Annotated in this window: 51 protein-coding genes, 1 tRNA gene and 1 other RNA gene (1 of these 53 running past the window's edge); 20 read left to right on the forward strand and 33 right to left on the reverse strand. The window is 53.9% G+C overall.

Annotated elements, in window-relative coordinates:
- Positions 1 to 142 precede the first annotated feature (142 nt).
- From KIH86_RS11285 to KIH86_RS11295, 3 genes are all read right to left on the reverse strand, one after another.
- Complete coding sequence (locus KIH86_RS11285; protein ID WP_235775379.1) at positions 143 to 4,681, reverse strand: GH32 C-terminal domain-containing protein; 4,539 nt, start codon at positions 4,679 to 4,681, stop codon at positions 143 to 145.
- Between the two features lie 326 nt (positions 4,682 to 5,007).
- On the reverse strand, positions 5,008 to 6,012 hold the full coding sequence (locus KIH86_RS11290; RefSeq protein WP_223088509.1) for a LacI family DNA-binding transcriptional regulator: 1,005 nt from the start codon (positions 6,010 to 6,012) through the stop codon (positions 5,008 to 5,010).
- Between the two features lie 436 nt (positions 6,013 to 6,448).
- Positions 6,449 to 9,127 carry an adenosylcobalamin-dependent ribonucleoside-diphosphate reductase gene (locus KIH86_RS11295; protein WP_235775369.1) on the reverse strand — a complete coding sequence of 893 codons (2,679 nt, stop codon included), beginning with the start codon at positions 9,125 to 9,127 and terminating at the stop codon, positions 6,449 to 6,451.
- A 331-nt stretch (positions 9,128 to 9,458) separates the two neighbouring features.
- On the opposite strand from KIH86_RS11295, the gene KIH86_RS11300 reads away from it, so the two are divergent.
- The 3 genes from KIH86_RS11300 (at position 9,459) to KIH86_RS11315 (ending at position 13,892) form a co-directional block, all read left to right on the forward strand.
- Entirely contained in the window at positions 9,459 to 11,207 is a 1,749-nt protein-coding gene (locus KIH86_RS11300; protein ID WP_223088510.1) for a DEAD/DEAH box helicase, read from the forward strand.
- Positions 11,204 to 12,607 (forward strand): YqhG family protein, encoded by a 1,404-nt coding sequence (locus KIH86_RS30110; protein WP_407672267.1) that lies wholly within the window; start codon positions 11,204 to 11,206, stop codon positions 12,605 to 12,607. The genes KIH86_RS11300 and KIH86_RS30110 overlap by 4 nt, the downstream gene beginning before the upstream one ends.
- A 142-nt stretch (positions 12,608 to 12,749) precedes the next feature.
- Positions 12,750 to 13,892, forward strand: a complete 1,143-nt coding sequence (locus KIH86_RS11315; protein ID WP_223088511.1) for a hypothetical protein — start codon at positions 12,750 to 12,752, stop codon at positions 13,890 to 13,892.
- Positions 13,893 to 13,988: 96 nt separating this feature from the next.
- Here the strand turns inward: KIH86_RS11315 and KIH86_RS11320 are convergent, their stop codons facing one another.
- Entirely contained in the window at positions 13,989 to 14,189 is a 201-nt protein-coding gene (locus KIH86_RS11320) for a YqzE family protein (protein ID WP_223088512.1), read from the reverse strand.
- A 174-nt stretch (positions 14,190 to 14,363) separates the two neighbouring features.
- Between KIH86_RS11320 and KIH86_RS11325 the strand changes: the two genes are divergently transcribed.
- Positions 14,364 to 15,089: an N-acetylmuramoyl-L-alanine amidase gene (locus KIH86_RS11325; protein ID WP_223088513.1), complete on the forward strand. Its 726-nt coding sequence runs from the start codon at positions 14,364 to 14,366 to the stop codon at positions 15,087 to 15,089.
- Here the strand turns inward: KIH86_RS11325 and KIH86_RS11330 are convergent.
- Positions 15,076 to 15,954, reverse strand: a complete 879-nt coding sequence (locus tag KIH86_RS11330) for a divergent polysaccharide deacetylase family protein (RefSeq protein ID WP_223088514.1) — start codon at positions 15,952 to 15,954, stop codon at positions 15,076 to 15,078. The two genes, KIH86_RS11325 and KIH86_RS11330, sit on opposite strands and share 14 nt — an antisense overlap.
- 100 nt (positions 15,955 to 16,054) lie before the next feature.
- Positions 16,055 to 17,560 carry a glucose-6-phosphate dehydrogenase gene (gene zwf, locus KIH86_RS11335; protein ID WP_223088515.1) on the reverse strand — a complete coding sequence of 502 codons (1,506 nt, stop codon included), beginning with the start codon at positions 17,558 to 17,560 and terminating at the stop codon, positions 16,055 to 16,057.
- Between the two features lie 141 nt (positions 17,561 to 17,701).
- On the opposite strand from zwf, the gene KIH86_RS11340 reads away from it, so the two are divergent.
- From KIH86_RS11340 to KIH86_RS11355, 4 genes are all read left to right on the forward strand, one after another.
- Positions 17,702 to 18,583, forward strand: a complete 882-nt coding sequence (locus KIH86_RS11340) for a LysR family transcriptional regulator (protein WP_223088590.1) — start codon at positions 17,702 to 17,704, stop codon at positions 18,581 to 18,583.
- A 155-nt stretch (positions 18,584 to 18,738) separates the two neighbouring features.
- Positions 18,739 to 19,134 carry a BlaI/MecI/CopY family transcriptional regulator gene (locus KIH86_RS11345; RefSeq protein WP_223088516.1) on the forward strand — a complete coding sequence of 132 codons (396 nt, stop codon included), beginning with the start codon at positions 18,739 to 18,741 and terminating at the stop codon, positions 19,132 to 19,134.
- A 30-nt stretch (positions 19,135 to 19,164) separates the two neighbouring features.
- Positions 19,165 to 20,688 carry a M56 family metallopeptidase gene (locus KIH86_RS11350; RefSeq protein WP_223110481.1) on the forward strand — a complete coding sequence of 508 codons (1,524 nt, stop codon included), beginning with the start codon at positions 19,165 to 19,167 and terminating at the stop codon, positions 20,686 to 20,688.
- Positions 20,689 to 20,800: 112 nt separating this feature from the next.
- Positions 20,801 to 21,190, forward strand: coding sequence for a hypothetical protein (locus KIH86_RS11355; RefSeq protein ID WP_223088518.1), 390 nt, complete (start codon positions 20,801 to 20,803; stop codon positions 21,188 to 21,190).
- 269 nt (positions 21,191 to 21,459) lie between these two features.
- Here KIH86_RS11355 and KIH86_RS11360 read toward each other — a convergent pair.
- From KIH86_RS11360 to KIH86_RS11370, 3 genes are all read right to left on the reverse strand, one after another.
- Positions 21,460 to 21,544, reverse strand: a tRNA-Leu gene (locus tag KIH86_RS11360).
- 195 nt (positions 21,545 to 21,739) lie between these two features.
- Positions 21,740 to 24,919 carry an S-layer homology domain-containing protein gene (locus KIH86_RS11365; RefSeq protein ID WP_223088519.1) on the reverse strand — a complete coding sequence of 1,060 codons (3,180 nt, stop codon included), beginning with the start codon at positions 24,917 to 24,919 and terminating at the stop codon, positions 21,740 to 21,742.
- A 304-nt stretch (positions 24,920 to 25,223) separates the two neighbouring features.
- Positions 25,224 to 25,682 (reverse strand): GNAT family N-acetyltransferase, encoded by a 459-nt coding sequence (locus KIH86_RS11370; RefSeq protein WP_223110482.1) that lies wholly within the window; start codon positions 25,680 to 25,682, stop codon positions 25,224 to 25,226.
- A 165-nt stretch (positions 25,683 to 25,847) separates the two neighbouring features.
- Here KIH86_RS11370 and KIH86_RS11375 point away from each other — a divergent pair, with 165 nt between their 5' ends.
- Positions 25,848 to 26,333, forward strand: a complete 486-nt coding sequence (locus KIH86_RS11375) for a hypothetical protein (protein ID WP_235775371.1) — start codon at positions 25,848 to 25,850, stop codon at positions 26,331 to 26,333.
- Between the two features lie 199 nt (positions 26,334 to 26,532).
- Positions 26,533 to 27,606, forward strand: a complete 1,074-nt coding sequence (gene hisC, locus KIH86_RS11380; RefSeq protein WP_223088522.1) for a histidinol-phosphate transaminase — start codon at positions 26,533 to 26,535, stop codon at positions 27,604 to 27,606.
- Positions 27,607 to 27,660: 54 nt separating this feature from the next.
- Here the strand turns inward: hisC and KIH86_RS11385 are convergent, their stop codons facing one another.
- The 3 genes from KIH86_RS11385 to KIH86_RS11395 form a co-directional block, all read right to left on the reverse strand.
- The gene (locus KIH86_RS11385) at positions 27,661 to 27,876 is read right to left on the reverse strand and encodes a hypothetical protein (protein ID WP_223088523.1); all 216 of its coding nucleotides are present in this window, start codon (positions 27,874 to 27,876) and stop codon (positions 27,661 to 27,663) included.
- Between the two features lie 110 nt (positions 27,877 to 27,986).
- Positions 27,987 to 28,304 carry a hypothetical protein gene (locus tag KIH86_RS11390; RefSeq protein WP_223088524.1) on the reverse strand — a complete coding sequence of 106 codons (318 nt, stop codon included), beginning with the start codon at positions 28,302 to 28,304 and terminating at the stop codon, positions 27,987 to 27,989.
- 118 nt (positions 28,305 to 28,422) lie between these two features.
- Entirely contained in the window at positions 28,423 to 28,995 is a 573-nt protein-coding gene (locus tag KIH86_RS11395) for a xanthine phosphoribosyltransferase (protein WP_223088525.1), read from the reverse strand.
- 176 nt (positions 28,996 to 29,171) lie between these two features.
- Between KIH86_RS11395 and KIH86_RS11400 the strand changes: the two genes are divergently transcribed.
- On the forward strand, positions 29,172 to 30,296 hold the full coding sequence (locus tag KIH86_RS11400; RefSeq protein ID WP_223088526.1) for a YkvI family membrane protein: 1,125 nt from the start codon (positions 29,172 to 29,174) through the stop codon (positions 30,294 to 30,296).
- A 185-nt stretch (positions 30,297 to 30,481) separates the two neighbouring features.
- On the opposite strand, the gene KIH86_RS11405 is transcribed toward KIH86_RS11400, so the two are convergent.
- A complete protein-coding gene (locus tag KIH86_RS11405) occupies positions 30,482 to 31,618 on the reverse strand; it encodes a glycosyltransferase family 4 protein (RefSeq protein ID WP_223088527.1) in 1,137 nt (378 codons plus the stop codon).
- A 278-nt stretch (positions 31,619 to 31,896) separates the two neighbouring features.
- On the opposite strand from KIH86_RS11405, the gene KIH86_RS11410 reads away from it, so the two are divergent.
- Positions 31,897 to 33,291, forward strand: coding sequence for an RsmB/NOP family class I SAM-dependent RNA methyltransferase (locus tag KIH86_RS11410; RefSeq protein WP_223088528.1), 1,395 nt, complete (start codon positions 31,897 to 31,899; stop codon positions 33,289 to 33,291).
- Positions 33,292 to 33,448: 157 nt separating this feature from the next.
- Here KIH86_RS11410 and KIH86_RS11415 read toward each other — a convergent pair whose 3' ends face one another.
- From KIH86_RS11415 to KIH86_RS11445, 7 genes are all read right to left on the reverse strand, one after another.
- Positions 33,449 to 34,045 (reverse strand): class I SAM-dependent methyltransferase, encoded by a 597-nt coding sequence (locus KIH86_RS11415; protein WP_223088529.1) that lies wholly within the window; start codon positions 34,043 to 34,045, stop codon positions 33,449 to 33,451.
- A gap of 77 nt (positions 34,046 to 34,122) precedes the next feature.
- A complete protein-coding gene (locus tag KIH86_RS11420) occupies positions 34,123 to 34,923 on the reverse strand; it encodes a Cof-type HAD-IIB family hydrolase (RefSeq protein WP_223088530.1) in 801 nt (266 codons plus the stop codon).
- A 74-nt stretch (positions 34,924 to 34,997) separates the two neighbouring features.
- The gene (locus KIH86_RS11425; protein ID WP_223088531.1) at positions 34,998 to 35,762 is read right to left on the reverse strand and encodes a pseudouridine synthase; all 765 of its coding nucleotides are present in this window, start codon (positions 35,760 to 35,762) and stop codon (positions 34,998 to 35,000) included.
- The gene (locus KIH86_RS11430; RefSeq protein WP_223088532.1) at positions 35,763 to 37,331 is read right to left on the reverse strand and encodes an RsmB/NOP family class I SAM-dependent RNA methyltransferase; all 1,569 of its coding nucleotides are present in this window, start codon (positions 37,329 to 37,331) and stop codon (positions 35,763 to 35,765) included.
- 186 nt (positions 37,332 to 37,517) lie between these two features.
- Positions 37,518 to 37,985 carry a DUF309 domain-containing protein gene (locus tag KIH86_RS11435; RefSeq protein WP_316503387.1) on the reverse strand — a complete coding sequence of 156 codons (468 nt, stop codon included), beginning with the start codon at positions 37,983 to 37,985 and terminating at the stop codon, positions 37,518 to 37,520.
- Entirely contained in the window at positions 37,966 to 38,778 is an 813-nt protein-coding gene (locus tag KIH86_RS11440; protein WP_223088533.1) for a GTP pyrophosphokinase, read from the reverse strand. Before KIH86_RS11440 ends, KIH86_RS11435 begins: the two co-directional genes overlap by 20 nt.
- Positions 38,779 to 38,841: 63 nt before the next feature.
- A complete protein-coding gene (locus KIH86_RS11445; protein ID WP_223088534.1) occupies positions 38,842 to 39,936 on the reverse strand; it encodes a quinone-dependent dihydroorotate dehydrogenase in 1,095 nt (364 codons plus the stop codon).
- Positions 39,937 to 40,119: 183 nt separating this feature from the next.
- Here KIH86_RS11445 and KIH86_RS11450 point away from each other — a divergent pair, with 183 nt between their 5' ends.
- The gene (locus KIH86_RS11450; RefSeq protein WP_223088535.1) at positions 40,120 to 40,257 is read left to right on the forward strand and encodes a hypothetical protein; all 138 of its coding nucleotides are present in this window, start codon (positions 40,120 to 40,122) and stop codon (positions 40,255 to 40,257) included.
- 91 nt (positions 40,258 to 40,348) lie between these two features.
- Here the strand turns inward: KIH86_RS11450 and KIH86_RS11455 are convergent, their stop codons facing one another.
- From KIH86_RS11455 to KIH86_RS11465, 3 genes are all read right to left on the reverse strand, one after another.
- Positions 40,349 to 41,776 (reverse strand): L,D-transpeptidase, encoded by a 1,428-nt coding sequence (locus KIH86_RS11455; RefSeq protein WP_223088536.1) that lies wholly within the window; start codon positions 41,774 to 41,776, stop codon positions 40,349 to 40,351.
- A gap of 126 nt (positions 41,777 to 41,902) precedes the next feature.
- On the reverse strand, positions 41,903 to 42,145 hold the full coding sequence (locus KIH86_RS11460) for a ferredoxin (protein WP_038695173.1): 243 nt from the start codon (positions 42,143 to 42,145) through the stop codon (positions 41,903 to 41,905).
- Positions 42,146 to 42,294: 149 nt separating this feature from the next.
- Positions 42,295 to 43,590, reverse strand: coding sequence for a DNA polymerase IV (locus KIH86_RS11465; RefSeq protein WP_223088537.1), 1,296 nt, complete (start codon positions 43,588 to 43,590; stop codon positions 42,295 to 42,297).
- A 296-nt stretch (positions 43,591 to 43,886) separates the two neighbouring features.
- Between KIH86_RS11465 and KIH86_RS11470 the strand changes: the two genes are divergently transcribed.
- Both KIH86_RS11470 and cimA read left to right on the forward strand, forming a co-directional pair.
- Positions 43,887 to 44,303, forward strand: coding sequence for a DJ-1/PfpI family protein (locus KIH86_RS11470; protein ID WP_223088538.1), 417 nt, complete (start codon positions 43,887 to 43,889; stop codon positions 44,301 to 44,303).
- Between the two features lie 490 nt (positions 44,304 to 44,793).
- Complete coding sequence (gene cimA, locus KIH86_RS11475) at positions 44,794 to 46,413, forward strand: citramalate synthase (RefSeq protein ID WP_223088539.1); 1,620 nt, start codon at positions 44,794 to 44,796, stop codon at positions 46,411 to 46,413.
- Between the two features lie 90 nt (positions 46,414 to 46,503).
- Here cimA and KIH86_RS11480 read toward each other — a convergent pair whose 3' ends face one another.
- Positions 46,504 to 47,103 (reverse strand): TlpA family protein disulfide reductase, encoded by a 600-nt coding sequence (locus KIH86_RS11480; RefSeq protein WP_223088540.1) that lies wholly within the window; start codon positions 47,101 to 47,103, stop codon positions 46,504 to 46,506.
- Positions 47,104 to 47,299: 196 nt separating this feature from the next.
- Here KIH86_RS11480 and KIH86_RS11485 point away from each other — a divergent pair, with 196 nt between their 5' ends.
- Positions 47,300 to 47,776, forward strand: coding sequence for a Mov34/MPN/PAD-1 family protein (locus tag KIH86_RS11485; RefSeq protein WP_223088541.1), 477 nt, complete (start codon positions 47,300 to 47,302; stop codon positions 47,774 to 47,776).
- Here the strand turns inward: KIH86_RS11485 and KIH86_RS11490 are convergent.
- The 3 genes from KIH86_RS11490 to KIH86_RS11500 are packed head-to-tail and all read right to left on the reverse strand — an operon-like array spanning position 47,758 to position 51,005.
- On the reverse strand, positions 47,758 to 48,507 hold the full coding sequence (locus tag KIH86_RS11490) for an exonuclease domain-containing protein (protein ID WP_223088542.1): 750 nt from the start codon (positions 48,505 to 48,507) through the stop codon (positions 47,758 to 47,760). The genes KIH86_RS11485 and KIH86_RS11490 overlap by 19 nt on opposite strands.
- Positions 48,504 to 49,574, reverse strand: coding sequence for a DUF294 nucleotidyltransferase-like domain-containing protein (locus KIH86_RS11495; RefSeq protein ID WP_223088592.1), 1,071 nt, complete (start codon positions 49,572 to 49,574; stop codon positions 48,504 to 48,506). Before KIH86_RS11495 ends, KIH86_RS11490 begins: the two co-directional genes overlap by 4 nt.
- Positions 49,575 to 49,619: 45 nt before the next feature.
- Entirely contained in the window at positions 49,620 to 51,005 is a 1,386-nt protein-coding gene (locus KIH86_RS11500; protein ID WP_223088543.1) for an ammonium transporter, read from the reverse strand.
- Between the two features lie 315 nt (positions 51,006 to 51,320).
- On the opposite strand from KIH86_RS11500, the gene KIH86_RS11505 reads away from it, so the two are divergent.
- Positions 51,321 to 51,737: a helix-turn-helix domain-containing protein gene (locus KIH86_RS11505; RefSeq protein ID WP_223088593.1), complete on the forward strand. Its 417-nt coding sequence runs from the start codon at positions 51,321 to 51,323 to the stop codon at positions 51,735 to 51,737.
- Between the two features lie 25 nt (positions 51,738 to 51,762).
- Positions 51,763 to 52,440, forward strand: coding sequence for a zinc metallopeptidase (locus tag KIH86_RS11510; RefSeq protein WP_223088544.1), 678 nt, complete (start codon positions 51,763 to 51,765; stop codon positions 52,438 to 52,440).
- 33 nt (positions 52,441 to 52,473) lie between these two features.
- On the opposite strand, the gene KIH86_RS11515 is transcribed toward KIH86_RS11510, so the two are convergent.
- Together KIH86_RS11515 and KIH86_RS11520 are read right to left on the reverse strand one after the other, a co-directional pair.
- Positions 52,474 to 53,388: a LysR family transcriptional regulator gene (locus KIH86_RS11515; protein ID WP_223088545.1), complete on the reverse strand. Its 915-nt coding sequence runs from the start codon at positions 53,386 to 53,388 to the stop codon at positions 52,474 to 52,476.
- A 49-nt stretch (positions 53,389 to 53,437) separates the two neighbouring features.
- A complete protein-coding gene (locus KIH86_RS11520; RefSeq protein WP_223088546.1) occupies positions 53,438 to 54,064 on the reverse strand; it encodes a rhomboid family intramembrane serine protease in 627 nt (208 codons plus the stop codon).
- Between the two features lie 132 nt (positions 54,065 to 54,196).
- On the opposite strand from KIH86_RS11520, the gene tpx reads away from it, so the two are divergent.
- Positions 54,197 to 54,715 carry a thiol peroxidase gene (tpx, locus tag KIH86_RS11525; protein ID WP_223088547.1) on the forward strand — a complete coding sequence of 173 codons (519 nt, stop codon included), beginning with the start codon at positions 54,197 to 54,199 and terminating at the stop codon, positions 54,713 to 54,715.
- Between the two features lie 168 nt (positions 54,716 to 54,883).
- Here tpx and KIH86_RS11530 read toward each other — a convergent pair whose 3' ends face one another.
- From KIH86_RS11530 to KIH86_RS11540, 3 genes are all read right to left on the reverse strand, one after another.
- A complete protein-coding gene (locus tag KIH86_RS11530) occupies positions 54,884 to 55,273 on the reverse strand; it encodes a DUF1499 domain-containing protein (protein ID WP_223088548.1) in 390 nt (129 codons plus the stop codon).
- 191 nt (positions 55,274 to 55,464) lie between these two features.
- A non-coding RNA gene (ssrS, locus tag KIH86_RS11535) (6S RNA) lies at positions 55,465 to 55,656 on the reverse strand.
- 71 nt (positions 55,657 to 55,727) lie between these two features.
- The gene (locus KIH86_RS11540; protein ID WP_223088549.1) at positions 55,728 to 56,579 is read right to left on the reverse strand and encodes a YesL family protein; all 852 of its coding nucleotides are present in this window, start codon (positions 56,577 to 56,579) and stop codon (positions 55,728 to 55,730) included.
- 175 nt (positions 56,580 to 56,754) lie between these two features.
- Between KIH86_RS11540 and KIH86_RS11545 the strand changes: the two genes are divergently transcribed.
- Positions 56,755 to 56,853 carry a YjcZ family sporulation protein gene (locus KIH86_RS11545; RefSeq protein WP_223088550.1) on the forward strand — a complete coding sequence of 33 codons (99 nt, stop codon included), beginning with the start codon at positions 56,755 to 56,757 and terminating at the stop codon, positions 56,851 to 56,853.
- Positions 56,854 to 56,968: 115 nt separating this feature from the next.
- Here the strand turns inward: KIH86_RS11545 and KIH86_RS11550 are convergent, their stop codons facing one another.
- Positions 56,969 to 57,671, reverse strand: partial view of a DEAD/DEAH box helicase gene (locus KIH86_RS11550; protein WP_316503389.1) — the 3' portion only. 944 nt of this gene lie beyond the right edge of the window; 703 of the gene's 1,647 nt are visible here — the last part of the coding sequence; its start codon lies beyond the right edge, outside the window; it ends in the stop codon at positions 56,969 to 56,971.

The following is a 57,671-nucleotide window of genomic DNA, read 5'->3' on the forward strand; positions in this document are numbered from 1 at the left end:
CCTTGGCTAACGGTAGGCGCTCGCCAGCCCCCGTTCGGGACTTTCACCCTAAAGATAACGCCCATGCTGGGCGTACACTGAAAAACGGGCAGGGAATAGCTCCCTGTCCGTTTTATTCATAAAGTCTCTAGTAGCTGTATAGTTACATAGGAACTAACGCCGGCACGTTTACATCGTCCACATTAATATGACCGAAACCGCCAGTAGCATTGTCGACAATCTTAATATAGCAAGCAGTTCCTACATAAGAAGCGGCATTCCAAGTAATCCGGTTATAGGCTTCATTGCTGCTGCCTGTCGCTTTCATCAACTCAGCGCCATCCGAGGCCCGAACCAATGCAACGTATAAATTATTGATATCGTTCCCCCCGCCGATCAGAAAATCAATGGATCCATCGCCACCAAGGGTAAATGCCGCAGATTTCAGTACACCTACCTGAGAATCTCCTCCGTCCTTAAATCCCCAGAGATGATACGCACCACTTTGATTAAAGGGGCCTCCCCATCCCCAGTCCGTATCCGCCACAACATCCGCATCACTGAATGCATTACCACTTACGATAGTCCATCCGCTCAGATTTCCGCTCTCGAAGTCGTGGTTTGTCAAACCGCCAGTCTCCTGTGCAGCTTGGGTAGTTGCTGTGACACTGTTGCTTGCTGCCGAGGTGTTTCCCTCATCGTCCTTTGCTTTGACAGTATAGGCATAGGATGTACTTGGTGTCAGTCCGCTGTCTGTAAAAGCCGCTGTCGTACTCGTACCTACTTGAACTCCATTCCGATAAATCGTATATCCGGTTACTCCCACATTATCTGTAGAAACCGTCCAACCTAGAGATACTGAATTCGTGGTTGTCCCGGTCGCTGCCAGATTCGTTGGAGCTGTTGGAGCTTCTGTATCATTGGGACCGGATTGAACTGTGACTGGCACGTTTACATCGTCCACATTAATATGGCCGAAACCGCCAGTAGCACTGTCGACAATCTTAATATAGCAAGCAGTTCCTACATAAGAAGCGGCATTCCAAGTAATCCGGTTATAGGCTTCATTGCTGCTGCCTGTCGCTTTCATCAACTCTGCGCCATCCGAAGCCCGAACCAAAGCAACATATAAGTTATTGATATCATTCCCTCCGCCGATCAGAAAATCAATGGATCCGTTGCCGCCAAGGGTAAATGTCTCAGATTTCAGGACACCTACCTGAGAATCTCCTCCATCCTTAAATCCCCAGAGATGATACGCACCGCTTTGATTAAAGGGCCCTCCCCATCCCCAGTCCGTATCCGCCACAACATCCGCATCACTGAACGCATTACCACTTACAATCGTCCAACCACTTAAGTTTCCGCTCTCGAAGTCGTGGTTTGTCAAACCGCCAGTCTCCTGTGCAGCTTGGGTAGTTGCTGTGACACTGTTGCTTGCTGCCGAGGTATTTCCCACATCATCCTTCGCTTTGACAGTATAGGCATAGGACGTACTTGCTGTCAGCCCGCTGTCTGTAAAGGCGACTGTCGTACTCGTACCTACTTGAACTCCATTCCGGTAAATCATATAACCGGTTACTCCCACATTATCTGTGGAAGCGGTCCAACCCAGAGATACGGAATTCGTGGTTGTCCCGGTCGCTGCCAGATTCGTTGGAGCTGTCGGAGATTCCAGATCACCATCTCCACCTTGGACTGGAACGTTAAAATCATCAACATTGATGTGGCCCCAATCATCCGTTCGCTCATCGACAATTCTGATATACATGGATGTGCCTATATATTGGGTAGCATCCCAGTATCTCCTCGTATACCCTTCAGTAACTCCTTTGGTACTCGGCCAATTCCAATAGCTTCCCGGTCCGCTTGATCGATAGAGCTCTTTGCCGTCAGAAGCACGAACAAAGGACACATACAATTTATCAATATCGGAACCGCCGCCGATCAGGAAACTAACCTGACCATTACCTCCGAGTGTAAAACTTTTCGATTTTAAAACTCCTGTTGCCGAATTCCCACCACTCAGGTTCCCCCAAAAATGGTAATCACCAGCTTGATTAAACGGTTGGTTATTCCCGAACGTCGCTGTATTTGTAACCCCCGAATTGGAAAAAGCCGTTCCGCTCTCTACAATCCAACCGTTTAAGTTACCGCTTTCAAATCCATGATTCGTAATATTCACAGATGCCGGAGGAGCAATTACAGTAACTGTACTTGAAGAAATTTTAGCGCCGTCTCTTGTTTTGGCTGTAATAGTTGCGGTTCCTTCGGATACCCCAGTAACTGCTCCATTAACCACCGACGCAACTGTCGTGTTGCTGGAACTCCATATCACATTTTTGTTCGTTGCGTTTGCCGGTGCGACTGTAGCATTCAGCGTTTTTTTGCCGCCTACCGTTACCTCTAGACTTGCAGGAGTCAGGCTGACGCCGCTGACTGGCACATCGGTATAAGCGGAATTCATTGCCCAAACTTTCAATGACTTCACAACGATCGAGCTGGTGTTTGCATCTCCCCATAATTGAAGGCCTTTTGCATCTGTTCGGGTAGAATAAGTACGTGTGGTAATGGATTTAAGTCCATTCAAGTAAGCTTCCACCATAGATTTATCCAGGTATACATGTAATTTGACATTGTCACTACCGATGTCTATAGTGCCCTTTTGAATGCCTTTGTTTTGGCCTGCAATGGTTTTCGTGCGGTCAACACCATACTCTTTATTACTGTTTTTGTAATAGATTAATGTCTCTTCTTCACTGTTAGGAGACTTTCGGACTTTGATCCCCACACTGTCAGCAGAACCACGGCTCAATTCCATTTCGATCTCAACCGTATCGCTTTGAATAGAAGAAAGCGCAGCATTAGCAGACGCAAAACTCGTATCTGTTGTAATGTTTACAAGTTGTTGGCCTCTTAAGGACTGCAACTCGGAAATTGGATTGATCCCCAGCTTACCGTCCGGGCGCAGCGAAAGTTCTACTGGAAGCCCTGCGTTATGCGCCCATCCTGCGTCGGACTCTTCCTGGGAGTTTCTTTCCCCTTGAGCAATGGTGAACATAATATTACGTCCAGTTTGCGGATCTTTAAATCCGCTTGGACCTGTAAAATGAAAGTCTCCAAAATCCATTAATTGAGGTTTGGGATCATCAGGTGTGAACTTCGCAGTAGAAGCATTCCAAGTACCAATCCAATAGTACACCTCCACATTCGCTCCACTTCCGACCGGACTGATTGCTAACAAATGCTTGCCGCTTCCCAGAGACATCATAACCGGCAATTCCCACACGCCGCCTAATTCCGGATAAGTTGACGGATTTGTCTGATAGATTGGGCCGCGGTAGGTCCAATTCATCAGATTAGGATCCGTTGTGGAGTAGACAGCTGCTGATCCACCCTGACCCTCGTAACCCGTCCCTACCAGCATAAACCAGGTTGAACCATCTTTGAACACATACGGGTCTCTGAATTCACCAAATTTCCCGTATTGCTGGGCAACTGCCAGTTTGGGCTCTTTTACCCATTTCTTCAAATCGTTATCCCCATCCGTTTGAAACGTACTGCGGGCAACCCCTACGTTTTGGTTGCTGTTAAGGTACGCTCTTGAATCATTGCCGGCAGTGAAGAAAAGGGTAGGATTCCCTGTATCGTCAATGACTGCGCTTCCAGTCCAATCACCATCGGGATCTACCTGGAACAATTCCGGCGACAAAGCAGGCTGCAAGTCTCGCCAATGCACCATGTCATCGCTGACCCAATGCCCCCACTGCATATTATGCCAGTAAGGTCCATGCTGGTTATTCTGATAGAACAAATGGTATTGTCCATTAAAATACAACGGTGCATGGGGTTCGTTCATCCAGTGACCCGGAGCAATAGCATGATAGACAGGACGATAGCGGTCACCATCGTAGACGCTCCGGTCGAAACTGAGGTTTGGTGTCGGCAGGTTTCCTCCTAGGGCTGACATATAGCTCTGATAAGAGTTTTCTGCTTCAGCATTTGTATATGCTCCGTTGTATATTTTCACTTCATCGATAAGTCCGTTGAACATGTTCAAAGGAAATACTCCAAGTTGGGTGCTCTGATTGTTTTTTCCGATCAAAAGCTGATTTCCTGAAGGTGTGATTGTGGAATTCGAAGGGATACTGCTCTTAGCCACTTGACGTCCGTTAAGGAACAGCTTCATTGTGCCAGCCGCTCCATCTACTGTAGCAATAATATGGGACCATTCATTTCTGGGAATGGGTTCATAGGACCAAACCTCATACCATTGCCCACCCGAGCCGATTTGAAATGACCAGGTTCCATGCCGGAACATTCCAAGGATAAATCCCTGTTTTCCGGATTTATCGTGCTGGTTGATAATGGCTGAGAGCGTGCCGTTATCACCCCATTCATAAGCTCGGGGAGCAACCCAGGCTTCAATCGTCATACTCTGAGAGGGAGTTGTGATCGGAGAGTGTGTCACCCAATTTGAGTATCCGTCAAACAGCAGGGCCTTGTCGGAAATCCCATCAGTACGCCATACCGGATCACTGGAAGGCTTGTAAACTGCATTATTGAAAACATAGTTGATAGAATCATTCGAATTGCTGATGTTTTCTTTTGTCGTATTTCCGCTTCCCTCATTAAAATTCCATTCTGCAATTTTAGTAGTCGCAGCTTCGACTTTAGGTGTATAGATCCCATATGGCACCATTAACAAAGCAGTAAGCATAATTATCAATGCTCGAATCAATTTTACTTTTTTTTCCACAAAATACCCTCCCACTTTTCACATAAGTCTCCTTCATACTTGACAAAGAACCTTTAATCGTCTCCCTACATCACACTCTACAGTTTAGATTCAATATTATTTGCTGTAGGAATCACCACCTTTCATACTGAATTCCAGCACACCACGCCCTTTATAATAGCGCTTACATTTCTCTCAAGAAAAATTGTGCTCATGCATTGGATGCTGATTATAAATCATCAGTATAAAAACGTTTACGCAATCGATTACTTTATTAACAAAAAAAATAGTCAGAGCGATTGTCTGACTATCAAATTGGCATCTAAGCGATATTCCTCTTTACCGAAGGTTCCGTCCTCAATTCTCTGCAAGATCACTTCAGCTGTTTTTACTCCCAACTGGAATGACGGCTGTTGAATAACGGTTAAAGGCGGATGAGTGACCCGTGTCCATCGAAAATCATCGAAACCCACAACGGCCAATTGGTCCGGTATAGGAATAGAATGGTCTTGCAGATACGCCATCGCACCCATCGCCATCACATTATCCGTAATAAAAATAGCCGTTGGCTCTCTCTTCAGCAAATCCTCCATGTTTCTGTATCCGCTCTCAAAGCTCACATCTCCAAAACAAATCACCGAGTCATCCATTTCAATGCCAGCTCTCATTAGCGTTTCAGAATACCCCTCATATCGTTCAATCGTTGTCGTAACCGAAAGGGGGCCGGATAAAAAAGCAATTCTTCGGTGGCCTTTGTCCATAATCTTCTGTATTGCTTCCTTGGTCGCCGTTTTGTTGTCTATAAGTACAGAATCACGTTCACAATGGTCAGGGACTCTATCAATATAGACCACTGGATAATCTCCGAACAGGCGCTCGTAATCACAATCCTTGCTGGCCGGAGCCACGATTAGTCCGTCAATCATTTGCGAATCAAACATCCCGATTTCTTTGTTTTCCACTTCAACTTTGTCACTGGAGTCACTCAAGATCAGATGATAGCCTCTTTGCTTCAATACGCTTTGAACTCCTGATGCTACCGACATAAAATAAAAGTTGGAAGTTTCTGAAGCAAGAATCGGTGCAAGAAACGCAATAATATAAGACTTGCGGCTGCGTAGTGAACGGGCTACCGAATTGATTCGAAAATTAAGTTCATTCATTGCAAGAAGTACTTTCTGTTTCGTCTCCTCAGATACAAACCGCGTACCGTTAATGACATGCGAAACAGTTGCTGTAGATACATTAGCTCTAAAAGCCACATCTTTAATACTAACATTCTTTTTTTCAGTCATCTTAATTACTCCTGTTTCATTTCACATTAAGCATCCGATACCTCATTGTTGTTCCCAGTGTGATCATTGAAGTAAACNGCCTAGCCTCCTATTAACGATAAGTCCGTCATATTCTGGTGAATACATTTGATTTCACTCCCAATTTCCTGTATAACCAACCAATTTTGATACAAATATCCAGATTAACTTTCTTGCTCTTGAGGCCTAGGAATGTTTAAAAACCTTTCCTTTATTTCGTCCATTCCATCACCCCCATATTAATTAACTCGAAAACCAATACCCCCTTTGTATGGGAGCAAATCAAAATTTATAGATATAAAATAAAAAAAACACAGCAGCGTAAAAAATAATACGCTTACTGTGTTCAACTTAAATTATATATTCAAACTCATGCATTAATATTAATTATCAGCCGTGGCCCTATCTCTATCCGTCCTTACCCGCAGCGGCTGTATCCGCAGTTGCTGCATGTTTTGCAGCCCTCGATGTTGATCAGCGAGGCGGAACCGCAGGACGGGCACAGGTCGCGGGACTCGCTGGAGGAATGGCCATGCGCATGGCCGCCGTGGCCATGGTCAGCCGCTGCTGTTGCTGCCGAAGCACCGCTGGCCTGAAGCTCGGCGCTTAGCGCGCTCTCGAAATCCTCGACCGCGAGCGTGGCCGCGATCGGAGCGGACACATGCTCCTCATGTGCATTGTTCTGCACATGGGTCTCAAGCGCCTTCGCCACCGCGTCGGCGATGGACTCGACGCGGTTAGCGCCGAAGCCGATGGCGCCGGAGCCGCCGATGCCCTTGAGATGCTTGATCAGCAGCTCCACCTTCTCGCCATGGTCGCCGTAGCGGAGGAACAGCGAGCAGACGCGGCCGAGCGCTTCTGCCATGGCGAACACGTCCGAGCCGGCCTTGCCAACGTTCAGGAAGATTTCGGCCGGCGTGCCGTCCAGGTCGTTGATCGTGATGTACGCCATGCCAAACGGCGTGTTGATCTTATAGGTAGCGCCGCGCAGCACCTGCGGGCGTTTCTTGTACTGCTTGTCGACAACGCTGCCGGACAGCTGTACGGCAGGCACAGCCGGTGCTGCGGCTGGAGCAGGCGTGGCCGCTTGAGGCGCAGCTGCGTCCGCAGCCTCGGCAGACGGTTCAGCCGTTTCCTTCAGCGATTCGTCCTTCTTATCTTCCTTCTTCTCGGTCTGCAGAACCTGCGTGTCACGGCTGCCGTCGCGGTAGATGGTCACGCCTTTGCAGCCGAGATCGAATGCCAGCTCATACAGCTCTTTTGTCTCTTCAATCGTGAAGTCGTTCGGGCAGTTGGCCGTCTTGGAGATCGAGCTATCTACCCAACGCTGAATCGCCGCCTGCACACGGATATGATCCTTCGCAGACAGATCCATCGAGGTTACGAAGTAATCCGGCAGCTCTTCGCCCGGATGGGCTTCCAGATATTCCTGGGCGATTGGCACGAACTGCTCGTCAAAGCCAAGGCGGCTCTGGCGGAAATATTTAAACGCAAAATACGGCTCAATACCGGTCGAAGTGCCGACCATGGTACCTGTGCTGCCTGTCGGAGCCTGGGTAATAACAGTAACGTTGCGCATGCCGTTCTTCGTGATGGCTTCGCCAACTTCCGGATATACGTCAGTGATATTTTTCATGAAGCCGCTCAGCAAATATTTCTCAGTATCGAACGCTTCGAAGGAACCCTTCTCGGCCGCAATGCCGGCGGAAGCCAAATACGCCTCACGGGCCATGAAGCCGTACAGCTTGTCCAGGAATTCCAGCGATTCCGGGCTGCCGTAGCGGATATTCAGCTTGATCATCAGTTCGGCCAGACCCATCGTTCCGAGACCGACGCGGCGTTCCTTCTTCTGGTTAGCCTCATTCTCCGGGAAATGGTACGGTGTCTTGTCGATGACATTATCCAGGAAACGCACCGAATAACGGGTTGTCGTGCCCAGATCATCCCAGGCGACATCATGGTTCTCCGCGTCATAGAACTTGGAGAGGTTGATAGCCGACAGGTTGCAGACGCCCCAGCCCGGCAGCCCCTGCTCGCCGCAAGGATTCGTGCAGATAATCGGGTTGAAGTACCAGCTGTTGGACATCTGGTTGTAGTATTCCATGAAGACGACGCCCGGCTCCGCCGATTTCCATGCGGATTCGATGATCGTATGCCAGATTTCGCGGGCCTTGACCGTGCGATAATGGTTCACCTTGCGGCCGGCCTCTTTCCACTTGTCCAGATCGCCGTCCCACACTTCATTGTAGTCGGGATAAGTCGTATCCGGGAACACAAGCTCCCAGTCGAGGTCTTCCTTGACGGCCTTCATGAAGCTGTTGCTCACGCATACCGACAGATTGGCGTTCGTCACCTGGCCCATCGTCTGCTTGACGGTGATGAAGTCCATCACGTCCGGATGCCAGTCGTTGATCATGAGCATAAGCGCGCCCCGACGGCTTCCGCCCTGCTCGATCAGACCGGTCGTATAGCTGAACAGGCCGCCCCAGGACACGGCTCCGCTGGAGGAACCATTCACGCCCTTAACAACCGCTCTGCGGGGACGGAGGGACGACAGATTGATACCGACGCCGCCGCCTCGTGCCATAATCTCGGTCATTTCGGACAGCGTCTCCATGATGCCGCCGCGGCTGTCCTTCGGCGAAGGAATGACATAGCAGTTGAACAGCGTAAGCTCGTCGCTCGCGCCGGCGCCTGCCGCAATCCGTCCGCCCGGAACCAGCTTCCAGTCATCCAGAATGCTGCGGAATTTGTCCTGCCATTGACGCTGCAGCTCCGGCGTCTTCTCAACCGAAGCCATCGCTCCGGCGAGACGATCCCACATTTCCTCAGGGGTCTTCTCGATATTGAGAGTCAGCTTCTCCACATCGGATTTCACGAGTTCGCCGCGGCGGGTCTTCACCGTCACGGTCCGTCCCTCGCGTTCGACGATCTCGCCGACTTCCTTGGTCGGGAATTTGGGGTCGTCCTTCGTCAGAACGAGAACCACATCTCCCACCTTGGCGTTATTCGTATCCGCGTCCTTCCAGGCATAGCGGTCCAAAAAGATTTTTTCGCTCAAGCCTTCCAGCCGATGACTGTGTTCCACTGTACTCAATATAAACAACCTCCTGAAATTATGATGATTAGTCCGATTTCGCATTACCAGCCAATAAACGCTTTTGCTGGTTTTCAAACGGTCTTTTTTCATTTTTTCACAATATATTGTGTGAAATAGCCTTTAAACTATACCATATCTTGTAGAATGTGTCCCAAGCCGAAATGACCGGACGAAGCCCTGAAATCTCCTTCCTAGCTCGCGAAATCTCTTGGTTTCTCCTTTTTTTAGAGACTCGCGCCAAAAAGGCAATTGTTATGAATTCCGCTGCTTTAGCGCATACTGGTGATACGTTCCGTAAGTATATTCCAAGCGGGAGGAGACAGCCTGCATGAAGCAAGATCTCCGCATCATAACCGGCCCGGCTCCCGGATCAGCCCCCGAGCCGCAGCTTCCCGTCCCTTTGAACTTCGACCGGAGCTGGCTTGACGACCTGAAGACAGGTCTGCAAAAAGGCGGACCTTGGGGTGAGCTGCGTCTCGCCCGTCTTGCCGTCGAAGGCGAAGCATCCGCTCTGATTGAGAGCTTCGAAGAGCTCCAGTGCATGAAGCACCTGCCCTCGCTGTCGCCGCTTCCCCATCAGCTGGATACCGCCCGGCGGGTGCTCTTCCAGATGTCGGGACGCGCCATTCTGGCGGATGAAGTCGGTCTTGGCAAGACCATCGAAGCAGGCCTAGTGCTGAAGGAGTACCTGGTCCGCGGGCTGGTCAGACGAGTGCTGATCCTCGTCCCGGCATCCCTGGTGCTGCAATGGGTGCGCGAGCTGAATACCAAATTCGGCATTTCGGCCGTCGCCCAGAAGAAAGCCTATTCCTGGGACAACGATATCGTAGTCGCGTCCATGGACACGGCCAAAAGGCCTCCCCACAAGGAGCGCCTGACCCTGGACGAATATGACATGCTCATCATTGACGAAGCCCATAAGCTCAAGAACAAGAAGACAACCAACTACCAGTTCGTTCAGCAGCTCCGCAAAAAATACTGCCTGCTGCTCACCGCCACACCTGTGCAGAATGATCTCGGCGAGCTGTTCAACCTCATCACACTGCTGAAGCCGGGACAGCTTGGCAACCAGGGCGATTTTTCCGCCAATTTTGTAGTGGACAAGCGAGTGGCTAAGAATGAGGAGCAGCTGCGAGGCGAGCTGTCTAAGGTCATGATCCGCAACCGCCGGGGCGAGGGGCCGGTATCTTTTACAAAGCGGAAGGTGCGGAATGTCTCGCTTACACTTTCGTCCGAAGAACAAACATTATATGACGGCGTCACGGCTTTTGTAAAAGACCAGTATGAGGAGTCGGGCGGGAACTTAAGCAGCATGCTGTCGCTCGTCACTCTGCAGCGCGAGGTGTGCAGCAGCCGGGATGCAGTCTTTGTCACCCTGGTCAATCTGATCAAAAAACTGCCGGAGGACTCCCCGCGCCGTGAGCGGATGATCGGGCTGCTTCAACAGATCCGGTCCGTGAAAGCGAATACGAAAGCGGAGAAGACGATTGAGCTGGTCAAGGATATGCAGGAGAAGGTTATCGTCTTCACCGAGTATCGGGCGACTCAGGAGTATCTGCTCGGATATTTCCGCAGCCACGGCCTTCAGGCCGTTCCCTACTCGGGCGGGATGAACAGGGGTAAAAAGGACTGGATGATGGACCTGTTCCGGGGCCGCGCCCAGGTCATGATCGCCACCGAAGCCGGAGGCGAAGGCATCAACCTGCAGTTCTGCCACCATATGGTCAATTTCGATCTTCCCTGGAACCCGATGCGGGTAGAGCAGCGGATCGGCCGGGTCCACCGGCTCGGCCAGCAGAACGACGTCCATATTCACAATCTGTCGACATCGGGAACGATTGAAGAACATATTCTGCATCTGCTGCATGAGAAAATCAATCTGTTCGAGAGCGTCATCGGCGGACTCGACACGATTCTCGAACGGTTCGAGAAGAAGGAATCGCTGGAGAAGAGCCTGTACAAAATCATGCTCGAATCCGGCAGCGACGACGAGGTGCGACGCAGGGTCGGCAGCATCGGCCAGACCTTGGCCGATCTGAAGGACGGCATTCAGGATGAAAGCGGGGCGGCAACATGACGTTAACATCGAAGCAGGTTCAGAATCAGGTCATGGAATATTTAATGGCAACCGATTGCCAGATTATCGAAAAATCGCCGGCCCATGTCACGGTCAAGCTGTCGCCCCGCGCGGACCGGATGCTGACCGACCGGCCCTATTATTGGGGCTTTGTCGATCGCACCGGGGCGGAGTCGCAAACGCTGTCTTTTACGTTCGTCTTCGATCCGGAGACGTACGATGCCGTTCCAGAGCCGCGCGGCGCGGGGGGGCAGGGCGGCGCGGGGATACCGGGCAGCGCAGGGATACCGGGCAGCTTAGGAGGCCCGAGCGGCGTAGGGGGGCAGGGCGGTGCGGGCAGCGCGGGGGGCTTAGGAGGCCCGAGCGGCGCGGGAGCGCTGCCCGGCACAGGTGGCGCGGGAGGCCCGAGCGACGCGGGAGCGCTGCCCGGCACAGGTGGCGCGGGAGGCCCGAGCGACGCGGGAGCGCTGCCCGGCACAGGTGGCGCGGGAGGCCCGGCGACCGGGCCTCAGACTGCGGGCGGGCGCAGCCCGGGAGCCGGTTACCCGGCCCCGGGAGGGCCGTCCGCGCCGGGACCGGGCGGCGCCGGCTCCCCGCCCGGCGCAGATCGCGCAGGCGCCTCCGCGCCTCAGCCAGGCGCTGCGCCCGGTGTCTCCGCCGCGCAGCGGGCGGAGCTACCCGCTCCCGGCGTATCCCTAAGCGGGAACACGCCGGAAGGAACACCGCAGGAGGGCATTCTGTCCCGCTACTTCGGAGTCGCCCCCCTCCTGCCCCGGCTCGGTCCCGGCCTCATCCGCCGGGAGGATGTCGTCTTCGGCAGCAAGCGCCTCCGGCAGATCTGGGCCGCGGCCCGGAGCGAAGGCCGCTGCCTCTATCTCTTCGAAGATCCGGGCGCCATACAGCGCCGCACGATCTTCCCGGCAGCCTACGAGCCCTGGCTCGCCGTATGCTTCAAAGTCGAGCTGAGCTGCGACCTGAAGCGGGAAGAGCTTCATTTCGTCGGCGTCTCGCTGCTGACTGGTGAAATCCGTGAGCGCTTCGAGCACACACTGGATGAGATCACGATGACTCCGCGCGTTCCGGAGAATGTTCATGTTCAGCCTTCCGAGCTTACGCTTGACGAGGGGGCCAGGCTGCTTGAACGGCATATCACCGAGGGGCTGGCGGTTCAGGATTACGGTTGGGCCGAAGAGGCCAGAAAGCGTCTGGAGTCTGAGCTTCAAATCATTGACGCCTATTACCAGGAGCTGATCCGGGAGACGGAGGAGGAGCAGCGCGGACCCGTCGAGGAGCAGTATCAAAGCCGCAGACAGGAGACAAGCTGGCAGTATGAGCCCCACATTGCCGTGTCGCCGGTTGTCTATGGCTTGTTCCATCTTCGAAGCCGTCCGAAGGTCTGACCTCTGACCGCTACAAAGCGACCCCAGTCGCTAAATGGAGCCAAAACTCCTTCGGACCGGCGCGACAGCATGCAACAGTCTTTTCAGGGCTTGTCCGCTACAATTAAGGCGAAATGAAGCGCCGAAAGACAGGTGAACCGAAATGAACAAGGATCAACGATCGGCGGTGTCCCAGAAACGCCGTCCGGTTACTGAGAACAACAAGGCCAAATTCAAAAACTCAGCCGCTCTCCGGACAGCATCCCTTCTATTGATAATCGGACTGCTGACTGCAGCTTCCTTCCCGCTTGTGCCGCACAGCATGCAGGTCTCCGCCGACTCCCGGCCCGGGAAAGCCGCGCCCGCATCCCAGAACAGCAGCCTCATAGCCGCCGGGAATGCGCAGAACGCCGGGGCCGCCGGCTCGGAACAGTCTCCCCTGCCCAAGAGGGGTGAAGAGGACACGAACGACATGACCGCTTCCGTTCTGGCTTTCGCTCGCCAGGCAGCGGACAAGCTGGCGGAGAGCGAGCCGTTCAAAGCCTGGAAGAACGCGAAGCAGGAGATTGAATCGCTCGGTCCGGGTACGCATGGCTGGCTTGTGCATCTGAAGGACGGCGACAAAGAGATCGGCTATATGATCATCACCTCTTCCGGAGGCGGCGGCTATGTTCTAAGCGAGTATGGAACAGCCGAAGACGGTATCCCTTATTCCCTTACAGAGCTGCGCCAATTTCTGGCGCAGAAAGGCATCATTTCCTTATCCGGATTATCTGGAGCATCCTTCAACGCCGTTGCATTCTATCTCCCGCTGCTGCCTTACTGGAAGGTAACGATTGACGGAAGTACGCTGTATGTGAACGCATTGCATCCCGAGATCCTTCCCTGGAACAAGGTGCAAGCTCAAGAGGCTGCCAACGCGGCTGCCGGGAAGGGCTCATTCGGGCTCCAAGACCGGAACCTCCGGAAAGATAACTATGCCCCGAGCCCAGCCGTTATTGTTAACAATGAAGACAATCCTTACGCCAACCTGGGCTGGCTGACCTCCCCCCGCGCCGCCGTGCCGGAAGCCCGGGACTTTCCCGCCCTGCTTCAATCAGGCCGGGGACTGGTGTACCGCCAGTCCGGCGGGGCCAATGAGCTGTCCGGAGGTCCGCTGCTGATTACCGGATATCAGCAGTGGAGTCCTCCGGACAGCGGGAGCGCCGGAAGCCTCTACGCAGCGGCCGGAGGAAGCCGCTTCCTTCCGCTGGACGCCCTGCGCAGCGGCGGTACCGTCCAGCTTTACAATAGCCGGCCGGATTGAACCAGCAGCACAAACCGGCAGCACAAAGAGCTCTGCCCCGAAGCGGGAGAGCTCAACTGATTCGATTTGCAACTAATCATTCGCTTACTCGGTCCCCTACTCTCTGTGATCACGGTCGCCTCTATGCCGTCTGCCGCTTCTCCAGATTGAGAATCCCAGCGGAACCATGCCGAACCATCGCTGGCTCCAGGGCTGTCTGCCGCTGCGACCGCTGCGGCGGTCCTCCCGGGGGATCTCCATATAACCGACCACTTTTTCCGTAATGTATTTGACCAGTTCTTCTCCGTCAGAGGCCAACACACCCACCTCACTTTCTTGTTCTTATGAGATTATTGTGCGTCATTTGAAGAGCTTTTAAACCCTCTGCGGATAATACGGGCAGCTCTGGGCATTCTATCCTTCAAAAGCGCGCACCGGCGGGTGCGGACGAACAGCTCCTGCGGCTGCGCTTAAAGAGAGGATGGACGTCAAATGAGAACGGGCACGAGCGGTATGAAAAGAACAAGACGGCTTGCGGCGCTGCTTGCCGGAGCGCTGCTGTGCGGAAGCGGCGCTCCGTGCTCCGCCGCTCCTGCACAGGCGGAGCCGGAACGCCGCCACACCCTTCTCGGACATGGCCACCGCCTGGTACTGATCGACGCCGGACACGGTGGCATCGATGGAGGCACATCGCATGGCGACATTCTCGAGAAGGATCTCACGCTTGCGATCTCCCGCAAGCTGTTCCTGGAGCTGCGCTCGGACGGCTTCGATGTCGCGCTTAACCGGTTCGGCGATTATGCGCCGAGCGATGAGAACATGTGGCTGCGGAGCAGATCGCGCCATCTCAAGGATCTCGCCCAGCGCAAAGAGTTGGCCGAGATGCTCTCCGCGGCCATCGTCGTCAGCGTGCATATCAACTGGGCCTCATCGCCCACCAAGCATGGCCCTGTCGTTCTGTACCGCCAGGAGGGGCGCAGCTACATGCTGGCGAACACCATTCAGGACCGGCTGAACGATCTGTACGGTACGAAGACGGAGGTCCGGCCCGGCAAGCCGTTCTACCTGCTGAACAAAATAACCGCCCCCACGGTAATCGTGGAGGCGGGATTTATCAGCAGTCCGGCAGACCGGTCCAGGCTGACCACTTCAAAAGGCCAGGAGAAGATTGCAGAAGCGATCGCTGAGGGGATCGCCGCTTATCTTATGGAAGTGTAGGCCCGGGCTTCCAGCGGTACTTCTCCCGGACCATGTCGGTAATTCCGACGAACTGCACGCTGCCCTTCAGCTCCTGTATACCGCTGCGGATGCCTGCGGCGGTTTCCTTGCCCTGAATCCCGACATGGCCTATGGTTATGCAGTAATGCTGTTCCCCGGCTCGCTGCCCGGCCAGCTTGAGCTGCTTCGCGACATGCGAGGCCGTATGGGTATCATCCAGGAACAGATCGTTCTCAACCTTGGGCAGACCCATCTGGTGGGCCGTGCTCCCGGCGACGGAACGGTAATTGGTCCGGCTGTCCACGAAGAACAGCCCTCTCTCCTTGCACACGGAGAGCACAATCCGCATCACCCGTTCATCTCCCGTAACTTTAGAGCCCATATGATTGTTGATTCCGGCGGCGTAAGGCACCTCATCCACAGCCGCCTCAACACGCCGGCGGATTTCGTCGTCGCTCAAGCTCGTGAGCACCGCACCCGGCCCCAGCCAGCTAGCTTTGCCGTGACGGGGCTCCATCGGAAGATGGACAAGCACGTCAAGCCCCCTTTTGTGGGCTGCAATCGCATCGGCTTTGGAGGTGCGCAGAAACGGCATGACCGCGACCGTGAACTTCACCGGCAGGGCCAGCATCTCCTCTGTTCCGCGCATCCCGTTGCCGAAATCATCTATAATAATGGCAATCTGGGGCTTTCCGGCAGACTTCTGATCCTTGGCAGGAGCAGCGCTGCGGGGTTCATTCGCGGAATAAGCCGCAGCCGGACCCGGCAGACCGGTCAGCGCAAAACTCAAAATCAGGAGCAAGACAAGTACCCGTTTAAAGCTTGCAGCAGTATTCCTGTTCGCTTGCCAGCGTTTTTTTATCATTTTCTTCATCCTCCCTGCCAGCATCGCTCAATGATTACATTGTTTGATGGGAGGGAGTTTTTTATGTGGAACATGGGAAGTCAACAATTGTCAGGCCATTTTATTGGACCAGCCCGGCGTTCTCCAACTGATGAGATGGTTCTTCTTCGGAATCCAGCCACCAGCTGTAGCCATCCCTGGCAAGCAATTCATTAGCAGCTTCAGGTCCAAAAGTTCCCGCTTCGTACAGATGCAGCTTCGTCGCATTTTGTGCAAATGCCTGAAGAACCGGCTCTACCCACCGCCACGCCTTCTCCACCTCTTCAAAATGCGCGTAATAGCTGGAGTCTCCCTGCAGCGCGCCCAGAATCAGATTCTCGTAGGCCTCCGGAAGTTCCCTCCCGCTTGGAGATAGATCAATCTGGACCGGTTTCGGTCCGGCAAGAGGATTGTCGATGACATTCAGTTGTAGGGAAATCCGCTCATCCGGATTCATTTCCAGAATCAGCAGGTTGGAGCTGGGGCCGCTGCCCAAGGAAACCGAACCTGCAACTGGCTCTTTGAACTCAATGACGATCCTTGTGCCTTTCTCTTTCAATCTTTTTCCCGTCCGGATATAAAAAGGTATTCCCCGCCATAGATCATTGTCGATCTTCAATCTGGCCGCTACAAACGTCTCGGTCGTTGAATCCGGAGAAATCCCGTTCTCGCCCTTGTAGCCCGGAACCTCCACACCATCGATGCTTCCTGCCGTGTACTGCCCCCGCACAATATCCAGTTCCATATTCTCCTGAATGACTGGAACGAGGTCCTCCATCACCTGTTTCTTCTTCAGCCGAATCTCCTCATGGGAGCCGGATGCCGGAAGCTGGATGGCTGTCATCATCATCAGCTGCAGCATGTGGTTCTGGAACATATCTCTTAAAGCGCCGACATGGTCGTAATAGCCCGCGCGTTCTTCCACTCCGACGGTTTCGCCTGCCGTAATCTGTACATTGGCGATAAGCTGGTTTTTCCACAACGCCTTGATCATCGGATTGCTCTGCCGCAGAGCCTGAAATTCCTGAAGCATTGGCTTGCCCAGGTAATGGTCGATAATAAAGATCTCAGCTTCCGAAAAAGAGGCGCTCAGCTTCCGGTTAAGCTCCCGTGCCGTCTGCAGATCGCTCCCGAAGGGCTTCTCGATCACCAGACGTTTCCAGCCCTGTGTAATTCCAAGCCCGCCCGCTTGAATATTCTCGGCTATCGGTCCGAAGAACTCCGGTCCTACCGAAAGGTAGAACAGGCGATTGGCCGGACGTCCCAGCCCTTGCTCCCATTCTTCTATTTCGCCCAGCAGCTTATGATAATCCTCAGTCTGTCCGATATCCAGCACGCTGTACCGGAACAAACTCTGGAACTCCTTCAGCATTTGAGGGTTATGGCTCCCCCGTCTGGAGAAGCGGCCGATCGACTGCTCGATGTTCTCTCTAAAGATTTCGTCACTCCACTCTCTTCTTCCAAGCCCGATTACAGAAAAATCACGGGGAAGCAGGCGGTCCATGAACAAGTTATATAAAGCGGGATATATTTTTCGCTTCGCCAAATCTCCTGTGGCGCCGAATAAGATCAATGTCGTTGGCTCCATTCCTCTCACCCTTTCAAAGCCGGCTCGTTTCTTTAAATTTTGTTTTCTAAAAAGCTGGCTTACTTTTTGTAATAACACTATAATACGTTTGTTGGCTATATACGTAATTGATAAAACAAAGAGGTGCCATAAACCGTGTCTATGACCAATAACAATGAGCTGTATAAAGTCTTCTATTGGGCAGCCAAAACGGGAAGCTTGACCCAGGCGGCCAAAATCCTGTTTCTTACCCAGCCAAGCGTCAGCCATTCCATTAAGCAGCTGGAGGACAGCTTCGGCATGACCTTGTTTCAGCGCAACTCCAAAGGCGTCGTCCTTACCCAGGAAGGCGCCCAGCTCTTTTCCTATATTGAACAATCGCAAATACTGATCTCACTGGCTGAGAAGAAAATGGCCGAACTGAAAAATCTGGAGAGCGGAGAGCTTCGGATCGGCGGCAGCGACTCCCTCTTCAAGCATTTCCTGCTTCCGTATCTGGAGCGTTATCACCGGGAGTACCCGGACGTAAGTCTGCATCTCAACCATGGCACAACGCCGGAGGTCATCCAGTTTCTCAAAGAGGGCAAGATTGATCTGGGCGTCGTCCGCACCCCTATTCTGGACCCGCAGCTGACCGTGATGGAGAGTTATGGGCTGAAGGATTGCTTCGTCGCGGGCGACAAATACGCCAAGCTGAAAGGACAGGTTCTGACGCTGGATCAGCTGCTGCGGTACCCGATTATTTTGTTCTCCCGCAACAGCCGGGCACGGACGGCGATCACGGAGCTTGTCGAGCAGCAGGGTTATCAGCTTACGCCGGATATCGAAGTCGGCAGCGTGGATCTTCTGATTGAATTTGCCCGGAGAGGACTCGGGATCTCCTACATTACCAAAGAGTTTGTCACAAATGAGCTGCAGGACGGTTCCCTGTTCGAAGTAAGCCTCAATGTGGATCTTCCGGCTTCCAAGGCCGGCATTATGACGATACGGAATGTGCCTTTATCAAGTCCGGCGGGCAAATTTCTTGAGATTATGAGCGAATAGCGGGCGACAGACTCAAAGGGTACATGCAGAAAAAAGAACGGCAGCCAGTCGACAGCCGCTCCGGTTCCAGTGTATTCTAATAAAAGACTATAACAATAATCTTTTGGAATACCGATATTAGAAAGAGGTTCCTAAACCGCAAGGAGGGAGTGCCATTGAAGCGAAAAGAAAAAAATATTAGCCCTTCCGAGCTTGTTGTGATGAAGGTATTGTGGGAGGAAGGGCGCTGCCCGGCCAGCGTCATCGTTGAGCGTGTGACGAAGCAATCCACCTGGCATTTTCGAACGGTGAAGACCCTTCTTCGGAATTTGGTGGCTAAAGGCTTTGCAGGCTATACCGTGGATGAACGCGACAGCCGGATTTATTATTATGTTCCGCTTGTGGAGGAGCAGCAATACCTCCAGCAAGAGCGGGAGCAATTTCTTCAAATGTATTACGGCGGGGACCGAACCTCCCTGTTGGCCGGGTTTCTGAAGGATAGCGGCGGCTTATCCAAGGACGAGGCGGCGAAACTTAGAGAGATGCTTGAAGCCAGCTCCCAAGAGGATTGATCCATGGACATGCTGTTACCCATGCTTTTCTTGAAAGGATTAGAGCTAAGTCTTGCGGGTACCGTCATCGCTTCCATCGTGCTGTTCCTCCGACGCTTCGGGCGCCGGCTCTTGAGCCCCCGTGTCATGTGTTGGCTGTGGGCGCTGCTTCTTGTGAAGCTTCTCCTTCCATTCAATCTGCCCAGTGCTGCCAGTATTGAGAATTGGACAGACCCGTATCTATATGGAGAAAAGTATGGTGTGGGCAACCTGCTGACTGCCGCAGGCAATAGCTGGAGCGACATTAGTGAACGGATGGCCCCCCAGCAAGCGGAAACGCCCGCCTACAAGGACATGCGCATGTATCAAAATGGCAAAGAAACCCTGGTGTCTCTGCCAGCCGCTAAGCAGGAATTGGTTCGCTCTCTTCGTGCCCACACCGGAATGACGGAAGTGGAAACAGCTTTAGCGGTAATCTGGATTGCCGGTGCGCTAATAGCGGCGGGCTGGAGCCGATGGCGAAGCCGGGGCGTCAGGCGGCTGATCCGCAACGCCCTCCCCTACGACAGCGAGGATCTGAGACAGCTTCTGGACGCTTGCCGCCAGGAGGCAGGTATCCGCAGACCGATCCGGCTCATGCGGTCAGCTCTGCCCTACCCTGCACTGCATGGATGGCTCCGGCCGGTTATTTTGCTTCCCTATGACAGCAATAAAGCTTACCGGCGAGAGGAACTGCGTCTGATCTTCCTGCATGAGCTAATGCACCATAAGCAGATGGATATTCTTCTATTCCGTCTGGCCCACTTCTTGCAGTTGGTTCATTGGTTTAATCCTCTGCTCCGACTGGCATTGAGACGGTACGGAGACGATCTGGAAATACGCTGTGATGGGCAGGCGCTGAAGCTGCTGGATCGGGAGGAAGGACTCCGCTACGGGATGCTTCTTGTGCATCAAGGGGAGCTGAATCTTGGTCCTGCTCCACATAGTCCGGGAGTCTACTGGCTGTCCAGATCGTCTCAGCTCAGGCAGCGTATTAAGCATATTGCCCTACATATCCGTCATTCAGACGGTGGTAAGCGCAAGCTGCTGTTGCGGTATGCAGCCGGGCTCGCGCTCGCACTTCTGCTGGCGTCTATCCTGCTTCCTGCCAATAACATGTATGCCGTCCTCCGCAACGCTCAAACCCCCATGATATATGGGTATTGGCTGGAGAACGGCGCAAGTCCGCGGGATGAAGCCGTGCTGAATAGTATGGCGGAGCAGGCAGCAGGGCTTGGTACGGACTCTTCTACGGTCCGCTTGATCTATAAGGCAGAGTATAAAGCTTCCCTCTTCCGCCATACCTGGAATCGAATGCGTCTGTTGGCTGAAACGGACAAGCATCCTTGGTCTATACAAGTGAATACCCGGCCTATCCGGGCTGCTGTTCAGGAACGAAATATTCAGGACGGGCAAGTTCTCCTGATGCTGCAGTATCCTTACGCTCCGATCAAGTACTGGGGCTTCGGCATCGGCAAGGGAATCATGACCGACCTGCCCAGCCTGAAGCTGCTGGACCACATCAAGCTGTATTGACTGACGCTTAACCCGCATGTGTGGAGTGAAGCGTCTTTCATACCAAAATAGACTATACTTATAGTCTGTTATTCAAGTCTCTATTTTCTATTCAGAAAGGAAGATGAAGAGTATGATCCAAAGTAATTCTGTAGACAATTCCTCCTGTACCTGCAAGCACTTCCCTATCTCTACCGGCGCAGTTAATCGGACGAATGAAAACCAGCCCTCCTTCAGCCAGTATTTAGCCCCCCTGCTGTCGGGGATGATTTCGCCTTTCGGTATTCAAAGTCAGGACTCGTCCTCCAGTTTGTCCAGTATGCTTCCGTTCACGGGTTATTCCTCTTATATGCCCCAGCTTGCAAGCCAATCGGATAGCTTAAATGGCAGCACCATGGCTCTTCTGGCCCTGCTGCTGGGTGCTGGAAGCAGCGCCTATATGCAGCCCTATTACGGATATCGAAACACTTCAACACTCGGCTATCTGCAACCGGGTACTTCCCGAATCGACCTCAAGCGGTAGATCGAAGAGAATAAGAACAGGAGCGAATCATGCAGAGCATCTGCTCGACTTGATTCGCTTTTGTTGGTTTCCGGACGAATTGGGAATTCACTTCACCCTTGCCCCTTGTGGCTGACGGACATCATCTTGGTGTGCCTGATGGCCGGATGTGCGAAGGCTGAATGATCGGGCCTTCGGTTTCAGATCATCAACAGCTGCTCAACATCCGCATTCAACACAAATAAGGCCCGCAATTGCCTTAGCAACTACGAGCCTTATTTATAAGTTGATGCGGTCGAGAGGACTCGAACCTCCACGGGGGGTTAGCCCACACGGACCTGAACCGTGCGCGTCTGCCAATTCCGCCACGACCGCATATTTCGAACCGCTTCATTTCGCGGCCACAAGATAGATCATACCATGCAGGGAATTCAGAGTCAACTCATTTTTAGTGCCGCTGCTTGAATAGCTAAAAAAAGGCAGCTATGCGAAATCAATCCTCCGCATAGCTGCCTTTTCAAATGCCTTATTGCGATCCCGGTTGATTCAGCTTCAACTCCGGTGCATCACCTAGATCAATCCCGCCGCCTTCAACGCGCGGTTGAGCAGTGCGGCCGTCTCTTCACGAGTGACACCGGCTTTCAGGTTCAGATAACCGCCTTCCCCTTGAAGAAGATTAAGTTCTATACCCAATGCTGCGGATTCACGAGCAAAGGCTGGAACGGCTGCACCGTCCTTGAACTTGGACAGCTCTGCCTGCACTGCATCTGCTCCGCCGGCAGATTCAAGATTGGCCAGCTTCAGCGCACGGGCAAGCACGACGGAGGCCTCGCCGCGGCTGATCGGGCTGTTCGGCTGGAAACCGCCGTTCTTATAGCCGTTGATGAGGCCATAACCGGCGGCAACCGATACTGGTTCAGCGTACCAGGCAGCTCCGGACACATCCGTGAAGGAAGCTGTCTGCCCGTTTACGGAAGAGAGTCCTTCCGTCCGCAGGCCGAATGCCCGGACTACAGCGGCCGCGTACTCGGCACGCGTAATACCACGCTGCGGTTCAAACCGGTTGTTCCCCGTACCTTCCAGAATGTAACGGGAATCCATCTCTGCGATATCCTGCCGACTCCAGCGCCGTTCTGTATCCAGAAATGCGGTAGCCGGTTTCCATACAAGAGCGTACGTACTGTTCGTCAAGCTGTTGATCGACGCCGTGTAACGTCCGTTCACAACCGTTACCTTGGTCGGAATATGGGACACCGTTCCGTCGCTGTTGAGGACGACAGCCGTAGTGATTTGGGAGCCATCCATACCTTGAGGCAGGATAATGGAACGTTCTACATAAGCGCTGAACCGGTTGATGTTCACGCTATTGCCGTTATAGACTGCCTTGATGTTAAACTCCAGCGTCGGCCCCATAATTGTGTAGTCCTGCTTGCTCGCAGATGCCTCAAGTGCCTGGACATCAGCCGGTTTTGCACTGCCCAGCTCGATGCTGAGCTTGATGTCGGATAACTGCTGCGGATGGCCGAGGCTTGAAGAGATATCATCGATTTTTAACAGATTAGCAGGCAGATTGTATACCCCTTTATCCGTTACAATTTGCAAGAAGGATTGTTTAGATTCCAGCACCTTGACCAATTGTCCATTAAGCTCGACAACTACGGAATCCGCCGGATTCGTATACCCGATCAAGACGTTCTGCTTGTTCTCTGTCAGCCCTCTAATGACCTTATCATTATCAACTTCGATCATGGCCTGCGTTCTGCCGTTCTGCTCGTTCATACGTACCGTTGCGGACAATTCCTGAGCAACGCCGTCGATGACAACCTTAATGCCTGCGGCTGTGGACGGAGCAGAAGGATTCGGAGCTACCGTCGGCTCGGAGGTCGGAGACGGCGTAGGGCTTGCTTCCGGCGATGGACTCGCTTCCGGCGTCGGAGTCGGAGGCAAAGCTTCCTCCTGACGTTCGATCTCGACTTGGTATTGTTTCTCCGTCACACCGTCCTGGGCAAGCGCCGAAACCGTAATAACATTGGCGCCTACCTCAAGCGCGATAGTCTCTCCATTATAAGGAAGGCCGTTAACCAGCAATTTCGCCCCGCTGCCGTACACCGAAGCAGTAACAGTCGTGCTGTACACGCTGTTGGCTACAGTTGCCGTGTAGGAGAGAATATCCGGATCAAAATCGGGAGCAAGGGCGACCGATTGCAGCTGAAGCGACGTCAATCCCGCTGCACCTGAAGGCAGAATGGTCACCAGCACCGTTCCCGCTACCGGTGCAGACTTGCCATCGGTAACCGTATAAGTGAAGCTGTCGCTGCCAATTGCGCCTAGCTCAGGCGTATAGGTAAAAGCACCGCTTCCAGCCTGCGCCTGTCTGACTGTCCCCTGAGTCCCTTGCGAGGTAATCGTATAGGTCAGAGTATCTCCATCGAGGTCACTTCCTGGAAGTTCGCCTGCAAAGTACGTTCCGGAAGTAACGCTAAAGCTCAAACTGCCAGCGGTCGGAATCCGGTTTGGCTCAAGAGTCGTGAACGAAATCTCGGCGCCGTAAGCGACCCCGACCTCATTAACGGCATAAGCTCTGGCATAATAAACGGTGTTTCCGTCAAGCCCGTTAAGGGCAGCGCTGAACGTTCCCGCTTCGGCAGACAGTCCGGCCACAGCCTTCGCGTCGCTGGTTGTCGGTTCCGGAACGGTTCCGTACACAACGCCGCGCTCCGTAACCGGATCACTGCCGACGGAAGTTACTTCAGCTTCGATCACGGCCGAATCGGAGGTGATGTCCGTTGCTGCTCCAGTAACGATCAGTGGCCGCGATGCGGGCACTCGTTTGTACACGCCGTCCCGGGAGCAGATAAAGAATGTATTGTCTTTGAAAAATGCAGCTCTCAACGAAGCGGAAGAAAGTGATGTCGTACTCCACTGCATACCGTTGTTGGAGAAAGCCACAACGCCATTATTGGAGGATACGGCCATATATTGTCCTGCTCCGAACGCGAAAGAAACGAAGTTGGCGGCATAGCCGGTGCCATTCATCAAATCTCCGCTTATAGACGCTTCAATAGTTGGAATATCCGATCCCTGCGGGCTCTTGTAAATTTTCCCCTGACTTCCGCCTGCCAGAACCAGACTGCCATCCGAGTACAAGCGGTTGAGATTGCTTCCAATGCCCGAAGTATTTGTCGTCCAGGAGGCTCCATCAGCTGATGTTACAATGTTGCTGGTGACATAATCAGCTGTTGTAAGTCCGATAAAGCTACCATTTAAATATTGCACATCATTGATTCTGCCGAGACCCGAAATTCCGGCGTTTGTCCAGAATACGCCATCCGGGGACTTGAGAAATCCGCCTCCGTTGGAGGAAGCCAGCCAATAATTACCGTTCCCATAAGCAACCGTCGAAAAAGCATAGGTGGAATAAGTGTTGGCGCCCGTACCCGCCGTCCATTGTCTGCCGTCATCCGACATCAGCACAAATGCTTTCGGGCTTGTCTCAGGCACTGAATCTCCCCGGTTCGTTCCGGCGAAGAACTTGCCATTGACAAAGGTAACGAAAGCAAATGAGCGAAGAGATAAAGCGGACACGTCGATATTTTGCCATGACAGAAGGTCGTCAGAGACGGCCAGGTTCCCTGCCGATGTTACGCCTACATATGTCCCATTGCCGAACGCCACGCTCTCCAATCCTGTTGTCGAGACTTTGCTCCATTTGTACAGGCTTGCCGCTTGAACATCGCTGGTTTGAAACATGGATATTAATCCCAGAAACAAGGTAAAAAGAAGAACCAGTGAATGATTTCTGCGCTGTCTAATCGTCATGCTTCTTATTGTGCCCCTTTCACTTCCGAACCGGATGATTTCTAAATAACTGTTTGATTCACTGACGTTCTTCTGCCTCTGATTCGTCTTCTCCCCTCCTATAACATTTGCCTTCCGGCACAATAAATAGTGCCAATGGCCTAAGTTTAAGAACATATTATATTTATCGACACTTTCGTTTTTAAATTAAGTTATTTTTTATAGTCCTTGCATTTTTATCTGAAAAAGCTGCCGTCTACTCGGAAAGACTGAGCCTTAAGCACTTCATATTCGAGTATTGATAGCCTGCAGCCTCGTAGAACGCCAGCGCACGTGCGTTGCCGGAGTCGGCCAGCAGAGAAATACGCAGAAATCCATGGGACTTAGCATATTCCACAATCTGTTCCATAAAAAAACGGCCGCTTCCCTTACCCCTTTCGCTCCCTGCCACGATAAAATCCTCCAGCTGGATGACAGAGCCTCCTTCGACTGTGCTGAACACGAACACCAAATTGACCATCCCGACAACCCGATCCTCGCGCTTAAGAAGCAGCAGCCTGCCCCGGTCAGGGTGATCCAGAATCAATTTCAGTCCCTTTCTCTGCTTCCCGGCATCGCGAATACCGGCAAAATCCTGTTCTATGGCGAATAATTCGTCAAGAAGCAGGCACATCTCTTCCACATTCTCCTCACAAGCTTCCTCTACCCGCAGCATCATTGATACCCCCTGATTTTGATCGTTTCATGCTTGCCATTGATTGGCTGCTTTCTGTCGATCCTATCATATATCATGATCTCAGCACCATAACGGCTTATGGGAATAACATTTTTTTCATAAAATAACGGTTAAATCTTGCTTCGGATAACATCAGCATGTATAATGAGAACAAAGGTTCGTATCCTATATAACGAGGTGATTCAGATGGCGGCAACAGCCAAGGTCAATCGCAATCAGGAAGCAACCCAGGAGGAACTGTCACTTGTCAGAAGTTATCTGCTGCTAACGTTCATTCATAAGGTCTTCGAACGTGATTGCCGGGCGATCGGCAAGAGCGGCCTGTTCAAGATGCCCCAGCTATATATGGAAATGGTCTCCATCGGAGCCAAGAAGACGGCCTTAATGCTTCAGGAAGTGAAACGGGAGCTTGAGAGTGCAGACATCGTCATTTCGACCATCCGCCAGGATCAGCACGGCGTGGAAGCCCAGTACAAATGCCGGGGAACCGCAGGAGATGTGTGCATTGAGTGGCCGAGCTTCCGCCGTGAGATGACGGTTCGTATGCGTGCCTATTTGGGATTGGCCGGCGAATTCCAAACTAACGCCCGTGATGAGAAGGTTATTCCGTTCGCCTTGTCCATCAGTTAGAGTGATTTTTGCTTGAGATGATGATGACCAATATGATGACCCTCAATACTTGCACAAAGGCAGCTCTTGCGATTGCAGGAGCTGCCTTTGTAGTTACTGCTGTCCAAGAAGATTAGTAACAGTTCCTCCATCCGCCCGCTTGACATATACATATGTAAAACCCGATTCCATGCCGAATGCGGGGATTGGAGGGGTTATCATGAACAAATACTGGAGCGAGACGATCAAGGGCATTGTCCCTTATGTTCCGGGAGAGCAGCCGCGCGCGGGCAGAGTGGTGAAGCTGAACACGAACGAGAACCCGTATCCTCCTTCCGAAGCTGTACTGGAAGCCATGAAAGCTGCCATTACCGACAGGCTGAAATTATACCCCGATTCGAACTGCACGCTTCTTCGGCATGAGGCAGGCAGTTATTACGGCATCTCGCCGGATATGATTTTTGCAGGCAATGGCTCGGATGAAATCCTGGCCTTCTGTTATAAAGCATTCTTCGATCCGGGTGATTGTCTTCTCATTCCCGATATTACGTATAATTTCTACGAGGTCTATGCCGATCTCTTCGGAATCCGCTACCTTTCCGTCCCGCTGGCAACGGATTTCGAGGTTCCGGTCCAAGCATTCAGAAGCGCATGCGACGGCATTATTCTGGCCAATCCCAATGCGCCGACAGGTAAAGCGCTGCCCCTCACAGCGATTGAAGATCTGGTCAAAAACCACCCGGAGGCGGTCATCATTGTGGATGAAGCCTATGTCGATTTCGGCGCTGAGTCCGCGCTCCCGCTGCTCCCCCTGTACGACAATCTCCTCGTCGTCCGCACGTTCTCCAAATCCCGCTCGCTGGCCGGTCTGCGCATCGGGCTTGCCATGGGCCATCCCGATCTGATTGAAGCGCTGATCCGGGTCAGAGACTGCGTGAACTGCTTCACCGTCGACTGGATCGCACAGGCGGGAGCCATTGCGTCCCTGCGGGATGAAGCAACCTTCCGGCGCAATCTTGCTTCCATAACGGGCACCCGTAGCAAGGCGACCTCCCGGCTGCGCACAGCCGGCTTTAAGGTCATTGACTCCAGCACGAACTTTCTGATGGCCTCCTGTCCCGGTCTACCCGCGAAGGAATTATATGAAGCGCTGCGAAGCCGCAACATGTTTGTCCGCTTTTTTCCCAAACCGCGTATCGACCAATACCTGCGAATTACGATTGGAACAGATGAAGACATGGATATTCTGCTTGATGCCCTGATTGACTTGACGAAGACCATGGGAATCAAGTAACCGGGAATACAACAAGACGGCCGTGGAGCTCATGGCTCCCGGCCGTCTGTTAGATTAACCAAAGATATTGGGGCGATTATCGGAAAAAGGCTGAATGATGTACCCCCGGTCCAGCTTCACGACCCGGCGGTTGGGCCGGCGGATCATCACCTGGCTGTCATCCCAGGCGATTACGATGCCAACGACATCGTTGCTCTCCAGCGCATCGCGGACAACGCGGACCTTCTCGCCCGACAGACGATACTCATTCAGCTGTTCGTCGCTGATCATACGGGTTCTCCTTCATCTGATATTATAAAAAAGACCGCAATGATGGTCTCATTGGGGTCTTTTCAAATAACGAGATTTGCATGAAATCATGCTTCTCGAACGTGTTTGACTTATATCAGCGCTTCATTCTTCTCGAACCAGAAGTCAAGCACTTTAGCAGACATCACCCGTTGTTCCAGATACTCCACTTGTTTGGTTGTGAAATTCGCTCTCCAGTCAAATTCAAGCTCTTCGCACAGACCCGCGATTGTCAGAAGCTCCGACCACGCAACATAGCGTTTGTACCAGAAAAATTGAGGATGTTCGATCATATAGGGATACAGATCGTCAAACTCCGTGTGTTTGCAATCGAGAGCACGCTCGAAGTGATCCTTGGCCTCGGTTAATTTATCAATAAAGAATTGCTCTGTCACCGGTTCTTTCCCCATTGTGACGCCTCCTCTCCTATGTCTGCCCTTATTATAAAGGAAAATGATTGAGGTGGAAAGCAATTGTTAGAAAATTAGGCTTTGTTCGCTGTTTCGTCACGATTTGTAACTTGTCAGGTTACGATTCAAATTCGACTCTTCCACCGGCAAGCGATTTGATCTTAGCCAGCGATTCCAGGCGGACTCCCTGCTCCCGGATCGTCCGTGCCCCGGCCTCAAAGCATTTCTCTACCACGACGCCCATACCCACCAGCTCGGCGCCCGAGCGGTTGATGATCTTGATCAGTCCGCGGGCGGCGTCGCCATTGGCGATAATATCGTCAATGAACAGGATTTTATCATCCGGCAATATGAACTGCCGGCTGATCATAATATCCGTAACAATCCCTTTTGTGAAAGATGGCACCCGCTCGCAGAGGGCATCGGGATCGGCCAGCAGCGTTTTTTTGCGCCGGGCGAAGACCAGGGGAACCTTCATTTCATAAGCGGTGGCAAAAGCGGCTGCAATCCCCGAGGATTCCACCGTTACTACCCGGGTAACTCCCTGATCGGCAAACAATCTTGCGAACTCCCGCCCCATTTCCATTGTGAGCTCAGGATCGACCTGATGGTTCAACAGCCCGTCTAGCTTCAGCACCTGGTCGGAGATGACGACCCCTTCCTCCAAAATCCGCTTCTTCAATAATTCCATGACGCTAACGCCTCCATTATCCATTGTTCTGCACCGTTCGTCTCCGCCAATCTAAGGTAATAGCGGAGTCATGTCCTTCTGCTCATCATCATAACCTGTACTATGCGGATGACACAAGCATATCCGCCGGCATAGCTGCAAATTGCCGCCGCTATGAACCGTTGAGGAGGGCAGTTATGAAACAAACGCTGCGGACACTGCAAATTGCTTTTACCTATATAGGAACCATCGTCGGAGCCGGATTCGCTACCGGCCAGGAAATTCTCCAGTTCTTCACTCAATACGGGCGATGGGCTGTGCTGACGATTGTACTCTCAATGGGATTCTTCATATGGCTGGGTACCAAAATGATGGTCCTCGCCCGCCGGATCGGGGCGGAGTCGTATGAAGACTTCAACCGTCACTTGTTCGGCCGGAATACGGGCTCTGTCATCAGCCTGTTCACAATGGTCATTCTGATCGGAGTGAACAGCATCATGCTGGCTGGAGCGGGAGCCATCTTCCAGGAGCATTTGGGGCTGCACTATCAGACCGGTCTGATTCTGACTGTCATCGGCTCCTATTTGCTGCTCAAGCGAGGCATATCCGGCATTTTGCAAATGAACAGTATCGTTGTCCCGCTTATGCTGGCACTCTCGCTTCTCATTATTTTCAACACGGTAGGACATCCCGGCGCATACCGCTTCATGACGATGATTACGGAACAAAGTCCTGTTGCCGCATGGATGTCGCCCTTTCTGTATACCGCATTCAACCTCGGCATGGCGCAGGCCGTGCTTGTCCCGATGGCGCACCAGTCGGACAGCGAGCGTCCGCTGATATGGGGAGGAATTATTGGCGGTCTCGGCATCGGCTTCATGCTGATGGCTGCGCATTATGCCATGAGCGCGCACATGCCGGGCATCCTGCAGTATGAAATCCCGATGGGCAGCATCGCCTTCGGTCTAGGCCCACTGGTGCGCCTGATCTATTTGCTGCTCATATTTCTGGAAATATTCAGCACATTTGTCGCCGATATTTACGGGGTTACATTGCAGCTTGAACAGCGCACCCGCTACTCCATGGCAGTTATCACACCTGTTGTCATGCTGCTCTGCTACATATTCAGCCAATTTGGCTTCAGTTCGCTGCTTGCGCTGTTCTATCCCCTGTTCGGAGCGCTTTCGCTGGTCTGGGCGGTCAAGCTGATCCTGGCTCCATCCCGTCCACCAATCGCTTCAGATGGACCCGATAAAGCCCCTTCCTCATCTTCTGTTGCCGACACTGTTCACGACACAGTTCCCGGTCCCGCCAGGAAATAACAGAGCCGCAGCCGGCTGAGGAACCCAATTGAACTCTTACAGACAACAAGCCGCCCATAGGCGGCCCCGTGTCGTTTGAGTCATACCATGATGATCCATATTGTATCCCGGGCGAACGCTGATTACTTGAAAAAACCTATGCGATTCGGTTCATCGCAGTCCACTGCTATCCGGTGCCCGCAGCTCTACTTATCGGCCTCCGACTGCAGCTGTAGATAAGTCTTCTTGAGTTCATTCGCGATCCGGGTCAGCGAGTACTGGTTCTTCGCCTTCTCCCAGGCCGACCGGGACAGCTCATAGCGATAGGAAGGATCTGTGATGACCTTCTCCAGCGCATCGGCCAGCGCCGTCACGTCATCGGGCTGTACCAGGAGGCCGTTCACGCCGTCCTCGATCTGTTCGGGTATGCCGCCGACTTCGGTTCCGACCAGGGCCAGACAGCTCAGTGCAGCCTCAGCGAAGACGGAGCCAAAGGCCTCCGCCCGGGATGGAAGCACAAAAATATCGAAGAAAGGCATAAATTCCTCGGGATGCAGCGTATACCCATAGAAGATCGTTTCATTGTAAATGCCGAGCGATCTGGCCAGATTCTCAAGATCCGCACGGGACGGTCCGTCCCCGATAATATGCAGCACATATTCGAGTCCCCGCTGCTTCAGTTCGGCGCACGCCCGGAACAGCACGTCAATTCCCTTGGCGGGAACAAGCCGCGTAACGGTTACCAGCTGCGGAACGTCATTCTCATGGGGAACCGGCTTGAATCGTTTCTCGTCAAATCCGTTCGGAATCACTTGGATGTGCTCGGGGTTATCCGTATAATGAGACATGTATTCCGCAAAAGAGCGCGACACCGTCATCAGCCGGTCGCTGACATGCTCCAGTTCTCTGTAAATGGAGGTCAGGAACCGGTGCTCCGGCCCGTCCTCGGCAATTTTACCGTTAAGGATCAGCTCGCGTTCGTAGCTGGAGTGGAAGGTCTGAACGAGCGGAACATCCGGGAATACCTTCTTCATCGCCAGTCCGGCGATCGGATGATGCGCATGAATCAGATCATAATGCTTGTTCAGGCGCAGCTTCGTCCACCATAAATAATCGCGGTACGTCTGAATATATTTCTGCACAACCGGACTGTCTCCGTATGGAGTCCAGTCAAAGGTTTCAAACACGATTTCCTCGGTGCCTTTGCCGCGGATTCGTTTGGGCAGCCAGAACAGCTCCATGTCCCAGCGGCTGGAATGAAAGCGTTCCTGCAAGTACGGAATCATGGAAGATACGCCGCCTGGTTGTTCCGGCGGGAAGAATAGCGCTTGCAGCAGATTCATTGGTAAGTCCCCTTTTCTCTTGTATGAAGCAAAGGCCCACCCGGGCTGCGGTCGGCATGACGCGGCGTTCCCGCTTCGGCTCTTATTGATCATATAAGCATGCGGTAAATGAATTGCCGGGTTCCCCAAAAAGCGGGCTGTGGCCTTGCCCGGCTATTTCGTTATAGTTTAGCATATGTACATTGACCCTTGTTTCAGTTCCTTTATTCAATTTTATCGGCATCTCACCCAAACGGCAATATACAAAACCCCACCCCTGTTCAAAGGAGATTAACGCAATGACAACAGCAGGCCTTCCCGGCGCATACACGAAAATGATTGAAGCCCAACTGGGAAGCGAAACCAGCGCCTTTCTGGCCACCTATAACAAGCCCCGTACCCAGGGGCTGAGAATGAACGGCTTAAGGACCCGGACCGAACAGGGCACCCTGGCCGCAGATAAAGCCGGCAGGATGTTCAGTCTCTCGCCTGTTCCCTGGTGCCCCGGCGGTTATTACTACGAAGAACCCTCAAGACCGGGACGCCATCCCTATCACGCAGCCGGTCTGTACTATGTTCAGGAGCCTTCGGCCATGTCCGCCGCCGTGATGCTGGACCCCCGGCCGGGCGAGACGGTGCTGGATCTGGCCGCCGCACCGGGGGGCAAAACCACGCACATCGCCTCGCTTATGCAGGGCCGGGGACTGCTCGTCTCCAATGAAATCCATCCGGAACGGGCCAGAATTCTGTCGGAGAATGCGGAGCGGCTCGGCGTTCCGAATGCCCTGGTCACGAGCGCTGCTCCGGACGAGCTTGCCGCCCGGTTCCCGGAAGCCTTCGACCGGATCATGCTGGACGCTCCCTGCTCGGGGGAAGGCATGTTCCGCAAGGACCCGGACGCCATCGCCGAATGGTCGCCGGAGCATGTGGAAATGTGCGCCGCGAGGCAGTGGGATATCATTCAGGCGGCCTATACCATGCTGAAGCCAGGCGGCGTATTGGCTTATTCCACCTGCACCTTCAACAAGCAGGAGAACGAGGAGCTGATCGCCAGAGTGACCGCCCGCTATCCCGGAATGAAGCTGCTGGAGACGAAACGCCTGTGGCCGCATCATGAGAAAGGCGAGGGGCATTTTGTCGCGCTTCTTCGGAAAGAAGCAAGTGCTGCCGAGCAGACTGGGTCCTCCACCGCACGCAAGCGGTCCGGCAGACGTGAGAACCGTTCCGGCAAAGGCTCCGCCGGCGGTACAGTCGCCGCTCAGACGGCGCTCCGTCAGTTCCAGGAATGGGCCGCGGCCGAGCTTCCGGGCTTCCTGCTTCAGGGACATCCGCTCCTGTTCGGCGACTCGCTCTACCTGCTGCCGCCTGAATTCGGGTCTTCCTTCTCGCCGGATGTGCTGAACGGCCTGCGGGTTCCGCGGGCCGGTCTGCATCTCGCCCATTTGAAGAAGAACCGGATCGAGCCGGCTCACGCGCTGGCGATGGCGCTCCAACCCGATCAGACCGGACGCGCCCTGAACCTTGCTTCGGATGGACCCGAAGCTGCCGCATGGCTGCGCGGCGAGAGCCTGAATGTGCCGCCGGACCTGCAAGGCTGGACGCTCGTTACCGTGGACGGCCTGCCGCTCGGCTGGGGCAAGGCGAGCGGCGGCCAGCTTAAGAATCATTATCCGAAGGGGCTGCGCCAGCCCTGACACAGCCTTGATTGCTGCTTTTTAGATCCTCAACAACATACAACAGCGGCAGACCCGGGATGTCAAGATTTCGCCCCATGTCTGCCGCTGTATTTTTTATATGGAAGCTCAAAGCCAGCCGTTCGTTAACCCGCACGATAACCCGCACGGTGAAGCGTTATTTTACGCCGGCTACCGCAATCCAGCGGTCATTCTCCCGAATCCGGACTTCCGGGAAGCTGGCAGCAGTGAACAGGCTGCGCATGGAGTCTTTATCCTTATACCGATTCATATGATAATGGATTTTGTACAGTTCAGAGATAATGATGAAGGTTCCACCGTCCTTAAGCGCGCGGTAAGCTTCGCTGACCCCTTTTTCCAGATCGGGCCAAAAATAATGGGTCTGTACCGCTGTAATCAGATGAAATGACCCGTCATCGAACGGCAGAGCCGCCACGTCGCCCTGTACTACGGAAACTTGGCCGCTGCGAACACCGTCAAGATTGTTGCGGATCGAAGTCTCGACCGCCTGCGCCGAATAGTCCACGCCGAAGACGGACAACTGGTCGCCCAGACCTGTCAGTATACGCAGCATCTGGCCTCCCCCGCAGCCAATGTCAAGAACGCTGCCTTCCGCAGGCACCGCAATACCGGACAAGCCCCACCTGCTAAGCGAGATATGGGCGCGATTCATGATCGTGATCATGATTTTGCCGACCGTTCCCCGCGGATTGCCAGCCTGCCGGATTAACGGTTTTAGTATTCCTATGCGCATGACCTCCGTTTATTGATGCAGACGGCCTGATACACGATATTCAATGGGAAGCTTTAGGAGCTTCATCCTGACAGCATTTAAGACAGACAGTACTTCTTCAGCGCAGCCGATACGCCATGCTCGTTGTTCGTCCCGGTAATAGCGTCTGCCGCCGCCTTGACCTCAAGGGGAGAATTGTCCATCGCCACTCCTAAGCCCGCGAACGTCAGCATCGAAATATCATTATAGTAATTGCCGACCGCCAGCACTTCCTCGCGTTTGATTTCGAGGCGCTCCGCCAGCATTTTGAGAGCGTTGCCCTTGGATGCCTCGGGATGCATGAAATCGATGAAAAAATCGCCGCTGCGCTGTATGCTGAACGCCGGTCCCCAGGTGCTCCACTCGCGCTCGGCTTCCGTAATCTGTTCGATCGTGGAGAAGACGGTGAATTTGACGATAGGCTCCCGGAAATCCTCCCATGCCGGCAACGACGCTGGCATCAAATCGAGCCGTTCATACATGTACAGCGCTTCCTCCGCCAAAAACTCCACGTTATCAACGTAAAGATCGAAGGCTGTGTTCACATCAAAATGCATGCCATGCTCCCGGCAGTAAGCGATGTAAGGGTCCAGCCCCCGTCCGTCCAGCCCGAATTGATGAAGAACCGTCAGATCGTCGCTCTGCAGCAGAACGGCTCCGTTGTCGGCTATGACATAACCGGAGAGACCCAGCTCCTTCATGACGGGGATAACGTTCTTCGGGTTTCTTCCCGTGCACAACACGATCCGGGCTCCCTGGCGGATGACCTCCGCAACGGTCTCTTTATTCTCCGCACTCAGCAGATGGTCGTCATTCAGCAGTGTTCCATCAACATCCAGCGCGATCAGTTTGTATTTCATGCTCCACCATCCTCGTATCTTCTCTCTTATCCGCTCATTATAACCCGGGGTTTACCGGTTTGCATCATCATCAGTTACAGACTCGCGCCCAGAAGCTTCAGCTCCTCCTCCGTCAGCTCCCGATATTTCCCTTCAGGCAGGCTCTCGTCGAGAGATAAATCACCCATCGATACCCGTTTTAAAAAGATGACTTTTTTGCCGACCGCCTGGAACATCCGTTTAACCTGATGGAACTTCCCTTCGGTGATCGTCAAGGAGATGTGCGAGATGACGACGCTCCGGCGCTCCCGGCTCAGAACGGTCAGCTTGGCCGGAAGCGTCATATAACCGTCATCCAGCTCCACCCCGCGGGCAAAAGCCTCTACATCACCCGTTCCGACCTCGCCCTCTACCGTCGCCTCATACGTCTTCGGCACATGCTTACGCGGGGACAGCAGCTCATGAGCCAGCGCTCCGTCGTTCGTCAGCAGCAAAAGTCCAACCGTATCCTTGTCCAGACGGCCTACAGGAAACGGCTCAAACGCCGCATCCTTGTCGTCCAGCAGATCCAGCACCGTCCTGTCCCGGCGATCCTCCGTCGCTGACAGGACGCCGGGCGGTTTATTCATCATGAGATAAATATGCTTGCGGAATAAGACCCGCTCACCGGATATCTCGATCACATCCTGGTAAGGATCGACATGAGCTCCGCTGTCTTTGACGATCTCGCCGTTCACTGTAATGAGTCCCATCTTCGCCTGTTTGCGAAGCTCGGTGCGGCTTCCGTAGCCGAGGTTTCCCAGCATCTTGTCAAGCCGCAGCGTGCCGTTATTGCCGCCCTTGTCTTTCTTCGCCGCCATCTATGTCCACCTCCATCCGGCAGGATATTCGTTCTTGAGGATTCCGTCCTGCCATTTGCCCCAGCCAAGGCTGTATCCGTCTACGCAGACCAGTACATAGCCCTTGGGCGAAGCTCCGGGCGCCACATTCAGCCTCTCCGCAGGGACTGACAGCGTCTCACCCTTCAGATACGAGACTGCTTCGGGCCCGCTTCCGTCCAGATTAAGGCTCCGCAGGCTTTCCTCCGGCTTAAGCGCCGTCGCCAAAGGATGGCCCGGCACAAAACGGCCGGACCGGTTCTGTCCCATATACCAGCCGGGACGAACGGTCTTGAGTCCGTTCAGCGCCTCCCCTGGCAGAGGGGACAGATACAGATGCTCCCCGAACCAGACGGGGAAGCCCTCCGGCTCCCGGGCAAGCTGATCCCGGAGAAAAGCGCCATACACGGCCGGGCCGTCCCCGCCCGCCGCAGCCCCGCTTCTCCGGGCATCGCCGCGCCCGGAGGATCTTCCGGCAGCAGCGCCGCGGCCTGCCGGAGTCTTATCCCGGCGGACCGGACCGGAGCCGCCGGTCTCCCGGCTGCGGCCGCCTCCTGTGCGGGGCGGCGGCGCAGACGCCAATGCGCGGCCCCGCAGGTCGGCCGCGCGCTCCCCAACCGCGGCGCCCGCAGCTGTGCTGGCGTCTGCGCTCTCTGCCGTGCCGGTATGCTTTAGCACGGCGATAAAGTGGCCCTCGCCCTTCACCTTATGGGGCCACAGCCGGGCCGTGCCCGGGACAGGGGCGAAGCCGGGCGAGAAAGAACCGGTTCCGCCCACGGGAACGACCTCAAACTCCCGATGGGCCGACAGGAATTCAAATATCCCGCCTTCGTTCTCCTCGGGAGAGAAGGTGCAGGTGGAATAGACGATCGTCCCGCCCGGCTTGAGCGCACGGGCAGCTGCCGCCAGAATCTCCCGCTGCATGTCCGCATATTTCAGCGGAGTCTGCTCGTCCCACTGGCGCACCATATCCTCGTCCTTGCGGAACATACCTTCACCGGAACAAGGAGCATCGATCAGAATCCGGTCGAAGCCCTGCGGGAAAGCCGCCGCAATCCGCTCGGGGCTTTCATTGAGCACAATCGCGTTGCGCGCTCCGGCCAGCTCCAGATTTTTGGCCAATGCCTTCGTGCGCTCCGCATTCAGATCATTGCTGACCAGAAGGCCCATGCCCTGCAGCTTGGCCGCAATCTGCGTCGACTTGCCTCCCGGAGCGGCGCATAAATCCAGCACACGGTCGCCGGGCGTGACGCCGAGCAGCTCCACCGGAGACATGGCGCTGGGCTCTTGGATGTAATACAGCCCGGCATGGTAATACGGGTGCTTGCCCGGTCTCGCGCCTTCCTCCGTGTAAAAGCCTGTCCCGCACCAGGGAATCGGCTCCACCTGAAATGGCAGCAGCCCGAGCAGGGCGTCAGCCGATATTTTCAATGTATTGACCCGGATACCTGTATAGGGAGCCTCATTGTAAGTCTCCGCGAAATCCTCGTATTCCGGTCCCAGCAGATCCTTCATTCGTTCGATGAAGGAGCGGGGAAGTTGTACCGCCATGAAGCCGCCTCCCGGTTATGTTGTAAAATGGATACAGGTTCAACTATATGGATGACCCATTTCAGGTTTGAATAATTAGATTTGAATAATTAGATTTGGATAATAAGACTTGAATAGTACAGTTTGAACAGCTAAGGAACACCCGGATTCGGGTGTTCCTTAGCTACAGGATATGAATAATCGCGCTTACCGCCGCTCCACCGGCACGGAAGGCGTCCGTTGCGGCCCCCGCCGCTGCGGAAGACTCGGCTTAAGGGCTTCTCCGGCGGCAGCAACCGCCGCTCTCAGATTCTCATCAACGATCGGAATCGTCAGATCACGGTACTCGAAGGGCTTCACGTCGAAGCTGTTCAGCCTCCGGATATACCCCCTTACCTCTTGGAGCAGTGCATCCAGCCGGATGCCCAGCGTCTCGGCGGGATAATCCCGCAGCCTTGCCTCGGCGCTCTCCAGCATCAGCCTTGCGCCCCGTATATTGCCGTCCCGGAAGTGATACAATCCGACGGCAACCTGGAGAAGCCCCTTGTACAAAGGATTCCGTTCCGTGGCCAGCCACAGCTTCTCCAGCACTTCATGGCATTCGAAATAATCGCGGTCCCGGTTGAAATAGACGAGGTAAGCCACGTACAGCGGATCATACGCCATCCGCATCATTGCCTTTCTTCGCCCGGGATATCATGCCCCGGATTCGCTCCAGGAGCACTTTCATCGCCACCATGTCCTGGCGCTGCCAGATGACATTGAATTCCTCCTGGCAGCGGATCGCCTCGTTGACCAGGTGATAAAAATACAGCTGATGGATCGCCTGCAGCACCTGAGTCGTTGTGTTGGAATTATCCTCAAACGTCCGCTGAGCGTCCAGAATTTCCTCTCGTATGCTGGACATCTCGGAATCCAGGATGGATGCGGCCTCCGCGGCCGTCTTCAATCGAAGCCTGATTTCATCCGGCAGGCTCTCCCGGTATTTATAATTCAGGGAATGCTCGATGGTCGCCCAGAAATTCATGGCAAGGGTCCGGATTTGAATTTCGGCTAGCACGATCTTCTGTCCGAGCGCGGTCTGAACCGGATATCGGATGATCATATGGAAGCTGCGATAGCCGCTCTCTTTATAATTGGTAATATAATCCTTCTCGTATACCACTTCCAGATCCTTGCGGGCCCGAATATATTCCGCTACCCGCCGGATATCCTCCACGAACTGGCACATGATGCGGATTCCCGCAATATCCTCGATTCCCTGTTCCAGGTCTTCCATCTTGACATTCAGCCGCTTGGCTTTTTCCAGAATGCTGGACAGCCGTTTGACACGCCCGGTCACGAATTCGATCGGAGTATATTCTTCGCGCTTCTTGAGCTCTGCGCGCATCGTCTTGAATTTGACCTTCAATTCTTCCACTGTCTGTTCATAAGGAAGCAAAAACGTAGCCCAATCCCTGCCGTCCATCGTCCATCCTCCTGTCCCTAACTCTTTCTGCCCGGAATTGGCCTTGTGCCTATTCCAAGGCGGTTACTGAACATCCACGCCTACCGCTTCGGAAATATGCCGGAAACCGTCTCGCCGAAGAAGATTGCGCAGACCGGCATGGAGCCGGCGGTTCACCTCGGGACCTTCGTAGATTAGTGCCGTATAGATTTCAACAAGACTGGCTCCCGCCTTGATTTTATCGTAGGCGTCCTGCGGAGTGAAAATTCCGCCTGAGCCGATAATCGGAAGCTGTCCTCCGGTCTGGCGGTATATGGCCGAGATAATCTCCGTCGAACGGTCCCGGAGCGGCTTGCCGCTGAGACCTCCGGTCTCCGATGCCCGCACATGACTCAGACCATTCCGGGAAATCGTCGTGTTGGTGGCGATAATGCCGTCCACTCCCGCATTCGCGATGGTATCCACCATATATTCAAGCTCAGACGCGCTGACATCCGGCGCAATCTTGACCAGAATGTTCTTCTTAACCCCGCTCTTTCCGTGCTGAAGCTCCATCTCGTCCTTCACTTCGGCAAGCAGGCGGGAGAGCTCGCTGCCATGCTGCAGGCTCCGGAGATCCGGCGTATTCGGCGAGCTGATATTGACGACAAAAAAATCACCGTACGGATACAGCGTACGGATACACTTCCGGTAATCCTCATGAGCTTCTTCATTCGGGGTCGTCTTGTTCTTCCCGATATTGACTGCTACCGGAATGCTGCGGCGGCCTGCCGCTTTGAGCCGCTTAGCCATCGCGTCGGCTCCCTCGTTGTTGAAGCCCATCCGGTTGATCAGCGCTTCGTCGCTCGGAAGGCGGAACAGACGCGGCTGTTCATTGCCGGGCTGTCCTTTTGGCGTGACCGTTCCAACTTCCATGAAGCCGAAGCCGATCGAGGAGAAGCCTCCGATCGCCTGGGCGTTCTTATCCAGTCCGGCCGCAAGTCCTACCGGTGTATGAAAATGGAGTCCGAAAAGATCGACCGCAAGCTCCGGCGTCTCCGGAACTCCGTACATCATGCGCAGCGACGCTTTCCCGCCCGGGAGGGCAGCTGACTTTTCCAGTCCCCCGATGACGAGATGGTGCGCCGCTTCCGGGTCCATTTTAAAGAAAAAAGGCTTGGCAAAATTTCGATACAACACCGCTCTCGCTCCTTCAGGCATAAGGTCTCATAATGATTTTAGCTTTTTCCGGGCGAAAAGAAAAGTTCCATGCCAAGGTGGATGAACAGGTGTGCCTTGCAGAGTATAGTATTTTTCTTGTAAACGCATTACAATGAAAGTGTAAAGCCTATATGAACTGATAGAAAAGGAAGGTCGAATCCTATGTCAGCCAAACGCAAACCGCCAACTATTCAGCAGAAGAAAGAAGAGGTCAACCGCAAGGCGATTATCTGGGTCAGCATAAGCATCGCCCTGCTGGTTATTCTGTTCGTTGTGCTGTTCCTCGTTACCAGCAGCTAATACGCGTTCACACCTGGATGCGCGGGATTCATCCGTTGTGTGCCAGGGCAGACGTCGCATTATCTCCACCGGTTGCGTGCTATCAGGCGTTCTAGTTCAGCCAGTGATATTCTTGGCGGGGGTTGGTCTGGTCACCGGCAGGTTTCGTCTTGAACGGCTCCAGCGGAACCACCTTGGTATCAGGTAAAAGCCCCCCTTCGGCGATATGCACCGGCGTTCCCTTGGGAACCAGATTGAACAATTCCTCGATATCCTCACGCTTCATACGGATGCATCCGAGCGATTCATCCTTGCCGATACTGTCCGGTTCATTCGTTCCGTGAATGGCATAATTCGTGTCCGACAGCTGCATGCCCCGGCTTCCAAATTCGCCGTTATCGTGGCCATTGGGATTTACGACCTTAATGGAGATGATGAAGTCGCCGACCGGCGTCTTGCCTCCACCAAGACCCACTTCATAGCTTCGCAGGATCACTCCGCCGCTGGCCACCGCCAAGCGGTGTTTTTGCTTGTCTACGAGGATGGTCATCGGACTGGACAGGAACGGAACTTCCTTCCCGCCTTGAGCTGTCGATGGAATGCTGCCCGGCGCCTCGGGCGCCCCTGCCGACGGCGCCGAACCTGCCGAGGCCTGAGCCAGCGCCTTCAGCGGGTCGAAGGCCTTCTCCATAAGCGGCGTCGTTCCGTACATCCAATTTCCTGGGAAATCACCGGTAAGCTGATCCAGTGAATCCGGGTAGCTGCCTGTCGATGCCTTGTAGGCCGCCATGGCGCTCCAGAGCGAGGACAGCTGTTCCTGCCGCTGCTGCCATTCCGCCCCTGACTTCTTCAGTGTTCCGGCATCCTCCGGCTTACAATTGCAGACAGCGGCGTTATAGGATTGGATCACGGATCGGCCGTTCTGCTGCCGATCTAACGTATAATCCACCGGCAGCCCACCTTGCCAGAGCAGCCATTTGCCGTCCCGCTGCATGCCCAGCACAGCGGTCTTGGTGGACTCATCGGCACTGAGATCGCCGAGAGTTACGGCAATATCCCGGCGCGCTGCGGCCGCGCCGGTCTCCCGGGCGGTGAAGCGCAGCTCGTTCACCGCCGGCTCTGCGGCCTCGCCTGCCTGCGGCGCGGCCTGATCCTCCGGCTGCGACTCCTCCGCAGCCGCCCCTCCGCCGCCGTAACCATCGGCGGTTACGGCATCCGTGCTTCTGCCCGGCGCCGATGCACCGGCGGGCAGAAGCACCAGCAGCAGCAGCGCGAGGCTCAGCAGCAGCCGGCGGATTCGCGTCTTCCGCAGCGCTCGCTCGCGGGCGCTGCGGAGCAGGCCTTCCTCGTATTCCCGGAACATGTCCGCCGGAATCTTGCTCTGCTCGAAGGCCTCGTACACGCTCCCTGCCCGGTTAAAGCAGTAGTTCGCTTTGCCTTCCTGCCCGCTTCTTTTATATTCTCGGCCCAGCAAGTACCATGCCATTTTATTGTCGTGGTGCTTCTCCACGTATTCTTTGAGATACTGCAGATTCTTCATCTTGGCCTCCGTCGATATGCATAGAGCTGCTTCACTATTTATATCGGCCTTCGGGCGGCAAAAAGAAACCCCGCTCCATTATTTCGGAACGGGGTTTCTACTAAGCTGTAGGATCTGTCTAATGGTTTAGCCTTCCTTATTGAAAGGAGCGTCCGCCACCTTGATTGAATCGGTAGGGCAGCCGTCAGCCGCATCCTGCATATCGTCAAGCAGATCTTCCGGGATCTCGGTCACGCCGCGATTGCTGTCGCTCTCGTAGATAACCTCGGCCAATCCCTCATCGTCGTAGTCGTAAATATCCGGTGCTGTTGCACCGCATGCACCGCAAGCGATGCAGGTATCTTTTTCCACCCAAGTGTACTTAGCCATAATCTGTCTGCCTCCTGTTAACCGGTAAGCTCCGCTTCTGGCGGGCTTTGATTCTTATAACGGTTGTCCGTTTCTTCTAGTCATATTAATATAAATAGTCGCTAATTTCAATCGAAGTCCCACTCTTTTAACAAAAACGCCCAGGCGTTCTATTCATCTTCCCCCTGTGGAAGACGCAGCCGGTCCTTCTGCAGAGAGGTTCCGCGCTCTTTGTGATTGCGCAGCAGAGCCGCGTGGGGATCGTTCAGCATGCCCGCTGTCAGGACAGCATTCTCGCCAAATTTGTTCCGGAGCATGTCCATTGTCTTGTTCAGCGATTCCTTCCTGGGCTGGCGCTCGTATTCGAACAGGTCGAGTTGAATCGCGGAGTCCTCCTTCGGCATGAGGCCGTAGAGCGTAACCCCGAGCAGCCGGATCGGACGGTCCTCGCTCCAATGCTTCCTGAATAGACTGCAAGCGGCTTTAAACACATCCTCCGCAGACTCGGTCGGAACTTCAAGCTGGCTTGACCTTGTGATCGTCTTCATTTCCGGGGTCCGGACAGTGAGCTGAACCCCTGAAGCAACGAGCTTCTGCCGCCTCAGACGTCTTGCGACCTGATCGCTCAGGGAGAGCAGCACCGGGCGCGCTTCGCTCAGACCGGCAATATCACCGGGAAGGGTAGTCGTATGCCCGATCGATTTGTTCGCCTCCCTTTCGGGGTTGACGGGAGCCTCATCGAGGCCGTTCGCTGCGCGCTTGAGCCATGAGCCCATGACTCCGAATATCTCTCTCAGCATATTTTCATCGGCAGCGGCCAATTGACCTATGCTTAATATGCCGAGGCGCTTCAGCTTCTCTGCCGTCTTCCCGCCAATGCCAAACAGCTCGCCGCATGGCCTGTTCCACAGTACCGTCGGTACATCGCGCAGGCGAAGGATCGAAATACCATTCGGCTTCTTGAGATCCGACGCCATCTTGGCGAGCAGCTTGTTCGGCGCGATCCCGACAGAGCATGGGAGACCTAGCTCCTCCCGGATTCGCCGCTGAATCTCCTCCGCGATCTCCGGAGGCGTTCCGAACTGCCGGGAACCGGTAATATCCAGGTAGCATTCGTCGATGGACACGGCTTCCAGAAGCGGCGAATAGCTGTATGCAATTTCCATGAAGGCGGAGGAATAACGCCGGTACAAGTGGAAGTCGGGCTTAATGATGATAAGCTCGGGACAAATCCGCAGCGCCCGCTGCACCTGCATTCCTGTCGATATCCCCCGTCCCCGGGCCGGGTACGAGCAGGTAACGATAATCCCCTTGCGGAGCTCGACGCTGCCGGCGACGGCGGTCGGCCGTCCTTTATAGGCATCCGGATTCTCCGCCTCATGTACCGAACAGTAGAACGCGTTCATATCGACGTGGAGAATGACCCGTCCGCTGGATGGATAATACCGGTCTACCCTTTCGTTCACGTTCTCCCACTTCCTTCATTTAATACCCGTTCTTTTTCACCATATCGGTTCTGACATTATCCCATGCTATCAGCATACCCCCTTCAAGGAAGGTGGGTCAATCGTTTGGGCGGATCGAAAGCTGGAAGGACGTGAAGTCTGTCTGCTGTCGGTTCATCACACTGGCTTGAATCAGCCGGTCAGGCGAACGGCTTGCTGCCTGCTGCCCACGCAGGTGTTTGAACTCGGCATATTTGCAGGAGTTCTGGCGGTATGGATTGAATTATCTTTAGAATGAACAGGAGGGATTTTCAATCATGTTTTTCAACCGGAGGGTAGGAATCTTTTTATTTATCCTCATCATTCCTGGCGGTTATGGCGCAGAAAAGATTGAAATTCATAATTCAGCGGTCATACAATGGATTCAGGAACAGTTTACCAAAGTGGAGCTGCTTGCATCCGTTTGTACCGGAGCGTTTCTGCCTGCCGAGGCCGGACTGCTTGAAGGCAAATCCGCAACAACGCATTGGATGGATATCGATCGGCTTGCCTCCGAATATCCAGACGTTAAAGTGTTGAGCAATAAGAGATATGTCGATGAAGGCCGCGTTATTACTTCCGGAGGTATATCATCCGGCATCCTGATGTCTCTGCATGTCATTCGCCGCCTGATTGGCGAAGAGATCGCCTTGAACACAGCCAAACGGATGGAATATGACATTGCTGGCATCTAAACGAGGTGAATGAAGGAGAGGTCGGCTAAGCTCAAAAGAGCAACAGAGCAACAATTCCGGTTTGCGGCGTTTCCAATATATTTTCATGATTTTCATGGGATTCTGTCCATGAAGTGTGACTTCTCTGTTACATTCCCGCGTAAAAATGCTATAATATAAAAATTCATTCCCGATTTTTGACGTTTCCGCTGCACATCGGCGAAGTAGACTCGTTACAGAGCGAAGTCAAAACCACGCCCAAGCGGCAAGTTATGCGGGGAATTATTCGGAAGCCTATGCTATCAAAACTAAGTCTACGCTTTCGAGGCAAGTTTTGCGAAGTTATTCAAGGAAGCTTATGCTATCAAAACTAGGTCTATGCTTTCGAAGCAAGTTTTGCGAAGTTATTCAAGGAAGCTTATGCTATCAAAACTAGGTCTACGCTTTCGAAGCAAGTTTTGCGAAGTTATTCAAGGAAGCTCATGCTATCAAAACTTTTAGGAGGACTCAAATGTCTAAGTCCATCACCATCTTCGATACCACACTGCGCGACGGCACTCAGGGCGAAGGGATCAGTCTGTCGGCGGACGACAAGCTGAAAATCGCCAAAAAACTCGACGATCTGGGTGTGCACTACATTGAAGGTGGCATTCCTGGAAGCAATATGAAAGATATCGAATTTTTCAATAGAGTAAAAGATCTCCGGCTGAACGCCAAAGTTACCGCATTCGGCAGCACACGCCGCAAGAACTCGCTCGCGGAGCAGGATGATAATCTGCTGCGCATGCTGGCTGCGGGCGTACCCGCTGCTACCCTTGTCGGGAAATCATGGGATTTCCATGTGCATACCGCCCTGCAGACCACTCTCGAAGAGAATCTGGCCATGATCGGCGATTCCATCGCTTTTTTGAAGGGCAAGGGGCTTGAGGTCATTTTTGATGCAGAGCATTTCTTCGATGGTTACAAGAATAATCCCGAATATGCCGCGGCCGTTATGGCCCGGGCAAGTGAAGCGGGCGCGGATTGGCTCGTCATGTGCGATACGAACGGCGGCACTCTGCCCCATGAAATTCGGGATATTGTGACAGATTTGACGCAGCGGATTCCCGGCGCCAGCCTCGGCATTCATACCCATAACGACTGTGAGCTGGCCGTGGCGAATGCGCTCAGCGCAATTCAGGCGGGAGCCCGTCAGGTTCAGGGTACGATCAACGGCTACGGCGAGCGCTGCGGCAACGCTAACCTCTGCTCTATCATTCCGACTCTGCAGCTTAAAATGGGTTATTCCTGCATCCCGGAAGAAAACCTGCCGCAGCTGACCAATACAGCCCGTTATGTCAGCGAGGTCGCCAATGTGAACATGCCGGTGAACCAGCCGTATGTGGGAAGCGCTGCGTTCGCGCATAAGGGTGGTATCCACGTCTCGGCCATCCTCCGCGATTCGCGCACTTACGAACACATCGCGCCCGAACTGGTCGGGAACAAGCAGCGTGTGCTGGTGTCGGAGCTGGCCGGCCAGAGCAACGTGCTCTCCAAGGCGCAGGAAATGGGGCTGAACCTTGACCCAAGCAGCGAACAGGCCCGCAAGGTGATCGACAAAATCAAGGACCTGGAGCATCAGGGTTACCAGTTCGAGGGCGCGGATGCCTCGCTGGAGCTTCTGCTGCGTGAAGCGACAGGCGAATTGAACGAGCTGTTCACGTTTGAATCGTTCAAAATGCTGGTGGAGAAGTCGGCGGGCAAGCCAGTCGTCTCCGAAGCGTTCGTCAAGCTGAAGATCGGCGGCGAGACGCTGTATACAGCGGGCGAGGGCAACGGTCCTGTCAACGCGCTGGACAATGCGCTGCGCAAAGCGCTGTTGGCCCATTTTCCGCAGCTTAAAGACATGCACCTCTCCGACTACAAGGTCCGCGTGCTGGACGAGAAGGACCAGACGGCCGCCAAGGTCCGCGTGCTGATCGAATCCAAAGACTATACCGATACGTGGAGTACCGTCGGGATGTCTGCCAACGTCATCGAAGCCAGCTGGGAAGCGCTGGTCGATAGTATGCGGTACGCGTTGCTGGGCCAGATTTCCCCGGAGAACACCGATTTGCTCGATGTCGGACAGCGGGGACTCGTCAATCACTGAACAGCTATCTACACCCCGCTTCGTCATGAACGCCAACAAGCCGCTCCTTCGCTCAAAGCGAGCGGAAGCGGCTTTTGTTGTATTTGATGTTTACCGATCAAGCTGCTTCAGCTTATCCTCCAGTTGCTCTGCCGTGATCCCTCCCAGAATCACTTCCGCAACGACGCCGTCCCGTCCAACCAGCACATTCGTCGGAAAGACAGCCCCGTTGTATTTCTCGAAAATATCCCCTTTGATATCGTACATGACGGGAAAAGATAGCTTGTACTTATCTGCAAATCGCTGCGCATTGGCTATATTGTCATAGCTCGTCACATTGATGCCGTAAATCTCCAGACGGTCGCCGAACTTCTCTGCAATCCGGTTCAGCTCTGGAGCCTCTGCCTTGCAGGGATCGCACCAGGATGCCCAGAAATTGAGGAGCACTGCCTTGTCCCGGACTCCATCTACCTTGTAGACAGTGCCGTCATCGCCGTTTGTACTGAAAGATGGGGCCCGGAATCCAGGCTCGGGCCTGCTTTCAGACGAAGGATTTGCCGCTTCAATGGCGGCAGCGAGTAGCGGAATGTTGTTCACTGCATTTACCCGGTTAGTGGATTTTCCCGAAGCTTCCACGCCGCTGTTTACATACAGAACAGCAATAAATCCTAGCAGGCCAATGGCCACATTTCGAAAGATTGCCCTCTTCATCCGCAGGTTTCCTTTGCTGGTAGAGTGATTTGGTCCTATTGTACCCTTCGAAAAGCATGTTTTATACCGGGGATCTATCGGAGATTATGATACAATACAATCAGCATATTGCGCTTCCGGTTTGCACCGAACTGTCCCATAATAAAAAAAGGGATTTCGTCCAGGACGAAATCCAATGAAGAGAGAGGGGTGAACAATGACAGCATACCAGGGTACAGCTCCAACCATTCAGCTGAAGCCTTCCGTCTATCAAGCGCTGGGGAAGCACTTGGCATCCAGTCTTCCGCACGAAGCGTGCGGTGTCCTGCTGGGTGCTGCCGCAGCGGGCGGCATGCGCATCGACACCTATGTGCCCATGCGCAACGTAGCGCCTGACCCGCTGCATGCGTTCGTGCCGCATCCGGCCGACTGGGTTGCGGCACTGTTCATGACGCCGCCTCCCATTGGCCTGTTTCACTCCCATCCCCGATCTGCTCCCTTCCCTTCTGCCGCCGATTACGCCGGTCTGCATGGGTTGGAGGAGCATTTCGCGGTCTATTTGATTGGTGCGCCAGGACCTGCCGCAGGCGAACCCATTCAGTTGAATGGCTACGAAATCATCCGTACCAGAACCGGGCTCGGGCCTTTGACCTTGGGTCTCGCTGAAGCGCAGCTTCAGCTTCTGCTCAAGTAAGCGTAAAGATCGCCAAGCGTCTCGACCTGCTTGCGGCTGGCAATCTCACTCAGATAGGAGACCCACAGCTTCGCTGTCATCTTGGAATCCTCCAGGGCATTATGCCGGCCATGGATCGGAATTCCGTGAACCGTTAGCAGCTCGTCTAGCGTGTAATTGCTGCGGTTCGGTTCCAGCCAACGCGCCAGCAGCATCGTATCCAGCACCCGGTGGGTCAGCTGAACCTTGGAAGTCTTCCAGAGCGCCGCGTTGAGAAAGGCTTTATCATGGGCGCTGGCGTGAGCGATCAGCACTCTTTTTTCCACAAAAGCCATGAAACTATGAAGTCCGTCAATCAGCGATGGAGCCTTATCGCACATTTCATTCGTGATCCCGGTCAGCTCGGTGATATTCGCCGGAATGGCCGTCTGGCAGTTCACCAGCGTGTAGAAGCATTCCTCTTCCTTAATCTCCTCACCAACAACCTTGATCGCGCCGATCGACAGAATCTCATCCCCGTGCTGGCTGGAGAAGCCGGTCGTCTCCAGATCGAACACAACCGTCTCAAGCTCGGACAAGGGGGTGTGCAGAACCTCGGGCCGGCGTTTCTCTCTCATCAGAGACCGAATGAACGCGAGCTGCTGGGCAGTCTGCTGCCCCGTCTCACCGCCACGGATCGAAGCGATCGCAGACGGCATCCCGCCATGTCTTAAGTTGTTCCAGAATCCGCCGCCTTTGTTCGGCTCCTTCATAGCTGTCTCCTTTCCGCCAGGCGGAGCTGCCGCTGCAGAATGCGGTGAATCCGCCGGACCAGAAGCAGGCTCTTCCTCAGTTCGGACATCGTCTGCTTGCTCTTCAAATCATTCTCCGATGCATAATCGCTGCCTGACAGCAGCCCGTCTTGCTCTGTATACGGAGTGCTGGAACGCATGCCGAGCGCCATGAGAAACGCTTTGTAAACGCCTTCCGGCAAATGATGAAATTCGTCGCTTAACGATTTCAGCCGCTTGAGCGTCGAGGTTTCACGCATCCCGTTCTGCAGCGAAAAGTAGCGGACTCCGTTCACAAGCGGGATGTACAGACCGTATTTAACGTCAAACCCGCCGGCATTGTCCCCAAACCGCTCCGTAAGCACCTGTCCGAGCAAATTCAGCGTAGCCTTATGTCTGACGGTATTGCGCAGTACTGCCGCAAGCAGCTTGTCGTTATCTCGAAAGCCTTCGTGAAAAAAATCAAGCCACGACTCCGACAACGCCTGGTCGCCGGCAATATGACGCATATCGGACGATATAATCAGATACCGAATCGGCTCCCATTCAAGTTCGGAGCGCCAGGATGTAAGCTGCTCCTTCCATTCCTGAAGCGTCTTGCGCCACAGCGGTTCGGAGCACATGACCTTTCCTTCGCATTTCTCGTATCCGACTTCCTCCAGCATTGCGGACAGCCTTATTCCGAATTCCTCAAAATAAAGCCTCTTGGCTTCTTCCGGCTCCCCTTCAATAATCAGCCCGTTATCCTGATCGCTCCAAAGCGTTGTTTCCTCACGCCCGGCACTGCCGAATACAATAAAGGAATAAGCGCAGGGAGGCGGGCCATAGCCCGCCTCAATCATCTGCGCCTCGGATAAGGTTACCGCTCGTCTTGCAACGGCGTCATGCATTGCGTTGACACGGACCATCCATTCCTCGATCGGGATAACATGGAGCTGATTCAGGAGAACCTTCTGACAGGCAATGCGCCCCGCCTTTAGCTCCTGCGGCGAACCGGAGGCTGCGATGGACTGATCTGCTGCATCATAGTCCCAATCGTCGGTTTCCATCGGTGTCACTCGGTCCGCCCTCCTGTGTTATGCAAGTTAGTGTTTTTACTTCTTCTCGGAATCCGTGATCAGTTTCATTTGTTCCGGATATCCATAAGTACCGTGTTCGCTAATGTCCAGACCCATCAATTCTTCTTCTTCCGTTACACGCAGGCCGATAACCAGCTTGATGATGTACAGGCAGATGAAGGACATGACGGCAACGAATACGAAGGTACCGACAACACCGAGAACTTGCACGCCCAACTGGTGAACGCCGCCGCCATAGAACAGACCAGCTTTACCAACCAGACCGTTAGCTTCGATAAGGTCAGGATCTGCGAACAGACCAGTGGATACCGCACCCCACATACCAGCAATGCCGTGAACGGAGAAAGCATAGATCGGATCGTCAAGTCCAGCACGTTCCAGCCATTGTGCCGTCATGAAAGTGAATGCGCCGGCGATCAGACCGATGATGATGGCAGCCCAAGGTTGAACGAATGCGCAGGCGCCGGTAATGGCAACCAGAGCGGCGAGTACGCCGTTCAGCATAGCCGGGATGTCGGATTTGCCGAAGTACAGCCATGAAGCAACAAGTGCTGCAAGACCGCCGGCCGCAGCCGCGATATTCGTTGTCAGAGCAACGTGGCCGAAGAAACCGCCCATAGGGGACAATGCGCTGCCGGGGTTGAAGCCGAACCAGCCAAACCAGAGAATGATTACACCAAGAACCGTCAATACTTGGTTATGACCCGGAATGATAACCGGCTTGCCTTCTTTGTTGAACTTGCCAAGGCGCGGTTTCAACAGGATCGTAGCGACTACCGCCGCTGTAGCACCTGTCAGATGGACGACAGTGGAACCTGCATAGTCCTGCATACCTTTTGTTGCCAGCCAGCCGCCGCCCCATACCCAGTGAGCAACAACCGGATAAATGATTACCGAGAACAGGATACCAAAGATAATGTATACGCTCAGCTTCGCGCGTTCAGCCATACCGCCGGAGACGATGGCAAGGGAAACTGCCGCGAATGCCATTTGGAACAGGAATTTCACATTCATCGTTACGTCGGAGAAGCCCAATGCGTTCGCATAATGAGAAGCTGCTGAATCACCGCCGTAGAAGAAGCCGGTAGTACCAATGATATTGTTACCGTCACCGAAGCCGAATGCGAAGCCGATTGCCCAGAAGCACAAGCTTGCAATCGCCAGCGTCAGAACCGTCTTGCCGGCTACGTGACCGGCATTCTTCATGCGGACCGAACCGGCCTCAAGAAGGGCAAAACCCGCTTGCATAAAGAATACCAGAATGAACGCCAGGAATGTAAATGCCGTGTCCAGTCCGATCTGTAGGTCTGCCGGCGCAGGAGCATCGGCCGCGAATGCGCTGACCGGATAAATCATTAGTGTCAGCATCGCTAACACAAAACAAAGCCATTTTCTTTTCATGAATCCCCACTCCCCTATGTAATATATTCTAACAAAGCGTGAAACTCTTAATGTCATTATAAGCAATAGTCAGCAATGTTGACAAGACAAATTTTCACGAATCGGGAAATTAATTTTCCTGTCGTTTTCACAGCTTTCAAATAGCATTATTCCAAGCCCTGCGGCATAAGTTAGTCCAAAGCATGACGTTTGACTGTATGGTTTTGCGTTTGATATCATTATAAATGAATATATTCCCTTTCACGCCCCACAAGACTCACAGGGGGTACTTTCATGAATTGAGGTGAACATTATGGGGATACGAAGCTTTACCGGATCGGCGAATTAGCGAAGGCTGCTGGTTTGAGCGAACGAACGATCGACTATTACACCAAGTTGGGACTTATCGACCCGGAAACGCGAAGCGAGAAGAACTACAGACTGTACGGACATGAAACCGTAGGCCTATTGGAACGTATTAATGAATGGAAGCAGGACAAATACTCATTGGAGGAAATCCGGTCACTGATCGGCAAATGGAAGGCGGCTACCGCAGAAGCAGCCGTCTCCGGCAAGCTTGCCGAACTGGAGGTACACATGCAGAAGCTGCAGCGGGAGCTCAAGGAGCTTGAGCCGGCGCTAAGCCAGCTTAAGCCGAACCAGGCCAGACGGGCGCTCGCCCATCTGATTCCGCAAGGGCTTGCCTGCATTGAAGCCATCCGGATTATGATGACTCAGGGTCCTTCGATGTAAATACATGAAGTGGAGGAATACAAGAATGATGGGATTTATGTATCTATTAATTATTGTCGCCTTTATTTTCTCACTGTGGGCGCAGTTTAGAGTCAAAGGATCTTTCAGCCGATGGGCGCAGGTGCCGAACCAGAACGGGCTGACCGGCTATGAGGCAGCCAGAAGAATGCTGGACGCGAACGGGCTCAGCGATATTCCGATCGAACCGGTGCGCGGCACGCTTACCGACCACTATGACCCGATCCATCGCGTCGTTCGCCTGTCGGAGCCGGTCTACTACGAACGCTCCATTTCGGCCGTGTCCGTCGCCTGCCACGAGGTCGGCCATGCCATCCAGCACAAGGTACACTATCCGATGCTGGTACTGCGCCACCGGATGTTTCCGGTAGTCAACTTCGCCTCCGGCGTCGCTCCGTTCATGCTGATCGCCGGCTTCCTGTTCAGCTCGCTGAACCTTATCGGTCTTGGCATTATCTTCTTCTCGGCAGCCGTCGCGTTCCAGCTTGTGACGCTTCCGGTCGAATTCAACGCCAGCAACCGGGCGCGCCAGGTTATGGTTGAGCAGGGCTTCATCCGCAATGAGGAAGAACGCGGCGTCGCCAAGGTGCTCAATGCCGCCGCACTGACCTATGTCGCTGCAGCGCTCGTATCCGTGCTCGAACTGCTTCGTCTGATTCTCGTCTACACGAGCAGCCGCGACTAAGATACCGATTAAACAACAATACCCCGGAAGGCTCTAGGAGCCAACCGGGGTATTGTTTTGTCTCATGCGGAAGTAGGTCAACAGAAACGCCCTGAATGAACGGGCCACCAGCGGCAGCTTGCCGTCAGAACGGTGGATAAGGCCTATTGTACGATTTACTGCGGGCTCAATCACCCTGACCTGGGCCGGCTGCAGCGCACCCGTCTGGAACAAGGCCAATTCGGGCAGCAGACTCACACCCATACCGGCAGCTACCAGGCCGCGAATCGTATCCGTCTCTCCTCCCTCAAAAGCAATCTGCGGCGTGAAACCGGCCTTCTGGCAAGCCTGCCATACAATCGGACGCAGGGAGTAGCCCTGGCTGAACAGCACGAACTGCTCTTCCTTCAACTGCTCCAGGCGAATTACCTTCTCCTCGGCAAGCGGATGGTTTCGGGGCAGGATGGCGAACAGTTCCTCGGTCATCACGACATCCCCTACCAGCTGCTCATCGCTCTCCGGGCACGGAGAGGTGAACGCCAGATCCACCTCACCCGACAGCACATCCTTGATGAGCGAGGGATACGTCCCCTGCTTGAACCGGAATTTCACATGGGGATAATGCCGGCGGAACTCGGAGACGATCGCCGGAATCAGATGCGTCCCCAGACTATGGGGAAATCCGATCCGGATTTCACCCCGCTCCGGGTCCAGAAACTCATGCACTTCGGCCACTGACCGATCCAGATCCTTCAGGATGGATTCCACCCTTTTGCAGAACAACTGTCCAACCGGAGTCAGGTACAGATTTCGCCCCTTTTGCAGGAACAGGTCTACGCCAAGCTCTTCCTCCAGCAGATGAATCTGCCGGCTGACTGCCGACTGCGCTACATGCAGCTCCTCCGCAGCCCGTGTGACATGCTCTTTCTGGGCGACCTTCAGGAAATATTGCAGCTGTCTTAGTTCCATGTTGCACTCCTCTCCCTTCCGCGCCTGATCGCGGCTCTCTCCAGTCTCTTTACCGGCTTCGCCGGAGTGAAAACAGCCGGATGATTAGCCCATACAGAATAAACCCGGCAATCAGTCCTCCGATATGCGCTTCCCAGCTTACGTTCGGCGTGATAAACGAGGAGATGACTCCGATGATCAGCAGCGAGAACAGCGTCTTGCGCGAATTCTCGTCCATCAGAGAGCGCTGAAAGAGTGCGATGTACAAATACGCTCCATATGCGGCGAAAATAGCCCCTGAGGCGCCCACAGACACGGTAACCTCTTTCATCGCGTCGCCCCATATGCCGGCAGCAGCCAGATTGCCTGCCACGCCTCCCAGCACATATAGCAGCGCATAGCGCCACCAGCCCATCAGGCGCTCCAGAGGAGGGATGAAGACCAGCAGCGCGAAACAGTTGAACAGAAGATGCTCGAAACCGTTATGCAGGAATATCGCCGCGATATAACGCCACACCTCTCCCCGCTCGTCGCCGGAATTGACAATGGCGCCGTAGCGAAGCAGCGTATTCGTATCGGTGGAACCTCCGTTAAAGGTCAGCACAAGGAACATGATCAGATTGATCAGCAGAATGATGCTGGTCACGGGATAATACTTGAGATAGCTTCTCCAGTTCTCGTAGCGAATGAATATCATGGCGTCACCCTTCTCTCGGTCCGACCTGTCAGCTCAGTATGAAATGTTCAGGTTGGACAGGATCTTGTCAATATGATTATAATTTACTTTGGCAGGAACAATCCAATTTCCCAATTTCGAGGAGGAATTATCGTGACGCAGGAAAGAACAGGCATTGCCGCTTTTAAAGGAAGTCCCATTACGCTTGTAGGCCCGGAGCTTCGTCCCGGTGATCAGGCTCCCGATTTTGTACTCAGCAAAAATCTGCTGGAAGATGCCACGCTGAAGGATTACAGCGGTAAAGTGAAGCTGATCAGCGTTGTCCCTTCTCTGGACACCGGCGTATGCGACGCGCAGACCCGGCGTTTCAACACGGAAGCAGCCGAGCTCGGCGATGAGGTGGTCATTCTTACGGTAAGCGCCGATCTTCCGTTTGCCCAGGCGCGCTGGTGCGGAGCAGCCGGAATCGACCGGGTCATCACACTCTCCGATTACAAGGAGAATGCGTTCGGCAAATCTTACGGCGTCCTGATCAAGGAATTCAAGCTGGATATGCGGTCTATCTTCGTACTGGACAAGAACGATAAAATCGTCTATGTCGAGTACTTGGCCGAAATGTCCGAGCATCCGAACTACGTAGCCGCGATCAGCGCAGTGAAAGGTCAGCTGTAGGACACCATTTTAACACTTCCATAACAAAATGCATGGTTAAAAAAGCGGAAGAAGGCCGAGCCTTCCTCCGCTTTTGTGTTGAATCGAGAGCCCATGCGGCAGCAGGAGCGCTTATCCCAAAGAAGCGCATACAAAAGAGCGCCGATGCAGCCGGCCGGCGGTATCGCTTCAATCCAGCTTATGCTTGCCGATTTTCTTGTCAAGTGAGCCGTAGAGCCGCTGAATGACCCTGTAATTGGCGCCCAGATCTCCGAGCGATCCGCGGGAGGCGGAATAGATGTCGACGGCGCAGCGCGACGGTGAGGTGTTCAGAACCGATACGGTGATGTCGAGTGTCCGGCCGAAAGCCGTCTTCTTCTCCAAAATGATCTCTCCGACGGATTGAACCTCGTGAAGCACCTTGAAGCCGGGAATTTTCTTCAGGGTGGAGGAGATTTCCTCCCAACCTTTATCTTTGGTGAGGTTGTAATACCGCGTTTTGAGTGCAGGTTCTTTGGCACGGTCGCTGGTTCCTTCATGACTGCGGAACAAGCCGACCAGGTTTCTTTTTAAAGACAACTTACTTCCTCCTCATATCCCAAGTTCACTATTGTTAGTGTAACATTCTTATCTGCGGAACAAAAGGGATTCCCCCTCCATTCTTCAAAAAACGTGATGCCAACGCGCAGACTGAACCCATACAGGGCTTGATTCTCATAAAGAAGCGCCCAGTCTTCGGTCTGAAGAACTGGACGCTTCGTTGTGTTTGAAGGAAACCCGCCTATGCCGTCCGACTGCATTGTCTTCTGAACCTGCAATAGCAGGTGGGTGATCGCAGTTGCGGTTTTGAAGTCCCCTTGTCATATAGACAGGGCCTTTCAGCTGCGCTTCATGTAGATCTCCCAAGACATTATCATTGGTTCAAAACAACGAGCAGCCAATAACGAACATCGCAGGATTTGTTCTAATTATATTGCGTTTTTACGAAAAAGTAAACCTTGTATGCGCTTTATTTTACACCGGATTTCCTGCATCATACTCTCGGGCGGTCCTCATCCTCCACATCCTTCGCCTGACGGGCTTTTTCCGCGTCATCCTCCGCTTCGTCGCCGTCCTCCTCTTCCGCATTATCGCCTTCAAGCGCTTCAGCCGCTTCTTCCTCTTCCCGCCGTTTCTTCTCCTCGGCCTGCAATTGGAGCTTGTTGTACGTCGCGTAGAAGTTGAAGAAAGCGAACAGCGCAATCAAAGAGGGGATTCCGACGAAGAATAGAGCCGGATATTTCGTCCCGATAAATCCAAGAACAACGGCGCCGATCAGTGTGCTGAACACCCGGATTGGACGGGCGATGGTCAGCAGAATCGAGTTGATCATCACCTGCTTGAAGCCCATCTGGTAATGCACGACGATCGAGAAGAAATTGAACATCGAAATCGTCATGAGGATCATCAGCACCAGCATCAGGATGCCGATGATTCTGAAATTGGGCATTCTGTTCATGTATACCGTTACATCCACGTACATCACAACGAACATCAGCGTGTAAATGGCGCCTCCGGCCATGCTCTTCTTGTAGTTCTCCTTATAGCCCGAGAAAAAAGTCTTGAACGTACCGACATCCGTATTGCCCATTACCCATTTGCGGACAACCGTGAACAATGCCGAAGTTGCCGGAAATACGGTAAACGGCGCCGTCAGGGCAATCGCCCAGTTCAACGTGATCTGCTCATCCGCGCCGCCTTGGCCGGAAGCCATCATGATCAGTTTCAACACCAGAAAAAAGATAAACGGAGATGAACACAACACCCATATCACATTGCTGAACGCTATTCGGGATATCCACTCCGTAAGGCGGTATAGTCCACCCATTGCTCCTTTGAACTCCACAATTCTTCCCCCTGTCTACTCACTACTGCATATCCTAACTATACCTTATTTGAAGGGAACATTTCCATAGCCCATGTTTCGCCGGCTGGGCACTCATCTAAGCAGACCGGGAAACCCGGCCATATATTAGAACCGTAATCCCCATATATCCGTTTTTCAGAAGGAGGGTAAACTCATGACAGCACCCGTTGGATGCTTTGGCTTCACATCGACCGGTACAATCCTGGTTCTGTTCATTCTTCTGGTAATCGTCAGCCGCACATTCTTCATCTAGTACCATCAGCAGAGCATGCACTTCTTATATTTCCAGTTAAAAAAAGACGGTGCGCAGCATGCGCACCGTCTTTTGCTGTGAATGAAAGCTTCCGTTAAGGAACCGGAACCTGTTCTTAGATATCGTAAGAGTCCTCACGCTTCGGCGCGCGGCGTTCGCCGCCCTCCGGACGCTGGAATTTGTTGCGGTCGCCGCCGCCCCGGTAGCTCGAGCCATCGCGGCTGCCGCCATCACGGCTGCCCTTGTAGCCGCCGCTGCTGTATCCGCCGCGGTTTCCGCCGTCGCGGCTTCCGCCTTCGCGATTGCCGCCGTCGCGATTGCCTCCCTCACGGTTGCCGCCGCGATATCCGCCGCTGCCACTGCCGTATCCGCCGCGTCCACTGTATCCGCCATTCGGCTTGCGGCCGCTGCGCAGATCATGCTTGCCACCGCGGCGCTTCACACGGATTGGCTCCTCCGGAGTCAGCTGGATCTCCGAATCCTTCTTCTCGCCGGTCAGCAGCTTCATGGCTGCGGACAGCAGTTGAACGGAATCGTACTGCTCCAGCAGCTGGATGGCGATGCCTTTGTATTCGTTCAGTTCGGCATTCTCCATTGTATCCATCAGGCGCTCGGCCGTGACGCGCTGCTTGCCTTCGATTGCTTCAGCCATCGTAGGCAGCGGCTTGCGGGTAATCCGGTGACGGGTTACACGCTCAATGAGGCGAAGATGGTCGATCTCGCGCGGAGTCACGAACGACCATGCGGTGCCTTCTTTGCCTGCACGGCCTGTACGGCCGATCCGGTGAACATAGCTCTCCGGGTCCTGCGGCAGGTCG

Source organism: Paenibacillus sinensis (assembly GCF_019904155.1).
Classification (GTDB): domain Bacteria; phylum Bacillota; class Bacilli; order Paenibacillales; family Paenibacillaceae; genus Paenibacillus_AQ; species Paenibacillus_AQ sinensis.

Coding starts and splice junctions, on each gene's coding strand:
- KIH86_RS11480 (WP_223088540.1), bottom strand. CDS start 47,103: ATGAAGAGGGCAATCTTTCGAAATGTGGCCATTGGCCTGCTAGGATTT.
- KIH86_RS11500 (WP_223088543.1), bottom strand. CDS start 51,005: ATGAAAAGAAAATGGCTTTGTTTTGTGTTAGCGATGCTGACACTAATG.
- KIH86_RS11515 (WP_223088545.1), bottom strand. CDS start 53,388: ATGGAACTAAGACAGCTGCAATATTTCCTGAAGGTCGCCCAGAAAGAG.
- KIH86_RS11330 (WP_223088514.1), bottom strand. CDS start 15,954: ATGATAAAAAAACGCTGGCAAGCGAACAGGAATACTGCTGCAAGCTTT.
- KIH86_RS30110 (WP_407672267.1), top strand. CDS start 11,204: ATGACGTTAACATCGAAGCAGGTTCAGAATCAGGTCATGGAATATTTA.
- KIH86_RS11460 (WP_038695173.1), bottom strand. CDS start 42,145: ATGGCTAAGTACACTTGGGTGGAAAAAGATACCTGCATCGCTTGCGGT.
- KIH86_RS11340 (WP_223088590.1), top strand. CDS start 17,702: ATGACCAATAACAATGAGCTGTATAAAGTCTTCTATTGGGCAGCCAAA.
- KIH86_RS11495 (WP_223088592.1), bottom strand. CDS start 49,574: ATGGAAACCGACGATTGGGACTATGATGCAGCAGATCAGTCCATCGCA.
- KIH86_RS11385 (WP_223088523.1), bottom strand. CDS start 27,876: ATGATCAGCGACGAACAGCTGAATGAGTATCGTCTGTCGGGCGAGAAG.
- KIH86_RS11285 (WP_235775379.1), bottom strand. CDS start 4,681: ATGGTGCCATATGGGATCTATACACCTAAAGTCGAAGCTGCGACTACT.
- KIH86_RS11450 (WP_223088535.1), top strand. CDS start 40,120: ATGTCAGCCAAACGCAAACCGCCAACTATTCAGCAGAAGAAAGAAGAG.
- KIH86_RS11405 (WP_223088527.1), bottom strand. CDS start 31,618: ATGAATCTGCTGCAAGCGCTATTCTTCCCGCCGGAACAACCAGGCGGC.
- KIH86_RS11325 (WP_223088513.1), top strand. CDS start 14,364: ATGAGAACGGGCACGAGCGGTATGAAAAGAACAAGACGGCTTGCGGCG.
- KIH86_RS11315 (WP_223088511.1), top strand. CDS start 12,750: ATGAACAAGGATCAACGATCGGCGGTGTCCCAGAAACGCCGTCCGGTT.
- hisC (WP_223088522.1), top strand. CDS start 26,533: ATGAACAAATACTGGAGCGAGACGATCAAGGGCATTGTCCCTTATGTT.
- KIH86_RS11300 (WP_223088510.1), top strand. CDS start 9,459: ATGAAGCAAGATCTCCGCATCATAACCGGCCCGGCTCCCGGATCAGCC.
- KIH86_RS11410 (WP_223088528.1), top strand. CDS start 31,897: ATGACAACAGCAGGCCTTCCCGGCGCATACACGAAAATGATTGAAGCC.
- cimA (WP_223088539.1), top strand. CDS start 44,794: ATGTCTAAGTCCATCACCATCTTCGATACCACACTGCGCGACGGCACT.
- KIH86_RS11420 (WP_223088530.1), bottom strand. CDS start 34,923: ATGAAATACAAACTGATCGCGCTGGATGTTGATGGAACACTGCTGAAT.
- KIH86_RS11440 (WP_223088533.1), bottom strand. CDS start 38,778: ATGGACGGCAGGGATTGGGCTACGTTTTTGCTTCCTTATGAACAGACA.
- KIH86_RS11470 (WP_223088538.1), top strand. CDS start 43,887: ATGTTTTTCAACCGGAGGGTAGGAATCTTTTTATTTATCCTCATCATT.
- KIH86_RS11425 (WP_223088531.1), bottom strand. CDS start 35,762: ATGGCGGCGAAGAAAGACAAGGGCGGCAATAACGGCACGCTGCGGCTT.
- KIH86_RS11415 (WP_223088529.1), bottom strand. CDS start 34,045: ATGCGCATAGGAATACTAAAACCGTTAATCCGGCAGGCTGGCAATCCG.
- KIH86_RS11375 (WP_235775371.1), top strand. CDS start 25,848: ATGAGAACAAAGGTTCGTATCCTATATAACGAGGTGATTCAGATGGCG.
- KIH86_RS11390 (WP_223088524.1), bottom strand. CDS start 28,304: ATGGGGAAAGAACCGGTGACAGAGCAATTCTTTATTGATAAATTAACC.
- KIH86_RS11435 (WP_316503387.1), bottom strand. CDS start 37,985: ATGATGCGGATGGCGTATGATCCGCTGTACGTGGCTTACCTCGTCTAT.
- KIH86_RS11370 (WP_223110482.1), bottom strand. CDS start 25,682: ATGCTGCGGGTAGAGGAAGCTTGTGAGGAGAATGTGGAAGAGATGTGC.
- KIH86_RS11510 (WP_223088544.1), top strand. CDS start 51,763: ATGATGGGATTTATGTATCTATTAATTATTGTCGCCTTTATTTTCTCA.
- KIH86_RS11395 (WP_223088525.1), bottom strand. CDS start 28,995: ATGGAATTATTGAAGAAGCGGATTTTGGAGGAAGGGGTCGTCATCTCC.
- KIH86_RS11455 (WP_223088536.1), bottom strand. CDS start 41,776: ATGAAGAATCTGCAGTATCTCAAAGAATACGTGGAGAAGCACCACGAC.
- KIH86_RS11545 (WP_223088550.1), top strand. CDS start 56,755: ATGACAGCACCCGTTGGATGCTTTGGCTTCACATCGACCGGTACAATC.
- KIH86_RS11355 (WP_223088518.1), top strand. CDS start 20,801: ATGATCCAAAGTAATTCTGTAGACAATTCCTCCTGTACCTGCAAGCAC.
- KIH86_RS11400 (WP_223088526.1), top strand. CDS start 29,172: ATGAAACAAACGCTGCGGACACTGCAAATTGCTTTTACCTATATAGGA.
- zwf (WP_223088515.1), bottom strand. CDS start 17,560: ATGGAGCCAACGACATTGATCTTATTCGGCGCCACAGGAGATTTGGCG.
- KIH86_RS11485 (WP_223088541.1), top strand. CDS start 47,300: ATGACAGCATACCAGGGTACAGCTCCAACCATTCAGCTGAAGCCTTCC.
- KIH86_RS11520 (WP_223088546.1), bottom strand. CDS start 54,064: ATGATATTCATTCGCTACGAGAACTGGAGAAGCTATCTCAAGTATTAT.
- KIH86_RS11290 (WP_223088509.1), bottom strand. CDS start 6,012: ATGACTGAAAAAAAGAATGTTAGTATTAAAGATGTGGCTTTTAGAGCT.
- KIH86_RS11365 (WP_223088519.1), bottom strand. CDS start 24,919: ATGTTTCAAACCAGCGATGTTCAAGCGGCAAGCCTGTACAAATGGAGC.
- KIH86_RS11430 (WP_223088532.1), bottom strand. CDS start 37,331: ATGGCGGTACAACTTCCCCGCTCCTTCATCGAACGAATGAAGGATCTG.
- KIH86_RS11490 (WP_223088542.1), bottom strand. CDS start 48,507: ATGAAGGAGCCGAACAAAGGCGGCGGATTCTGGAACAACTTAAGACAT.